Below are 57,053 nucleotides of genomic sequence, written 5' to 3'. Positions count from 1 at the left end.
CCTTGTCGGAGACGACCTTGACGTCGTACCAGCGGGCCGTCGCGGCGAGGTTCACCGTGTGGGAGACCGTGGCGCCGGGGCCGACCGCGATGACCTGGGAGGCGCCGCCGTAGGCGTTGGTCACCGTGAGGCCGACCGCGGCCGTACCGGGGTTGGTCAGGGTGAGGGCCAGGTGTCCGGTCGAGGCCGTGTGGCGGGCCGTGACCTCGGGGCCGGCCGTCTTCGTCGGGCCCTTCCAGGTGCGCAGGAAGCCGTTCGGACCCCAGACCGTGAGGTTGATCTGGTTGCCGGTGGAGCTGCTGGTGCTCCAGGTGTCGGAGAGGGTCTTGCCCGCCTCGACCGTGTAGGGCCAGGGGCCGTCCGTACGGTTGCCCGAGGTGCTGTGGAAGTGGGCGCCGAGGGTGGGGCCCGAGGAGAAGGTCAGGGTGAACTTGCCGGTGGAGGTGGTGCGGGCGCCGTCCACGTACGGGCTGTAGCCCAGGGCGCGGGTCGGCTTGGACCCGGCCTCCTGCTTGGGCAGGACGCCCGTGGCCGGCGGGGTCGGGTGGTAGGACGGGTGGCGGTCCTTGTCCGGCGGGACGTACCCGGCCGTGGAGGGCAGGGCGGCCGGCGCGGCGTCCGCCCGGGTGAAGTCGAACGCCGAGGTCAGGTCACCACAGACCGCACGGCGCCACGGCGAGATGTTGGGCTCCTGCACGCCGAAGCGCTTCTCCATGAAGCGGATCACCGAGGTGTGGTCGAAGGTCTCGGAGCAGACGTAGCCGCCCTTGCTCCACGGCGAGACCACGATCATCGGGACGCGCGGGCCGAGCCCGTAGGGGCCGGCCGCGTAGCCGCCGCCACCGTTGTAGAGGTCGCCGGTCACGTTTGCCGTGGACAGGCCCCAGGCCGAGGAGGCCGGCGGGTAGGGCGGGACGACGTGGTCGAAGAAGCCGTCGTTCTCGTCGTAGGTGATGAACAGGGCGGTCTTCGCCCACACCGCCGGGTTCGACGTCAGGGCGTCCAGGACCTGCGAGATGTACCAGGCTCCGAAGTTCGTCGGCCAGTTGGAGTGCTCGCTGAAGGCCTCGGGGGCCGCGATCCAGGACACCTGGGGCAGCGTGCCGTTGCCCACGTCGGCGCGCAGCCGGTCGAAGTACCCGCCGCCCGCCTTCACGTTGGTGCCCGTGCGGGCCTTCTCGTAGAGGGGGCTGCCGGGCGCGGCGTTGCGGTAGGCGTTGAAGTAGAGCAGCGAGTTGTCGCCGTAGTTGCCGCGGAAGGCGTCGTTGATCCAGCCCCAGTGGCCGGCCGCGTTCAGGCCGTCGCCGATGTCCTGGTAGACCTTCCAGGAGACCCCGGCCGCCTCCAGGCGCTCGGGGTAGGTCTTCCAGCCGTAGCCCAGCTCCTGGTTGCCGAGGACGGGGCCGCCGCCGGTGCCGTCGTTGCCCGTATGACCAGTCCACAAGTAGTAGCGGTTGGGGTCGGTGGCTCCGATGAAGGAGCAGTGGTAGGCGTCGCACACGGTGAAGGCGTCGGCCAGGGCGTAGTGGAACGGTATGTCGTTCCGGGTCATGTACGACATCGTGGTGGCCGTCTTGGCGGGGACCCACTTGTCGTACTTGCCGTTGTTGTACGCCTGGTGGCCGCCCGCCCAGTCGTGGTTCAGGCCCTCGAGGAACTGCATGCCGAGGTCCGCGATCTGCGGGTTGAAGGGGAGGATGTCCTTGGTCCCGTTGGACTGGTGGAAGACGGACTTGCCGTTGTCCTGGAGGACCGGCCGCGGGTCGCCAAAGCCCCGGACGCCCTTCATCGCCCCGAAGTAGTGGTCGAAGGACCGGTTCTCCTGCATCAGGACGACGACGTGCTCGATGTCCTGGATCGTGCCTGTGGTGCCTTGGGCCTGGATGGCGGCGGCCCGCGCGATGCTGTCGTTCAGCATCGTCAGCGCGGCGGCGCCGCCGGCGATCTGCAGGAACCTGCGACGGTTGAGTTCTGCCATGGCGTGACGACCTCTGCGGGTGAGGGGGGAGGGGGAGTCGAGGGGCGCCCCAAGGACAGCGCCCCCCGGGTACCGGACGGAGATCCCTGCCTGACACCCGGCCGTACAGCCGGATAACGGCAGTGGTCACCGCCGACGGCCCGCGCGTCTGGCGAAGACGGTAGGCGAACCACCCGCTGCGCAACAGCCCCCGGAGTCACTCCACTTCGAGGCCGGACGGCCTCTGCGGGGGTACTCATCCGGCCCGTGCACCGATCTGAGCATCCGTACTCAGGTCCGGGAGATGGCGGCTTGTCATCGTGTGGGCATGCCCTTTCAGCCACGTCACCCACGGCCGCGCGCCGGGATAACCGCCGTCGGCAGCATGCTGCCCGCCGAGGTGCTCTCCTCGGACTCCCTCCAGCAGGAGGTGGCCCGGCTCAGCGGCCTCACGCTGCCGCCGACGCTGCTGCGGCAGGCCACCGGGATCGTCTCCCGCCGCGTCGCGGGCCCGGAGGTGTACGCCTCCACCCTCGCCGTGGGCGCCGCCCGCCGGGCTCTGGACGCGGCCGGCCTGGGCCCGCTCGACATCGACCTGCTGCTCTTCGCCTCCGCCTCCCGGGACATGGTCGAGCCCGCCACCGCGCACATCGTGCAGGCCGGGCTGGGCTCGCGGGCCCACGCCCTGGACGTCACCAACGCCTGCAACAGCTTCGTGAACGGGATCGACCTCGCCCGGTCGATGATCCTGGCCGGGCGGGCGCGGCGGGCCCTGGTGGTCACCGGGGAGACGCCGAGCCGGGCGGTGCGCAAGGACCCCGCGGACGCAGCCGAGTTCCGCAGCGGCTTCGCGGGGTACACGTTCGGAGACGCGGGGGCCGCCGTGGTCGTGGAGGCCGTGGAGCGCGGCGGGATCCTCGACGTGGACACGGAGACCCACTCGGAGCACTGGGAGGTCGGGGGCATCCCGGGCGGCGGTTCGCGCCACCCGCGCGGGGACGGGTACACCTACTTCCGCGGCGACGGGCACGAACTGCGCGGCGTCTTCGAGAAGGTGGGCACCGCGGTCATCGACCGGACGCTGCACCGGACCGGGATGGACTGGGACGGCTTCGCCAAGGTGCTGGTGCACCAGGTGACCGTGCCGTACCTGGAGCGGTTCGCGGAGCTGACCGGGGTGCCGGCCGGGAAGCTGGTGGTGACCGTGCCCGAGCTCGGCAACGTGGCGAGCGCGAGCATCGGGGTCCAGCTGGACCGGGTGTTCGCGGAACTGGAGCCGGGGCAGCGGGTGTTGTTCGTAGGACTCGGCGGTGGCATCAGCATCATGACGATGGTCTGGGAGAAGTCGTGAACCGGTCCCTGTGGGTGGTCGTTCCCGCGCACGAGGAGGAGGCGCGGCTCGCGCAGACCCTGCGGGCCCTGGCCGCGCAGCGGGACCGGGACTTCACCCTGCTGGTCGTCGACAACGCCTCGGCGGACCGGACGGCCGAGATCGCCCGGCGGTTCGCGGCGGACGCGCCCTTCCCGGTCGAGGTGATCGAGGAACCGCAGAAGGGGGTCGGCTCGGCCGTCGACACCGGCTTCCGGTACGCGATCGGCCGCGGCGCCGCCCTCCTCGCCCGCACGGACGCCGACTGCCTGCCCCGGCCCGGCTGGACGCGCGCCGCGCGGACCGCCCTCACGGAGCGCCCCGGACTGGTGTGCGGGCGGATCGTCGCCCGGCGCGACGAGCACGGCCCGCTCGGCCGGGCCGGCTTCGGCCTCCTCGTCGCGCTCGCCGCGCTGTTCGGACGGCTGCGGCCCCGGCACGCGCGCCGCAACGGCTTCCGGGCCCCGTACCGCATGCACGCCGGAAACAACATGGCCATCACCGCCGACCTGTACCTGGCCGTCGGCGGCATGCCCCGGCGCCCCTCCCCCACCGACCGGCTCTTCCTCAACGCCGTACGCCGCCACACCGACCGGATCGCGCACTCCCGGGAGATGGTCGTGGAGAACTCCACGCGGCGCCTGCGGGCCTACGGGATCGCGGGCACCGCCCGCTGGTACCTGGACCAGGGCAGCGGCACGCACGGAACGGACCCCCGCTGATGCTCGACCGCCTGGACCACGCGCTGCGCAGCCGCCCCGAACGGCAGGCGGTGCTCACCGCCACCCGGACCGGCGCTCCCCGGGTCCGGGCCACCCGCGGGGAACTCGCCGAGCTGTCCGACGCGTTCGCCGCCGCCCTGCACGCGCGCGGACTGCGCGCCGGGGACACCGTCGGGGTCGCCGTACGGCCCGGCCCGCGGGCCCTCGCCGTCCTGCTCGCCCTGTGGCGGCTCGGCCTGCGCGGCGCCGTGCTCGACCCGGGGGCGGGGCCCGACGTGCTGCGCGCCCGGCTGTCGCTGGCCCGGCCGGCGCTGGTGCTGGCCGACGCGGCCGCGCAGGCGGTGGCGGGCTGGGCCCGGCCGCTGGCCCGTCGGGCCGGGCTCGCCCTGCCCGACCTGGCCGAGCTGGGGCCGGTGGCCACCGTCGGGCCCCGGCTGCCGGGCTGCGCGCCCGCGCTGGACCTGACGGCCTCCCGGGCCGAGGTGCCCGTGTACGGGGACCACGACGGGGACGCCGTCATCGTGTTCACCTCGGGGACCACCTCCCGGCCGCGCGCCGTGGTGCACACCCGGTCGAGCCTGGCCGCCGGGATGGCCACGGTCGCCTCCCTCTTCGACGGGGCCCCCGACCAGCCCGTCCTCGGGGGCACCTTCTTCGTCCTGGTCCCCTCGCTGACGTGCGGCGCCCCCGTCGCGCTCCCGGCCCGCGACCCGAAGGTGCTGGCCCGCCAGCTCCACCGGCTGCGCCCCCGGGACACCTATCTGACCCCGCCCGGGCTGCGGGACGCGCTGGACGCGGGAGCCCGTTTCCACGGCCGGGTCTGGACGGGCTCGGCCCCCGCCGACGCCGCGCTGCTGGAGCGGGTGCGGGCGGCGGGCGCGGCCCGGGCCTGGGGGGTGTACGCGCTCACCGAGCTGTTCCCGGCCGCCGCGGTCGAGGCCCGGGAGAAGTCCGCCTTCGAGGGCCCGGGCGACCTACTCGGGGCCCCGCTGCCGGGCGTCCTGGCCCGGACCGGCACGGACGGCCAGCTGCTGCTGACCGGGGCCGCGGCCCGGAACCGCTACCTCGGCGAGGAACCCGACGCGTGGGTGCGCACGGGCGACCGGGCGCGGCTGGACGGCGCGGGGCGGATCGTCCTGGAGGGCAGGTGCAAGGACATGGTGCTGCGCCGGGCGGAGAACATCTACCCGGGGCTGTACGAGCCGGCCCTGCACGTGCCCGGGGTGGAACTGGCCGTGCTCGTCGGGGTCCCGGCGGGCGACGGCGACGAACGGCTGGTCGCCGTCGTGCAGCCGGGGCGCGGCGCGGACGAACACGGCCTGCGCAGCGCCCTGTCGGGTCCGCTGCACCGGATGGGAACGGCCCGCCCCGACGCCCTCCTCTTCGCCCGCATCCCCCTGTCGGGGCGCTCGCGCAAACCGGACCGGGCGGCCACCTCCGCCATGGCGGCGCAACGCCTCGGCCCGACGGCCTGAAGTCCACCGTGCCACCCGTACCGCCCGCGTGCGGTTCCCGTGGCCCGACCGGCCCCTCACGAAAGTGCGTACCGATGAGCGACACGTCCCACGCCAAGGCCCGGCGCCGCGACCGCCGGGTCTACCTGGGCAGCCACCCCGTGCTGTTCGGGCTGCTCGCCGCGACGCGCGGCCGGCCCGTCCGCCGGATCGGCGGCACCCTGCTGGTGCACGGGGCGGAGGCCTACCGGCAGGCGCTGACCCGGCTGCCGCTGGACCGGACCGCCGAGGGCACCACGGGCGGCGCGGCGCGCTCCGCGCTGGCCGGCGACGGAGGGGTGCTCTTCGACCAGGAGGGCAGCGGGCACCGCTCGGACCGGCGGGACCTGGCCGCGCAGCTCTCCGCGGCCGGGGTGGCACGGCTGCGTGAGCGGTGGCGGCCGCTGCTGGTGCGCGGCCTCGAACCCCTCGCGCACGGCGGGGCGGTGGACCTGGTCGGGCTCTCCCGGGAGCTGGCGGGTTCGGTGGTCTGCGCGCTGCTGGGCACGGCCACCGATCCGCGGGCCGTGGCCTCGGCCGCCGCCGAGGCGGCGGCCGCTTCCGTACGCAGCCACCTGCCCGGGCCTCGGCGCCCGGGCGCCGAGGCCGCGGCGGTCCGGTCCGCGGCCCGGCTGCGGGACCTGCTGGCCCCGGCCGACGACGGCGCGCTGGCCGCGATGGTGGCGGTGGCCGCGGTCAACACCACGGTGGCCGCGCTGCCGCGGGCGGTGGCCTGGTGCGCCGACGCCGGGCTGTGGGACCAGGCCGCCGACGAGGCCCTGCGCCCGGCGCTGGCGGCCGAGCTGCTGCGGGTCACGGCCGCCTCGCCGCTGCTGCCCCGGGTGGCCGCCGCGGACGGCACGGCCGGCGGCTGCCCGGTGCGGGGCGGTGACCGGCTGCTGCTGGTCGCCCGGCACGCCGCCGAGGCGCACCGGCGCGATCCCGACGCCCGGCGGCCGGCCGGGCCGGGGACCGCCCGGCTGGTGTTCGGCTCCGGTCCGCACGCCTGCCCCGGAGCCCGGCTGGCCGGGGTGCAGCTGGCCGACGTACTGGCGGCTCTGGCCCCCGCGCGGCCGGTGGTGACGCGGGCCCGGGTGGACCGGCGGGCCGCCCTGCCGGGCTGGCGGACGCTGCTGGTGGAGGCCCGTACATGAGCCGCCGCATGAGCGCGCGTACGGGCCCGCGCATCGCGGTCACCGGGGCGAGCGGCTTCTGCGGCGGGCACGTGGCCCGGGCCGCGGCCGCGGGCGGGGCGGAGGTGGTGTGCGTGGGCCGCAGGCCCGGCCCGCTCGGCGAGCACCGTTTCTGGGACGCCGCCCGGCACGATCCGGATCTGGCCGGGGTGGACCTGGTGGTGCACTGCGCGGCGGCGGTCGGCGATCCGGCGCCCGGCTCCCGGGCCGAGGCGCTGATGCGCGCGGTCAACGTGGACGGGACGGAGCGGCTGCTGCGGGCGGCGGGCGGCCGGCCCGTGGTCTGGGTGAGCAGCGCCAGCGTCTACGACCCGCGGATCGACCGGAGCCTGGTCACCGAGGACCATCCGCGCACCGGCCAGCTGAACGCCTACGGCCGGACCAAGGCGGCGGGCGAGGCCCTGGCGCTGGCCGGCGGAGCGGTCGTACTGCGGCCGAGGGCGGTCTACGGCCCCGGCGACACCCAGCTGCTGCCCCGGCTGCTCTCCCGGGTCCGGGCCGGGACCCTGCTGCTGCCGGGCCCCGACGTACCGCTCAGCCTGACGGCGGTGGAGAACCTGGCCGGGGCCTGCCTGGCGGCGGCCGGCTGGCCCCCGGGCGCCTACAACGTGGCCGACGCGCGGCCCTACGCCCGCGACCTGGCCGTACGGGACGTCCTGCGGGCCCATGGCCGCCGGGCCCGGATCCGGCACCTGCCGCTGCCGGTGGCGCGTGCGGCGGCCCGGTTCGCGGAGTCCCTGCCGACGGCCGAACCGGCGCTCAGCCGCTACGCGGTGGACCAGCTCGCCCATCCGGTGGTCCTGGACACGTCCCGGGCCCGGTCCCTGGGCTGGTCCGCGGGCCGGACGCTGGCGGACTACCTGTCCTCGGTGGCGCCCGGTGCGGGCCGGGGCGGACGGGTCACGCCGTCGCCGCGGCCCCCGCACGGGCGATGAGCCGTTCGAGGAGCGCGAGCAGGCAGGCGCGGACGTCGGGGCGGGAGCGTGCGTCCAGCATGAGGACGGGGGTGGCCGGGTCGCGCAGGTGCAGCGCCGCCCCGATCTCCTCGGCGGTGTAGGGCTGTTCGCCGTGGAAGCAGTTCGCGCCGACCACGAAGGGCAGCCCGCGGCTCTCGAAGAAGTCGACCGCGGCGAAACTGCGGTCCAGGCGGCGCGTGTCGGCCAGGACGACCGCGCCGAGGGCCCCGTTCAGCAGGTCGTCCCACATGAACCAGAAGCGCTCCTGGCCCGGGGTGCCGAACAGGTAGAGGACGACACCGGCGTCGGTGAGGGTGAGGCGGCCGAAGTCCATCGCCACGGTGGTCACCGTCTTGGACTCGATGCCGTCGAGGTCGTCGACGCCGACACCGGCGGCCGTCAGCCGCTCCTCCGTGCGCAGGGGCTCGATCTCGGAGATCGTCTCGACCAGGGTCGTCTTGCCGACTCCGAACCCCCCGGCGACGAGGATCTTGACGGGGGCCGGTTCCCGCGGGGCGGGAGTGTCATATCCGGGCAAGGTTGTCCCTGATTCTCATGAGCAGGTGGACGTCGGTGGTCTCGGCCCCGTCCAGGGGAGACCGGTGGTGGATCAGCCCGCGGTCCGCGAGTTCGCCCAGGAGCAGCGTCATCGGGGTGAGGCGGATGTGCATCCGCGCCGCGATCTCGGCGACCGCCAGGCCGCCCGGGGAGGCGCACATGGCGAGGATGGCCCGCCACTCGGTGGGCAGGCCGCCCTGCGCGTCCCCGCCGGCCGCCGCCGTGATCGTGGTGTCCATGGTGAGGACGGTGTGCGGCGCGGCCGTACGCCCGTCGGTCAGGGCGTACAGCCGCGTGCGGCGGCGGCGCGGCGGGGACTGGGGCTCGTCCTGCGGCATTACGCGGTCGGCACCTGGCCGCGCTCCGGGGTGCCCAGCCATTCGCCGAGCGCCTGGGCGGTCCGTACGGCCTCGCCGCCCAGCTCTCCGAGGCGGGCCTTGCGGGAGGTCACCACGATGAGCGTGCTGCCCTCGCCGCACCCGACGATGCACAGGTACCTGTCATCCATCTCGATCAGCTGGCGGATGACGCGGCCGCCGTCGACCTCCCGTGATATCGCCTTCATCGTGGCCGCGATGCCGGAGGCAGCGGCCGCCATGCGCTCCGCCTGGGGCTCGTCCAGCAGGTAGGCGCTGAGCTTGATGCCGTCGTTGGACAGCAGGACGGCCCCCTGGATGCCGGCGATCCGGTTCAGGTTGTTGTCCAGGACGCTGTAGATGGCGTTGTCGGTCGCTGCGTTCGATGAGGTGGTCATGGCCGATCCCGTCGGAGCTCTTCTTCCACTGTCTGGGTCCCCCGTTCGTAGTCCGCCCAGGCGTCGGCCACCTCTTCGGGTGTCTCCGTGTCCGGCCGGAGGGCTGTTTCCGGGGCGCGGGGCTCCCGGAGCTGCTCGGCGATGTGGGTCTGCGGGACGCGCTCGGGCAGCGCCGGGCGTGCGGGGGCGGCGGCCAGGGCCGGCCTGGCCTCGGGCCCGGGCCCGGACGCCGGCCCGGGCGCGGCCGGCTTCACGGGGCGGCTCGGCAGTCCGGCGGCCGTGTGCTCGACCGGCTCGGGCCCGCGCTCCACGGCGGAGCGGGGCGCCGGGAGGGCGGCCGGCCGCTCCGGGGAGGGAGCCGGGACGGGAACCGGGGCCGGGACGGCGGGCGCGGTCTCGCGCGGCGCCTCCGCCCCGGTCGCCACCAGGAGCTCCCCGGGGAGGATCACCACGGCGGAGGTGCCGCCGTACACCGAGCGGCGCAGGGTGACGGTCGCCCGGAGCTGGTCGGCGAGGTGGCCGACGACGAAGAGGCCGAGCCGGTGCGCGTTCTGCGCCAGGACGGAGTACGGCGGTGCCTGGTGGAGGCGCCCGTTCATCTCCTCGTACCGCTCGGGGCTCACCCGCGGTCCGCGGTCCTCGATCTCGACCGACAGTCCGTCCGCCACCGTCTCGGCGCGGATGACCACCTTCGAGCGCGGCGGGGAGAACCGGGTGGCGTTGTCGAGCAGTTCCGCGAGCAGGTGGCTGACCTGGCTGATCGCCTGCGGTTCCACGCTGGTCTCGTCCAGGGCCTGCCGCTCGATCCGCCGGAAGTCCTCCACCTCGGCGGCGGCTTCGCGCAGCAGGTCGGCGATGCGCATGGGCTCGGTGTGCGGGTCGGGGACCTCTCCGCCGGCCAGGATGAGCAGGTTCTCGATCTGCCGCCGCATGCCGACCGTGAGCTGGTCGGCGCGCATCAACTGGGCGAGCAGCGCCTCGTCGTGGCCGAAGGTGTCCTGGAGGTCCTCGGTGAGGCTCAGCTGGCGGCTGACCAGGTTCCCGGTGCGCGAGGCGATGCCGGTGGCGAACAGCCCGAAGCCGTGGCGTTCGGCCGCGAGCTGCCGGTGCCCGTCGACGGACACGGCCACGGCCCGGGCGAACGCGTCGCTGATGCGTCCGACCTCGTCCCCGTCGCCGCGCACCGCCGGGAGGACCGCGTCGTCGACGGGCCGGCCGCGCTGGAGCCGGTCGACGATGTCGGGGAGGGTCTCCTCGGCGACGGTCACCGTGCGTTCGTGCAGGTCGTGAAGGCGGCGCAGCAGGGACCGCGTGGTGAGCACGACGACGGCCACGACGACCAGCAGCCCGCCGGCGCTCCCGCCGATGAGCCAGGCGACCTCGCTCTCCAGCTCGGCGGCCTTGGCCTCGCCGAGCGTGAGCACCTTGCGCGCCCGGTCGATGTTGAGGGTGGCCATCTGTACGGAGAAGTTCGCGTGCGCGGACCGCCAGCCGGCGACCTCGGCGGGCAGCCGGACGCCGGACTCGACGTCCGTGTGGCCGGAGATGATCGCGTTCTCGATGCGGAGCTTCGTCTGCCAGTCCGGGGAGGCGACGATCCGCTCGTAGAACCGCCGGTCGCGCTCGGGGAGGTACGGCACGATCCAGGTCTCGTACAGGTGCCGATGGGCGCCCACGGCGCTGATGAACTGGTCGAATCCGGCGGCGCTCAGCTGCCTGGACGGTCCGGCCAGGGACAGGATCGTGTCCTCGCGCGCCACCATCTCGGTGGCGGCGAGCATGGACACCACGGGCCGGTTCTCCTGGACGATGTCGGCGTCGTCCGCGTGGCTGAACTCCCGCTGGTACGCCTGGATGACCGTGTCGATCACCCCGGTGTAGTAGGCGAGGGTGCCGTCGGCGCCGCCGGTGCGGGCGTCCGCGCGCTGGCGGTACGCGGCCAGGCCCGCCAGCCGCCGGTTCACGTCGTCGAAGGAGGCATTCGAGGCTTCGGCGAGCCGGCGGAATCCGGCCACGCCCTGGTCGGTGGCGTCGCGCCGGATCCGCAGCTCCTCCTCGGCCCCTGCGGTGCCCGCCCACAGCCCGGCGGTCATCGTCCGCTCGGCCTGCATGTCGACCATGAGCGTGTACAGCGGTACGCCGATCCGCTCGGCCGCCGCGACATCGGCCCGCAGGTGCTCCGACTGCGTCAGCAACCGCTGGGCGGTCACCGCCACTTGGGTGCCCATCGCCGCGGTGGGGATCACCGCCAGCCAGATGAGCAGCGTGCGCAGGCGCACCCGGCGCCGGCGACGGGCCGTCGACTGCCCTCGTAGGCCTTCGGGTTCTATCGGAGACATCGGACCTCGGGAACGGGGGCGGCGGGGGCAGCCGGGCAGCCTGGCCGGTCACAACCGGTCGGATTGCGGCGGGATATGAGGGTGCCGATCATAACCAGCCATCCCGAGGAAACAGATAGGTGTCTTCCGCGGCCAAAGCGTGCTACTGGCGGCGGATCATCGCGGCCGGGAGACCCGATCGGTACCCGACCGCGACATCCCCGACACCGCGGCGGGCTCCGCCCGGCCCCGCGCGGGGCCGGGCGGAGCCCGCCGGGTCCGCGCGGGTCAGGCCCCTTCGGGGGCCGGGGTGAGGCGCAGCGAGATGGAGTTGATGCAGTAGCGCTGGTCGGTGGGGGTCGGGTAGCCCTCGCCCTCGAAGACGTGGCCCAGGTGCGAGCCGCACGTCGCGCAGCGGACCTCGGTGCGGACCATGCCGTGCGAGGTGTCGGCGATCAGCTCGACCGCGTCGGTGTCCTTCGGGTCGAAGAAGGACGGCCAGCCGCAGTGCGAGTCGAACTTCTCCGTGGACCGGAACAGCTCCGCGCCGCAGCCGCGGCAGGAGTAGACGCCTTCCGTCTTGGTGTCCGTGTACTCACCGCGGAAGGCCGGCTCGGTGCCCGCGAGGCGCAGCACCTGGTACTCGGACGGGGTCAGCTCGGCCTGCCACTGCTCGTCCGTCTTCTGGACCTCGTACGACATGTCTCCCGCTCCCTTAGTTCGACAGGCGGGCGAGGATGGCCGGACCGAGGTCCGTGACGTCGCCCGCGCCCATCGTGAGAACGAGATCGCCGGGCTTGGCCATTCCCGCGATGACCTCGGCGACGGCCCCCTTGTCGTGCTCGGCCGTGACGTCGGCGCCCGCGGCGCGGGCGGCGGCGATGATGATCTCGCTGGTGATGCCGGGCAGCGGGTCCTCGCGGGCCGGGTAGATGTCCAGGACCACGGAGGCGTCGGCGAGGGCCAGGGCCTGGCCCATCTCCTTGCCGAGCTCCTGGGTGCGGGAGAAGAGGTGCGGCTGGAAGACGACCAGGATCCGTGAGTCCCCGGCGGCGCCGCGGATGGCCTCCAGGTCGGCGGTCATCTCGGTGGGGTGGTGCGCGTAGGAGTCGATGACCTGGACGCCGGCCGCCTCGCCCTTGAGCTGGAGGCGGCGCTTGACCCCGGTGTACTTGCCGAGGGCGGAGGCCAGATTGTGCGCGGGGATGCCGAGGGCGACGCCGGCGGCCAGGGCCGCGACGGCGTTGTGCGCGTAGTGGCGGCCGGGCACGGAGACGGTGAAGGTGAGCATCCGCCCGTCCAGGACGACCGTGACCTCGCTGGTCAGCCCGCGCGCGGTGATCTTGGTGATCCGGACGTCCGCGTCCGGCTCCTCACCGTAGGTGACCACGTTCAGGCCCTGGCGTCCGGCGACCCGGCGGGCGATCTCGGCCGCGCCCTCCTGGCCGTGGGCGACGACCAGGGTGCCGCCGGGCACGATCTTGGAGACGAAGGTCTCGAAGGACTCGTAGATCTCCTCGATCGACGCGTAGTTCGCGTGGTGGTCGAGCTCCGCGTTGAGGATGATCGCGACCTGCGGGGTGTACTTGTGGAAGGTGCGGTCGCTTTCGTCCGCCTCGGCCACGAAGATGTCGCCCTCGCCGTGGTGGGCGTTGGAGCCGGGGGCGTCGAGGTCGCCGCCGATGGCGTACGAGGGGTCCAGGCCCAGCGCCGACAGGGACACCGCCAGCATGGAGGTGGTGGTGGTCTTGCCGTGCGTACCGGCCACGGCGATCGGGCGCAGGCCGTCCATCAGGGCGGCGAGGGCGTCGGAGCGGTGCACGACGGGGATGCCCAGCTCGGCGGCGCGGGCCAGCTCGGGGTTGTCGGCGCGGATGGCGCTGGAGACGACCACGCAGGTGGAGTCGTCGGCGAGGTTGCCGGGGGCGTGGCCGCCGTGGACCGTGGCGCCGTGGGCGCGCAGCGCCTGGGCGGTCTCGGAGTCCCCCCGGCTGTCGCTGCCGGCGACCCGCGCGCCGCGCTGGGCGAGGATCTTCGCGATGCCGGACATGCCGGCGCCGCCGATGCCGATGAAGTGGGGCCGTTCCATGGCGGTCGGCAGGCCGGGCTTCATTCAGGTCGCTCCAGGATCGAGGATGTGCTTCGGGCTCTGACCGCCCCAGCCTATTCGTTGTGGGCGAAGAGCTTGAGCACCGGAACGCCGACCTTGTGGCGGGCCCGGGAGGCCCAGTCCCGGTGGAAGAACTCCTCCACGAAGTGCGGCGCGGTCAGGACGATCACCTCGTCGGCGCCGGTCTCCTCCACGACGGCCTTCAGCTTGTCGAGCGGGTGGTCCTCGACGATCTGCCCGATGACGTTGGCGCCCTTCTTGCGCAGGGCGGCCATGGAGTGCTCGAGGGCCAGCTCGGCGGGGCCGCGGGCGGCGTCGCCCTCGGGCACGTCGCCCTCGTGGATGGCCTCGGGCAGCTCACCGAGCGCTACGTCGTCGATGGCGCGCAGCAGCCGGTCCTGGTCGCCGCGGGGTTGCATGAGGACGACGAAGGAGACCGAGTCGTCTCCGTGCAGGGTGGTGACGAAGTCCACGTCCACCGTGGTCAGCGGCTGCTCGATCATCAATACGCTCGTGAACACGGACGCCCTCTCCTTCATGGGCCCAGACCGGCCGGCCGGTCCCTGCGGAAACCATCCTGCCCCGCTCTCGCGCGGGGCCTTGCGCAGATATATGTGCCCAGGTTCGTGCCCTGCAGAAGCTAAGCGGAACGAGAAATTCCGCCCCTTGTCAGATCCGACGGTAACTGGTGAAGAGGAACCCGGCCTCTTCCAGTACGGAGGCCGGCGCGAGCCGGTGCGGAACCGTGACGGAGGGCCCTCCCGCGATCCGCTGGGCGTCACCCGCCGTGAGCATCGGCGAGATCGTCAGGCACAGCTCGTCGAGCGCGTCGGCGGCCACGAGCTGGCCCAGCAGCCGGGGCCCGCCCTCGGTGAGCTGGCGGCGCAGCCCCCGCCCGGCGAGCTCCCGGACCGCGCGGGCCGGGTCCACCGCGGCCCCGTCGCCCGCCACCACGACCTCGGCCCCGGCCGCGAGGGCCTCGGCGACCCTGTCGGCGGGCGCGGCGGCCCCGGTGACCACCAGGGTCGGCACGAGCGGGGAGGTGAACAGGGGCAGGCCGAAGTCCAGGTCCAGACTGGCGGTGACCACCGCGATGGCGGCCGCCGGGCCCTGTCCGGCGGCCTCCCGGCGGGCCGCGAAGTCCTCCCGGGCCCGGGCCGGGCGGTAGCCCTCCTGGCGAACCGTTTCCGCTCCGACGACCACCACATCGGCCAGCGCCCGCAGGGTCCCGAAGATCCGCATGTCGGTCGCGCCGGAGATCGGCTGGGAGCGGCCCTCGTGCTGGGCGGCTCCGTCCAGGGTGGAGACCATGTTCGCCCGCAGCCAGTGGCCACCGTCCCCGAGGGAGGGGTACGCGTACGCCTCCGCGAGCTCGTCCAGCGACCACTCCCGGCCGGCCGGGGACGGGGACGGGGCTGATGTCTGATCGGTCACAGGGAACAGGCGTCGCATCGGTGCAGTGTGCCACGCCCCGTAGAGTTGAGTGCTGTGTCAACATCACTCTCCACCTCCGGTCCTGTTTCCGGGCGGACCGCCGGCAGGCCTCAGATAGCCGACGCGGGGCCCCAGGCGCTGTGCGCCCGCGAGCCCCGGGTGCCCGCCGAACGGCTGGTGGCCGAGATGGTGCCGCCGCCGCGTTTCGACTCGGTGCGCTTCGACACGTACGACCCGGACCCGGCCCAGCCCAGCCAGTCCGAGGCCGTCACCGTCCTCAGCGGCTTCGCCGCCGGTCTGGGCGGGGCGCACGCGAGCGGATCCGGCAAGCGGCGCTGGTTCAGCAAGAAGCCGGCGCCCGCGGCCGCCCCGCGCGGGGTGTACCTCGACGGCGGCTACGGCGTCGGCAAGACCCACCTGCTCGCCTCCCTGTGGCACGCCACCCCGGCCGAGCCCGCACTGAAGGCCTTCGGCACCTTCGTGGAGCTGACCAACCTGGTCGGCGCGCTCGGCTTCCAGCAGACCGTGCAGACCCTGGGCGGGCACCGGCTGCTGTGCATCGACGAGTTCGAACTGGACGACCCGGGCGACACGGTCCTGGTGTCCTCCCTGCTCAGCCGCCTGGTCGAGCAGGGCGTCGCGCTGGCCGCCACCTCCAACACGCTGCCCGGCAAGCTCGGCGAGGGCCGCTTCGCCGCCGCCGACTTCCTGCGGGAGATCCAGGGGCTGTCGGCGCACTTCCGGCCGCTGCGGATCGACGGGCAGGACTACCGCCACCGCGGGCTGCCGGAGGCTCCGGCGCCGTTCTCCGACGAACAGGTCGCCAAGACCGCGTACGCGACCGACGGCGCGAGCCTGGACGACTTCCCCGGCCTGCTGGAGCACCTGGCCCGGGTCCACCCGAGCCGGTACGGCGCGCTGACCGACGGGATCACGGCCGTCTGCCTGACCGACGTCGGCCCGGTGCCGGACCAGTCGACCGCCCTGCGGCTGGTGGTGCTCGCCGACCGGCTGTACGACCGCGAGGTCCCGGTCCTGGCCTCCGGGGTCCCCTTCGACAAGCTGTTCAGTGAAGAAATGCTCAACGGCGGCTATCGGAAGAAGTACTTCCGAGCCATATCGCGGCTCACCGCGCTCGCCCGCGACGCGAAGCCCCTGGTGTCGCAGTAGGTTGGGGAACGCCGGGCGCCCTGGCGGGTGTCCGGCCGTTTCCACTTCTGCGAAGGGATCACCATGGCCACCACGCGTCACGCGCACACCGTCTGGGAAGGCGACCTGCTCAAGGGCAAGGGCGTCGTCACCCTGGACTCCTCGGGCATCGGCTCGTACGACGTCTCCTGGCCCGCCCGCTCCGAGGCCGCGAACGGCAAGACCAGCCCCGAGGAGCTGATCGCCGCCGCCCACTCCAGCTGCTACTCGATGGCGCTGTCCCACGCCCTCGCCGGCGCCGGCAACCCGCCCAGCCGCCTGGAGACCAAGGCCGACGTCACCTTCCAGCCCGGTGAGGGCATCACCGGCATCCACCTCTCGGTGAAGGGCGAGGTCCCGGGCATCGACGCGGACGCCTTCGCCGCCGCCGCCGAGGACGCGAAGAAGAACTGCCCCGTCAGCCAGGCCCTGACCGGCACGACGATCACCCTGAGCGCCGAACTCGTCTGACCGGCGGCCCCCGGCCTCCGGAGTACGCGGAGCGCAGGTCCCCCCGGGCTCCGTCCGGGGCGGACCCCGGCGGGGGACGCCCACCCGGGCGGACCGTTGTGGTACGACGGGCCGATGTCCGTCACCCGACGCAGTCTGCTCGCCGCCGGCGGGATCGCCTTCAGCGGGGCGCTCGGCGCCCTGTTCACCAGCAGGGCCGGCGCCGCCCGGCCGACGCGCGGATACGGGCCGCTGCTGCCCGACCCGCGCGGACTGCTCGACCTGCCCGCCGGGTTCTCCTACCGGGTGCTCTCCCGCGCGGGCGGCCCGCTGCGCTCGGGCGAGGGCACCGTCCCGGCCAACTGCGACGGCATGGCCGCCTTCGGCGCGGGCGGCGGGCGGGTGCGGCTGGTCCGCAACCACGAGAACCGCGCCACCGCCGCCTTGCGCGTGCCCGCCGTCGCCGGGCTGACGTACGACCCCGGGGCGCTGGGCGGCTGCACCGTCCTGGAGCTCGGCGCGGACGGGCGGGTCACCGGCGAGCGGGTCGCCCTCGCCGGCACCGCCGTCAACTGCGCGGGCGGCCGGACCCCTTGGAACACCTGGCTGAGCTGTGAGGAGACCGAGGACCAGGCGGGCGCCTCCGGCTACACGAAGGACCACGGCCACGTCTTCGAGGTGGACCCCGCGGACCCGCGCCGCTCGGGGGCCGTCCCGCTCACCGCACTGGGCCGCTTCGCCCACGAGGCCGTCGCCGTGGACCCGTACCTCGGGGTCGTCTACGAGACCGAGGACGCCTTCGACCCGCCCTTCGGGCTGTTCTACCGCTTCCTGCCCGCCCGGCCGCTCGGCGGCCCGGGCTCGCTGCGGGCCGGTGGCGTGCTGGAGGCGATGCGCGTGCCGGGGCTGGCGGACCTGGCCCCGGTGGACCGGCCCGGGGCGGAGTTCCCGGTGGAGTGGGTCCGCGTACCCGACCCCTCGGCGGCCGGGACCGCTATCCGCTTCCAGGACTTCGGGCGGGGCGGGATCACCCACGCCCAGAAGCTGGAGGGCTGCTACTGGGGCGGCTCCGGCGTCCACTTCGTCTCCAGCTACGCCCGCCGCGGCGAGGGCGCGGGCGCCGACCACCACGGCCAGGTGTGGTTCTACGACCCGCTGCGCGCCCGGCTCCGGCTGGACGTGCTGTTCGGCCCGGCCGCCGACGTCCGGCTGCCCGGGGACTCCCCCGACAACATCTGCCTGGCCCCGGACGGCGGGCTGATGGTGTGCGAGGACGGCGGCGGGGCGCAGTACGTGTTCGGCGTGACGGTCGCCGGCGAGGTGTACCCGGTGGCCCGCAACGCCGAGGACATCGGCCGGCCGGGCGCACCCGAGTGGGGGGAGTTCGCCGGGGTCACCTTCTCCCCCGACGCGCGGACCATGTACGTCAACGCCTACGCGCCGGGGACCACGTTCGCGGTGACGGGGCCCTGGCAGCGGTGACCGCGGGGCCCGGCGGTCACCCTCGGCCGGGGCGGCGCCGGCCGGATGTGCCCCGCGGGTGACTTCGGCGGAGGGGAGTGCCGCACGCGGCTACTCGTCACATAGTCATATATTTTGCCTGCGTGACCATTTCCGTGCGCAAAGCGGCGTCCGCAGCCGTGCTCAGTGCCGCCCTCGGCGCCGCCCTGGCGGGTTGCGGGGGCGGCGCCGGTCCCTCGGACGGCGGCCGCGAGGCCCGTCTGGGGACCCCGGCCGCGTCCGCCTCCGCCTCCGCCCGTGCCTCCGCCTCTGCCTCCGCCACCGCCACCGCCACCGGCGCGCCGTCCGCGGCCGGCGCCGCGCCGCAGCCCGGCGCCCCCGCCAGGCCCCCGACCTTGGCGCCCGGCCCGAACGGCCTGACCCCGGTCTTCGAGCGGGCCGGGCAGCACACCGACAAGACCGTGGCCCTGACCTTCGACGCCGACATGACCGCCGACCAGGGGCCGCGCGCCGCGGCCGGGGAGCGGTTCGACAACCCCGAGCTGATCAGCACCCTGCGCACGCTCCGGGTGCCCTCGACGATCTTCATGACGGGCCGCTGGGCCGAGGAGTACCCGGACCAGGCGAAGGCCATCGGCACCGACCCGAACTTCGAGATCGCGAACCACTCGTACAGCCACCACGCCTTCACCACCCCCTGCTACGGACTGCCCGCGCTCGACGCCGCCGCCGCCCGTGCCGACGTGGACCGGGCCTTCGCCGCCTTCCGCACCGCCGGCGCGGTCAACACCGTCCCCTACTTCCGCTTCCCCGGCGGCTGCTACGACGACCAGGCGCTGCGGGCCCTGTCCACGGCCAAGGTCACGGCCGTCCAGTGGGACGTGGTCAGCGGGGACGCCTTCGCCAAGGACCCGGACGCGGTGGCCGAGCAGGTGCTGGCGGGGGTCAGACCCGGCTCGGTGGTGGTCATGCACTGCACGCGCAGCGCGGCGCCGGTCACCGAGGAGGCCATCCGCACGATCGTCCCGGAGCTGCGCAAGCGCGGCTACCGGTTCGTGAAGGTCTCCGAGCTCATCGGCAAGTAGACCGGACGGGGACGGTGGCGGGCCTCAGCCCGAGCAGGCCGAGCGCTGCGCGTCCTGCCACTCGCACACCGGGCACAGCACCACGCCCGGGGTCGCGACCCCGTACTCGGTGGGCTTGCCGCACTCCAGGCAGTCGGCGTACGGCGGCCCGGCCACCCGGCCGGCCGGGGCTGCGGGAGCGGGGCAGTACGACGGGTTCCCGGACGGCTGATCCATGCGGACGAGCCTAGCCGGAACACTGGTAGGAAACTTTCCTTCCTGTTAGTCTCCCGGGCGGCGGCTTGGCGCGGTGCCCGCCCCCCATGGGCATGACGCGCTCAGCGAGAGCTCTGACCCGGCCGCCGTGCACCGCTCCCTGCCCGCCCGCGGGCCGGGCCGCGCTGCTCCGCGCCAGAGTCCAGCTCTCGCCGCCCCAAGGCCAGGGAGTCCAGGTATGCGCCTGAACGCTTCCGCTCCATCCCCCTCGTCCGGCTCGTCCCTCTTATTCCGCAGCCGAATAGGCACCCTCCTCCTCGCGGGGACCGCCGTCCTCGTCCTCGTCGGCGGGCTCCTGCTCGCCTGGCCCGAGCGGGCCGGGGCCGCCGCCGACCCCGTCATATCCCTCGGGAAGCCCGCCACCGCCTCCTCCGTCGAAACCTCGTCGCTCGCCGCGAAGAACGCCTTCGACGGCGACCCGGCCACCCGCTGGGCCAGCGCCGAGGGCAAGGACCCGCAGTGGATCCGGGTCGACCTCGGCGCCCCCGCCACCGTCTCGCGCGTGCGCCTGCGCTGGGAGGCGGCCTACGCGAAGGCCTACCGCGTCGAGGTGTCCGCCGACGGCGCCTCCTGGACCGCGCTCGCCACCGAGACCGCGGGCAACGGCGGCGTCGACGACTGGACCGGACTGTCCGGCAAGGGCCGCTACCTGCGCGTCCACGGAACCGCACGCGGCACCTCGTACGGCTACTCGCTGTTCGAGGCGGAGGTCTACGGCACCCCCGACGGCGGACCGCCGCCCGGCGGCGCCTTCACGGTGGTCGCGGCCGGTGACATCGCCGCGCAGTGCACGTCTTCCGACAGCGGCTGCGCACACCCCAAGACCGCCGCGCTCGCCCGGCAGATCGACCCGAAGTTCTATCTGACGATGGGCGACAACCAGTACGACGACGCCCGCCTCTCCGACTTCCGCGCCTACTACGACAAGAGCTGGGGAGCCTTCAAGGCCAAGACCCGCCCCGTCCCGGGCAACCACGAGACCTACGACCCGGCCGGCTCCCTCGCCGGGTACAAGGCCTACTTCGGGAGCATCGCCTTCCCGCAGGGCAAGAGCTGGTACAGCTACGACGAGGGCAACTGGCACTTCATCGCCCTCGACTCCAACTCCTTCGACCAGGCCGCCCAGACCGACTGGCTCAAGGCCGATCTCGCCGCCAACACCAAGCAGTGCGTCGCCGCCTACTGGCACCACCCGCTGTTCTCCTCCGGCGGGCACGGCAACGACCCGGTCTCCAAGCCTGTCTGGAAGATCCTGTACGCCGCGAAGGCGGACCTCGTCCTGGGCGGACACGACCACCACTACGAGCGGTTCGCCCCGCAGGACCCGGACGGCAAGGCCACCGCCGACGGGATCGTGGAGATAGTCGGCGGGATGGGCGGCGCCGAGCCCTACCCGATCGAACAGGTCCAGCCCAACAGCCAGAAGCGCGTCAGCGGCCCCTACGGCGTGGTGAAGCTCGACTTCACCGACTCCGGCTACAGCTGGACGTACGTCGCCACGGACGGCCAGGTCAAGGACACGAGCCCGAAGTACAGCTGCCACTGATGTACCTGGCCGCCAACGGCCGCCCGGACGCGCCGCCCCGCCCCCCAGGGGTCCGGCGGCGCGTCCCCGCCGCCGTCCTCGCGCTCGGCGCCGTCAGCCTGGTCACCGACGTCTCCTCGGAGATGGTGACGGCGGTGCTGCCGCTCTACCTGGTCCTCGGACTCGGCCTGTCCCCCCTCCAGTTCGGCTTCCTCGACGGCATGTTCAACGGCGCGACCGCACTCGTACGGCTGCTCGGCGGGCGTCTCGCCGACCGCGGCGGCCGGCACAAGCGCGTGGCCGGAGCCGGCTACCTGCTCTCCGCGCTGTCCCGGCTCGGGCTGCTCCTCGCCGGGGGCGCCACCGCCGGGATCGCCGCCGCGCTCGCCGCCGACCGCCTCGGCAAGGGCATCCGCACCGCACCGCGCGACGCGCTGATCTCGCTCAGCGGTCCGCCCGAGGCGCTCGGCCGGTCCTTCGGGGTGCACCGCGCCATGGACACCACGGGCGCCCTGCTCGGTCCGCTCGCCGCGTTCGCCGTGCTGTGGGCCACCGCCGACGCCTACGACGCGGTGTTCGCCGTCAGCTTCTGCGCCGGCCTGCTCGGCGTGCTCCTGCTCGTCCTGTACGTCCCGGCCGCCCCCGCGGCCGCAGCGGCCACCCCTGTGGCCGGACCCGCGCGCCCGCCGCGGACCACGGCCCTGCGCGACCCCGCCTTCCGCCGCGTCCTGTACGCCGCAGCCCTGCTCGGCGCCACCACCATCGGCGACGCCTTCCTCTACCTGCTGCTCCTGCGCGGTCTCGACCTGCCGCCCGCCCTGTTCGCGCTGCTGCCGCTCGGCGCCGCCGCCGTCTACCTCCTGCTCGCCGTCCCCGCGGGCCGGTTCGCCGACCGGTCGGGACGCCGGCCGGCCTTCCTGCTCGGGCACGGCGCCCTGCTCTGCGCGTACGCCGTGCTGCTGGCGCCCGTCTCCTGGCCGACCGTGGTCGCCGTACTGGCCCTGCTGGGGATCTTCTACGCCGGCACGGACGGGGTCCTGATGGCACTGGCCGCGCCGGCGCTGCCCGCGCACGGCCGCGCGGGCGGACTCGCGCTGCTGCAGACCGGCCAGGCACTGGCCCGGCTGGTCGGCGCCGCCGGATTCGGGGCGGCCTGGACCCTCTGGGGGCAGCGGCCCGCCCTGTGGGCGGCCGCCGTCGCGCTGGCCGGGGCGCTCGCGGCCGCCTGGCGCATCCTGTCCTCCCCCGTCCCCGCCGGCGCCCCCGCCGGCACCCGCACCCCGGAGCCGTCATGAACCTCCGTCACGGGCGGCTGCGGCTCGCCCTCGTCGTCACGGCCGTGCTCCTGCTCGCGGGCGGCTCCCTCGGCTACGTCCTGCACGCGCGGCAGCGCGACCGGCCCGCCCGCCCGGCCGAGGCCAGTGCCTCGTTCGGCCTCGCGGAGCCCGGCCTCTACTTCCGGGACACGGCCACCGGACGGGTCGCGCGCCACACCGCGCCCGACGGGCCCCGCGTGCCCGAAGGCCCCTCCTGCGACCGCTTCCACGCCGCCGGAGAGCACGCCCTGTGCCTGCGCAAGCTGCCCGGCGTCCCCGCCCGCACCGACGCCCTCGTACTCGACCGGCGGCTGCGCGAGATCCGCCGGGTGACCGTGCCGGGCATCCCCAACCGGGCCCGCGTCTCCGCCTCGGGACAGCTCCTGTCCTGGACGACCTTCACCACCGGCGACTCGTACAACACCGCCGCCTTCTCGACCCGGACCTCGATCCTGGACCTGCGCACCGGCTACCTGGTCAAGTCGATGGAGCAGATCCCGCTGACCCTGGACGGGGCCCGGCACCACGCTTCCGACGTCAACTACTGGGGCGTGAGCTTCGCGGACGACGACAACCGCTTCTACGCCACCGTCTCCACCGGGGGCCGCACCCACCTGGTCGAGGGCGACCTGGGCAGCTGGTCGGCGAAGGCGCTGCGCGAGAACGTCGAATGCCCCTCGCTGTCACCGGACGGCACCCGCGTCGCCTTCAAGAAGAAGGTCTCCGACGACCCCGGGGCGCCCTGGCGGCTGTACGTGCTGGACCTGGCGACCCTGCGCGAGCACCCGCTGGCCGAGCCGGACAGCGTCGACGACCAGCCCGCCTGGCTGGACGGGACGACCGTCGGCTACGGCCAGGGCGGCGACGTCCGCTCGGTCCCGGCGGACGGCACGGGGCCGCCCCGCGTCCTCGTGCGGGGCGGCTCCTCCCCCGCGTACGTCAGTGGGCCGCCGGCTCGGTGACCTCGCTCGGGCGGACGATCACGTAGCCCTCGCCGCGCAGCATCAGCTGGACGGCCTCGCCCGAGCCCCCGCGGATCATCGAGCCGACCGACTGGGAGCGGTGCAGGCCGGTCTCCAGCTGCGCGCTCCAGCCGACCACCGCGTCGGTGTCCACGTAGACCGGGGCCTGGGCGGTGACGGGGATGACGAGCGGGGTGCCGTCGCAGACCACGGCGAGCTTGCCGGTGCCGGTGAAGAGGCTGTTGAAGAGGCCGCCGCCGGTCATTCCGGCGCCCTTCAGCATCTTGATCTCGTAGGACAGGGTGGAATCGAAGCACAGCACGTTGCGCCCGTTGACCGTGAGCGCGTCGCCGGGCTCGAACTCGACGATGAAGCAGTTGCCCGCCTGGTGGGCGAACCAGGCCTCGCCCTGGCCCCGTACGGACATCAGTGCCAGGCCCTCGCCCGTGACGGCGCGCTTGAGCATGCCGCCTATGCCCTGCCCCTTGCGTTCGAACTGCAGGCTGCCGCGGTAGGCGACCATCGAGCCTTGGCGGGCCAGCATCTCGCCGTTGACGGTGTACTTCACGGACTTGGCGTTCTGCAGGGTCATACCCGCGACGGCGGCCGGCCGGGCCAGGTTCTCGGACGCGAAAAGGTCACTCTTCATGCCTTCGATCCTCGCCCGGCCCGGCCCCCCGCGGCATCATCCTCAGGGGGGAGGCTGGCATCCTTGGCGGGATGAGCAGCCAGCACACGAACGACACCTCAGACGTACCCGCGGTGGGCGCGGACAGCCCCTTCCGGCAGGAGCACGTACTGCGCGACGAGGCACCGCAGTTCGTCCTGCCGCTGGTGGTGCGGATCGAGAAGACCGAGCCGCCCGCCCGGACGGACGCGCTGGAGACGGCGGCCCGCGCGGTGCTGGTCCTGCTGACCGACGAGCGCTCGCGCGGCGGGGGCGAGTGGGCCGCGGCGGTGCGGGACTGGCAGGACGCCCGGATCCGCAAGGTGGTCCGGCGGGCGCGCGGGGCGGAGTGGCGCAAGGCCGGCACCCTGCCGGGCGTCACGGTGCACGGTGACGCCTCGGAGGTGCGGGTCTTCCCGCCGGTGCCGCTGGACGGCTGGCCCAAGGAGCTGGCCAAGCTCCAGGTGTCGGGCACCGACCTCGACGATCCGGAGCCCGTCGCCGAGGTCACCGAGCCGGGCCTGCCCGTGCTGTGGTTCAACCCCGGCCTCGGCATGTCGGCCGGCAAGGCGATGGCGCAGGCGGGGCACGCGGCACAGCTGGCGTGGTGGGAGCTGACGGACGCGGAGCGGGCCGACTGGCAGGCCGGCGGTTTCCGGCTGGCGGTGCGCACGGCGCCGCGCGAGCGGTGGGCGGAGCTGGGCGCCAGCGGGCTGCCGGTGGTCCGCGACGCCGGGTTCACGGAGATCGCCCCCGGCAGCGCGACGGTGATCGCCGACCACCCGGCGCTGCGTGCGCGGCTCTGACCGGGGAACCTCAAATGTTGCTCTGAACGTCCCCTGTTCGTGGTTGGCCGGACTGCGCCGGGGCCATCACATCGGGACACGGTGCGATGAACCGCGCTGAAAGGGGGGCGAGGGACATGAAGCCCATGGCACACCTGGGGGTGGGCATCGGCTGGCGGCCGGAGATCGCGGACGCGGTCGACCGGCTGCCGGGACTGGACTGGGTCGAGGTGGTGGCCGAGAACGTCTGCCCGGGCCATCTGCCCGAGGCGCTGCTGAGGCTGCGCGAGCGCGGCGTCCGGCTGGTGCCGCACGGGGTCTCGCTGGGCCTCGGCGGCGCCGACCGGCCCGACCCGGCGAAGCTGGCGGCGCTCGGCGAGCGGGCGGTGGCGCTGGGGGCGCCGCTGGTCACCGAGCACATCGCCTTCGTCCGCAGTTCCTGGCCCGCGCTCGAGGCCGGACACCTGCTGCCGGTGCCGCGGACGCGCGACGCGCTGGACGTGCTGTGCGAGAACGTGCGCATCGCGCAGGACGCGCTGCCCGTGCCGCTGGCGCTGGAGAACATCGCCGCGCTGTTCTCCTGGCCGGGCGAGGAGATGACGGAAGGGCGGTTCCTGACGGAGCTGGTCGAGCGGACCGGCGTGCGGCTGCTCATCGACGTGGCGAACCTGCACACCAACCGGGTCAACCGCGGCGAGGACCCGCTCGCCGTGCTCGACGCGATCCCGCTGGAGGCGCTGGCGTACGTACACGTGGCGGGCGGGGTCGAACGGGGCGGTGTCTGGCACGACACGCACGCGCAACCGGTGCCGCCGGTGGTGCTCGACCTGCTGGCCGAGCTCCGCTCCCGGGTGGACCCGCCGGGCGTGCTGCTGGAGCGGGACGACGACTTCCCGCCGGAGCCGGAGCTGGCCGCCGAGGTGGCGGCGATCCGCTCGGTGGTGACGGCCGGACCGGCCGTACCGGCGGCCCCGCGGGCCGCGGCGGCCGGGGCGGAAGGCCTGCGGGCGGCGCCCGACGAGGCCGCGCGGACCCGGCTGGGGCTCGACCAGGCGGCGCTGCTGTCGGCGCTGGTGGCCGGGACACCGGTTCCCGAGGGCTTCGACCGGCAGCGGATCGGGGTGCAGTCCCGGGCGCTGGCCGCCAAGCGGGCGGACGTGGTGGCCCGGCTGGCTCCCGAGCTGCCCGGCATCCTGGGCGGCGGGCAGCCGTACCGCGCGGCGTTCCTCGCCTACGCCAAGGGGCGCCCGATGACCGCCGGATACCGCCGGGACGCGCTGGACTTCGCCGAGCACCTGCTGATCCAGGACCTGCCGGCCGATCCGGCGGCCCGGCGCCGGCTCACCGCGTGGTGGCGGGACCGGGCCGGGGCCCGGCCGCCCCGCCGGGTGGTGCGCTGGGCCCGGGCCCTCGTGGGGAGGGCGGCGTGAACGCGCTCGCGCTGGCGATCTGGCTCGCCGTCGCCGCTTCCAGCGGCCTGCTGGCCCTCGGCCTGTACCGTGCCCGGCCCCGGTCGGCCGGTCCGGCGCCGGTCCTCCACGACCTGTCCGAGGCCGCGTTCATGGCGGGCGGGCCCGGCGCCGTCGTGGACACCGCCCTCGTCTCGATGCTGGGGGACGGCCGGCTCGTGGCCGGCGGCCCGGGCATCGTCCACGTACGCCCGGGGGCGCGGGCGGGCGACCCCGCCGAGCGCGCCGTCCTCCAGGCCCACGCCGGGGCTCCCTCGGGGTGGCTCTACCAGGTGCGGTACGCGGCCATGACCGCCCCGGCCGTCCAGGAGACCGGGGACGGGCTGGCGGCCCGCGGGCTGCTCTCACCGCCCGGCTGGGGGCGGACCTGGCGGCGCTGGGGCCTGGTGCAGGCCACGGTGTGCGGGCTGCTGGTGCCGGTGTCGCTGCCGCTGACCTTCGTCGCGTTCGTCGTGGACCCGGACGGGCAGGTGCCGTTCATCGTCAAGGTGCTTCCGGTGCTGCTCGGCGGGGTCGTCTTCGGGGGGCTCTGCGCCGCGGCGGCCAAGCGGCGGATCACCCCGTCGGGGCGGCGGGCGCTGCGCGAGATCCGCTCCCACTACGTGAACGACCGGACCCCGCACGTCCAGACCGCGCTGTTCGGGCTGCGCGGGCTGCGGGACCCGTTCCTGCGCGGGCTGCTGGTGCCCGCCGCGCGCGGCACCCGGCTGGCCGCGGCCCAGTCGGGGGCCCGTCCCGTGCGCCGCTCCGGTTCCTCGTCCTCCTCCGGCGCCGAGCTCCTGCCGGTGCTGTGGTGTGCGGGGAGCGACGGTGGAAGCGCGGGCGGAGCGGGGTCGGGCTGCGGCTCGGGATCCTCCTGCGCGGGCTCCGGCGGCGGCTGCGGAAGCGGCAGTTCGAGCTGCTCCGGCGGGAGTTCCGGTGGTTCGAGCTGCAGCAGTTCGTCCGGATCCAGTTGCAGCAGTTCGTCCGGATCCAGCTGTTCCAGCTCCAGCAGCTCCTGACGCTCCATCACGGAGGCGTCACAAGCTGCTCACACGTCGGCAGCGGCTCCGGCCCGGCATATCAACGGACTATAGAACTCACCCATGTTCTGGGTCCTGTTCCTCCTGGTGGCCTGGGCCGGAGTGCTGACGTCGTGCACCCTCCTGCTCAGAGCCGCCTCCCACGCCGCCGAGCCGGCCACCGACGCCACCGCGCACCACCACGACGAGCTGAACCTGTACGAGGCCGCCTACCTCGCCGGCGGCCCCGCCCGGGTGGCCGATCTGACGCTGCTGTCCATGCACCGTCAGCGGCGGCTGCTCCTGGCCCACACCGGCTGGGCGACGGTCGTCGACCCGGTCGGCCGCGACGCGCACGAGCGGTCCGTCCTCGGGGCGTTCGGCCCCGACGGGCAGTCCCCGGTGCCCGCACTGCGGTCCGCGGTCGCGGCGGACGACGCGGTACGGGCCCTCTCCGAGCGGCTCGGCGACGCCGGCCTGGCCCTGCCCGCCGGCGCCCTGCTCGGCCTAGGCGACGGGGTCCGGGCGGTCCGCGCCGCCACCCTGCTGGTCCTCGCGATGGCTGCGGCCGCGCTCGCCGTCCCGACGGGCGGGAGCACGACGGCCGTCGTCCTGCCCTGGTTCGCCCTGCCGCTGTTGCTGGGCGCGGGCTGCCTGGCCATCGCCCGCTTCGAGTCGCACCCCTACTCCCGCTGGGCCTCCCCCGCGGGACAGCGGCTGCTCCGCTCCCTGGACCGCGAGCACGGCGCGGGCGGATCGCTGACGGCGGTGGCCGTGCGCGGGATCCGGGCGGTCCCCGATCCCGGGCTGCGGGCGGCGCTGGGGTGCGGCAACCGGGGGCGGATCCCCCGGCAACGGGGCCATTGAGGCCGACACCGTCCGGTGATCCTTTACTTTCGTGCGGAGCCCTGGTCGTCTCATCGGACCATCGGCACGAAGGGGCCGCCATGCGGACGACGCCCGCACGCCACGGAGCCGCCGCTGCGGCCCTCACCCTGCTGGCCGCCGCCGTCTGCGCCGCCCCGGCGGCAGCGGCCCCCGTCCCGGACGCCGAGTCGGCCGGAGCGGCCCTCGCCGCCCGCCGCGCCACCACCACGGGTCTCGGCTTCGGGGCGTGCCCGGCCGCCGAGGACCTGCCCGACCCCGTGCGCTGCGCGACCCTGCGCGTTCCGCTCGACTACGCCCGCCCCGACGGCACCCAGATCACCCTCACCGTCAGCCGGGTGGCGGCGGGCCGCACCGGCGGCGCCGCCCGGCAGGGCGCGCTCGTCCACAACCCCGGCGGCCCCGGCGCCTCCGGCATGTACTTCCCGCTGCTCGCCGGAGCCCCCGCGTGGCGGCGGATCGCCGCCGCCTACGACCTGATCGGCTACGCGCCGCGCGGCGTCGGCCGCTCCGCCCCGCTGTCCTGCCAGGACCCGGCCGCCCGCGCGGGCGGCCCCACCCAGGTCCCGGCGCACCCCTCCGCCGCCGACAAGGAGCGGCACCGCGCCGCCGCCCGGGCATACGCCCGCGGCTGCGCCGAGCGGGCCGGAGCCGCGCTGGCGCACTACACGACACTGAACAACGCGCGCGATCTGCACGTGCTGCGCGCCGCGCTCGGCGAGCGGCGGCTGACCTTCGCGGGCGCCTCGTACGGCACCTATCTGGGCGCGGTCTACGCCACCTTGTACCCGGGCCACGTCCACCGCATGGTCCTCGACTCGGCGGTCAACCCCGACCCGGCCCGCGTCTGGTACCGCAACAACCTCGACCAGGCACCCGGGTTCGAGCGCCGCTGGCACGACTTCCGCGCCTGGGCCGCACGCCACCACGCCGCGTACGGTCTCGGCAGCACCCCGGCGGCCGTGCAGGCGAGCTACGAACGGGTCCGGGACGCGGTCGCCCGTACGCCGGCGGGCGGCAGCATCGGCACCGGCGAGCTGCACGCGGCGTACCTCGAGACGGCCTACCGCGACGAGGTCTGGCCGGAGCGGGCGGCGGCCCTGGCGGCCTTCCTGCGCGGCGATCCCGAGCCGCTGGCCGGCCAGGCGGCCCCGGATCCGGCCGCCGCCACCGAGACGGAGAACGCGACGGCCGTCTACACGGCGGTGCTGTGCAACGACGCCGACTGGCCCGGAGACTGGGAGACCTGGGACCGCGACCACACCGAGCTGGCCCGCACGGCCCCCTTCGAGACCTGGTCCAACGCGTTCCTGAACCTGCCGTGCGCCTCCTGGCCCGTGCGGGCCCGGCAGCGGCCTGTGGCGGTCGGCGGGGCGGCGGTGACGGGCGGATCACCTTCGGCCCGGCTGCCCCGCACGCTGATCGTCGCGGCGGAGCGGGACGGGGCGACCCCGTACGCGGGTGCGCTGGAGCTCCAGCGGCGGCTCGGCACCGAGGCCGCGCTGGTCACGGAGAAGGGGGCCGGCACCCACGGAGTCTTCGGCGGACGCAATGGCTGCGTGGACCGTCACGTGGAGCGGTATCTGCTGACAGGTGACACAGCGGGGTGGCGTGTCACGTGTGCGCCGCATCCGGAGCCCGCACCGGTGTCGCTGGACGACCGGGCAGCACGTGCCCGCGGGGCAGTGCTGCCGCCAGTCGTCTGAACTTCCGGGCGGGGTCTCCGGCTGCGTCGTTTCGGGGGCAGGGCCTCCCGATCCGCCGGAGGCCGCTCTTGTGTCACGAGTGCTCCTCCGGCCCTTCCCCCCAGGGGAGGTATCAGGCGAGCCCGGCCACCAGATCGGCGACGGACTTGCGGCGCCCGGTGTAGAAGGGCACCTCTTCGCGGACGTGCATACGGGCCTCGGAGGCGCGCAGGTGACGCATGAGGTCGACGATGCGGTAGAGCTCGTCGGCCTCGAAGGCCAGCAGCCACTCGTAGTCGCCCAGGGAGAAGGAGGCCACGGTGTTGGCACGCACGTCGGGGTAGCCGCGGGCCATCTTGCCGTGGTCGGCGAGCATGCGGCGGCGGTCCTCGTCGGGCAGCAGGTACCAGTCGTAACTGCGCACGAAGGGGTAGACGCTGACGTAGTCGCGGGCGACCTCGTCGGCCAGGAAGGCCGGGATGTGCGACTTGTTGAACTCGGCCGGGCGGTGCAGGGCCATGTTCGACCAGACCGGCTCCAGGGCGCGGCCCAGCCTGGTGCGGCGGAACAGGTTGTACGCGGTCTGCAGCTCGTCCGCGGTCTCCGCGTGCCACCAGATCATGATGTCCGCGTCGGCGCGCAGGCCGGAGACGTCATAGGTGCCGCGGACGGTGATGTCCTTGGCGGCCAGCTGGTCGAACAGCTCCTGGACCTCGTCGGCGAAGCCGGCGCGGTCCTCCGGGAGGACGTCCTTCAGCTTGAAGACGGACCACAGGGTGTAGCGGATGACCTCGTTGAGGTCCTTCGCCTTCTTCCCCGCGTTGGGAATCTTCTCTGGTGCAGTCATGCGCCTATTGTCCCGTGTGCTGATCAGTGGTCTGCGCCAGGGGTGCCGAACCGGCAGCGAAGGCGGCGATCACCGCGTCCACGGCCTTGCCCGCGCCGGCGACGCACGCCGGAATGCCCACGCCCTCGTAGAGGGCACCGCAGACCGCGAGGCCCGGCAGCCCGGCGACGGCCGCGCGGATCCGGGCCACCCGGCCGAGGTGGCCGACCGGGTACTGGGGCAGCCCGCCGTCCCAGCGGGTGACGGTGGAGGCCACCGGCCGGGCCGCGAGGCCCACGGCCGCGCCGAGGTCGGCGAGCGAGACCTCGACCAGTTCCGCGTCCTCGCGCCCGAGGTCCTTCTCGTCGCCGTGGCGGCCGACGGAGGTGCGCAGCAGGAAGAGGTCCGGGTCGGTCCCGGCCCAGGCCCACTTGTTGCTCGAGAAGGTGGAGGCCTTGATGGTCCGGCCGTCGACGGGCGGTACGAGGAACCCGCTCGCGCCGCCCCCGGCGATGGCCTCGGGCAGCTCCGAGCGGCGGAAGGCCATGGTGATCAGTGCCATGGAGGCGTACTCGACCCCGCGCAGCTCCGCCGCGGCGGCCGGGGCGAGCCCGTCGAGCAGCCGTGCGGCGGGCCCGGCCGGGGTCGCCAGGATCACGCCGTCGGCCTCGATGGCCTCCGCGCCGGCCACGACCCGCCAGCCTCCGGGCGTACGGACGAGCTCGCGGACGGGGGCTCCGGTGACGATCCGGGCCCCGGCCGCGCGGCAGGCCTCGGCCACCGCCACCGGGAGCCGTCCGATCCCGCCGTCGATGCCGGCGAAGACCGGACCGGCGGGCTGGGGCTGCGTCTGCGCCCGGCGCTGGAGGTCGCGCACGCCGTCGCCCAGCAGCGTGTGTGTACGGGCGGCCTCGAAGAGCTGGGGCACGGCGGCGCGCATGGAGATGCGGTAGGCGTCGCCCGCGTACACCCCGCCGAGCAGCGGTTCCACGAGCCGGTCGACGACCTCGCGGCCCAGCCGGTCGGCGACGTACTCGCCGACGGCGACGTCCTCGCCGATCTCGGCGGGCGGCAGGGCGCGTTCGGCCTCGATGCGGGCGAGGCCCTCGGGGGAGAGCACCCCGGAGGCGGCGAGCGGCCCGAGGTCGCCGGGGACGCCCATGACGTGCCCGCGCGGCATCGGCCGCAGCGCGCCCCGGGTCCACAGGTGGGCGGTGGCGGTGGCGGGCGGCTGGAGGGCCTCGCCGAGGCCCACGGCCTTGGCGAGGTCCACGGCTTCGGGACGGCGGGCCAGCACGGATTCGGCGCCGAGGTCGACGGGGACGCCGGCGAGCTCACCGGAGCGCAGTTTGCCGCCGAGCCGCGGGCCGGCCTCCAGCAGCGTGACGCGCAGGCCTTCGGCGAGCAGCCGGTGGGCCGCAGCCAGGCCGGCGATGCCGCCGCCGATGACGACGACGTGCCGGGTCCGGCCGGGGCGATCCGTACGCATGTCCGCTTCGTGCATGGACACATCGTCTCAGACCGATCACCGGCCGCGCTCCGAGGCCGGACCGTGACCGCATCGGGACCGGCCCGGGACCGCCGGGACGAAACCCGCGACGGGACTCTGTACGTCGAAACGGCAACACCAGCCGAAACTCGGGGGTTTGACACGATGCATCGCTCTGCGGTGGCCCTGGCGGCCGCCCTCTCCCTGGCCGGGGCGCTCACGCTCACCGGTTGTGGCGCCGCCGGCGAGAGCCGGGACAGCGCGAACGACAAGGCGGCGGTCGCGCCCGCCGAAGGCAACAAGGCACCGGAGGGGGCACCCGGGGCCGCGGCGGCTCCCGCCCCGGCGGCGACCGGCGGCGCTCCCGCCGGCAAGAACGGGCAGCAGCCGGTCACGGTCCGCCCGAACGTGATCCGCACGGCGACGCTCGGCATCGAGACCGAGGAGGTCCAGAAGACCCTGTCCGCGGCCCGCACGGCGGCCGACGGGGCGGGCGGCTACGTCGGCAACGAGTCGACCAAGCGCGGCGAGGACGGCCGGATGACCTCCACGCTCACCCTGCGGGTGCCGGGCGAGCGCTACGACGCGGTGCTCGGCGCGATGGAGGGCAGCGGCAAGCTCCTGCACCGCAAGGTCGAGGCGCAGGACGTCACCGAGAAGGTCGCCGACATCGGCAGCCGCGTGGCGTCCCAGCAGGCCAGCGTGGCCCGGGTGCGCGAGATGATGGGCAAGGCCTCGGCGCTGAGCGAGGTGGTGATGCTCGAGAGCGAGCTGAGCCGCCGCCAGTCCGACCTGGAGTCGCTGCTGGCGCAGCAGACGGCGCTGAAGGACCAGACCTCGCTGGGCACGATCACGCTGGAGGTCTCCGAGCCGCCCGCGAAGCCGGTGGTGGAGGAGAAGAAGGAGAAGGACCCGACCTTCCTCGGCGCCCTGCGCGGCGGCTGGGAGGTCTTCACCCAGCTCGTGCGCTACCTGACGGTGGCCGTCGGCGCCCTGCTGCCGTTCGCCGTGGCCGCCGCGTTGCTGGCACTCGGGTTCAGGCTGTACCGGCGGCTGCGCCCGGCCGCGCCGAAGACGGGCCTGACCTCGAAGAGGGCCGCGGTCCCGGCGGCCCGTCCGGCGCCCGCGCCCGCGCCTTCGGACGGCGCCGAGGAAGCGCGCGTACAGGACTGAACGCACGTTCGCCCGTAGCGTGTTCACCATCCGGTGGACGGCGGCGAAGGGGCGGTGCGGACGATGGCGGCGGCAAGGGAACGACTGGTGGTGGTCGGAGGTGACGCGGCGGGCATGTCCGCCGCGTCACAGGCCCGGCGGCTCAAGGGCCCGGCGGAGCTGGAGATCGTCGCCTTCGAGCGCGGGCACTTCACCTCGTACTCCGCGTGCGGGATCCCGTACTGGGTCGGCGGGCTGGTCCCTGAGCGGGACGACCTGATCGCCCGCACCCCCGAGGAGCACCGGGCCCGGGGCATCGACCTGCGCACCCGTACCGAGGTCGTGGAGCTGGACCTGGCCGGAGCGCGGGTCCGCGCCCGCGATCTGGACACCGGATCCGAATCCTGGACGGGCTACGACAAGCTCGTCCTGGCGACGGGCGCCCGCCCGGTCCGCCCCCCGCTGCCCGGCATCGGCGCGCACGGGGTGCACGGCATCCAGACCCTGGACGACGGCCAGCGCCTGATGTCCGACCTGGACCGGAAGGAGGACCCGGCCGGTGCGCGGGAGCGCCGGGCGGTCGTCGTCGGCGCGGGCTACATCGGCGTGGAGATGGCGGAGGCGCTGGTCGGGCGGGGGTACGAGGTCACCGTCCTGCACCGCGGCGAGCAGCCGATGGCCACCCTGGACCCGGACATGGGCGGCCTGGTGCACAGCGCGATGAACGGCATGGGGATCCGTACGGTCTCCCGCGCCGAGGTGACGGAGATCCTCACCGACGAGCAGGGCCGGGCCCGCGCGGTGGCCACGGCGGCGGGCGAGGAGTACCCGGCGGACGTGGTCGTCCTCGGCATCGGCGTGGAGCCGCGCACGGCCCTGGCCCGCGCCGCCGGTCTGCCGCTCGGCTCCTCGGGAGGCATCCTCACGGATCTGTCGATGCGGGTCCGGGGCCACGGGAACATCTGGTCGGGCGGCGACTGCGTGGAGGTCCTGGACCTGGTCGCGGGCCGCACCCGGCACATCCCGCTGGGCACCCACGCCAATAAGCACGGCCAAGTCATCGGCTCGGGCGTGGGCGGCGGTTACGCGACCTTCCCCGGGGTGGTCGGCACGGCGGTCAGCAAGGTCTGCGAGCTGGAGATCGCCCGGACGGGGCTGCGCGAGCGCGACGCGCGCGAGGCGGGCCTGCGCTTCGTGACGGCGACCATCGCCTCCACCAACACGGCGGGCTACTACCCGGGCGCGGCGGAGATGACCGTGAAGATGCTGGCGGAGCTGCGCACGGGCCGCCTGCTGGGCGTGCAGATCGTGGGCGCGGCGGGCTCGGCGAAGCGGGTGGACGTCGCGGCGGTGGCGCTGACCGCCGGCATGACGGTGGAGCAGATGGTCTCGCTCGACCTGGGCTACGCCCCGCCGTTCTCCCCCGTCTGGGACCCGATCCTGGTCGCGGCCCGCAAGGCGGTCTCGGCGGTGCGTGCGGCGGGCGCCTAGGCTGGGAGGGAGCTCTCGCCTCGGGGACCGTTCGGGACCGCTCGGATGAGGTGACGCCATGCGCGCTCCCAGGGGAATCCTCGCCACCGCCACCGCCGCCGCCCTCGCCGCCGCGTGCCTGCTGCCCGGACCGGTGCTCGCCGCGCCCGCCGCCTCCGCCGCCCCTCCGGCGGACGGTCCCTGCGCGACCTCGCTGCCGGACAGCTTCTGGCGCGCCCCCGTCGACACGCTTCCGGTGCACCCGGACTCCGCCCGGTACGTCTCCTCGATCGGGTCCGCGGCGCCCCTGCACCCGGACTTCGGCTCGGGACGGGTCGAGGGGCAGCCCTTCGGCATCCCCATCACCGTCTCGGACACCCGGGTGCCGGAAACGCAGGTCACCCTGGACTACCCGGAGGAGAGCGAGACCTCCGGGTACCGGATCCCGCAGGACGCGAGGGTCGAGAACGGGCCGGCGAGCGAGGGGGACCGGCACGTGGTCGTCTGGGACCGCGACGCGTGCAGGTCCTACGAGCTCTTCGACGCGAGGCAGCGGAGCGCCGACGCCTGGCACGCCGGCTCGGGCGCGATCTTCGACCTGCGGTCGAACGCGCTGCGTCCCGACGGCTGGACCTCGGCCGACGCAGCCGGCCTGGCCATCCTCCCGGGCCTGGTGCGCTACGACGAGGCCGCGGCCGGGAGCGTCGACCACGCGATCCGCATCACCGTGCCCCGCTCGGACCGGAGCTACGTCTGGCCGGCCCGGCACCAGGCGGGCGCCGCCGCGGACGCCTCGCTGCCGCCCATGGGGCTGCGGCTGCGGCTCAAAGGCTCGGTGGACACCTCGCACCTGCCACCGCAGGCCAAGGCGGTCGCCGAGGCGCTCAAGACCTACGGCGCCATCGTCGCGGACAACGGCTCGCCCTGGTACATCACCGGCGAGGAGCACTCCGGCTGGGACAACGCCCAGCTCGACGCGCTCAAGGATTTCAAGGGATCCGACTTCGAAGCGGTCGACGCGTCCGGACTCCGGCTGTCGCCGGACTCGGGAGCCGTCGCCCCGGGGTGATCCCCCCGGGACGCGCCGACCGTACCGCTCGCGGCCTTCGGCTCAGCGGGCCGTCTTGGTGTGGACGTAGTCCACCAGGCGGGTCAGGGCGTCCGGGTCCGTCGTCGGGAGGACTCCGTGGCCCAGGTTGAAGACGTGGCCCTCCAGGCCGGCGGCGGCCGCGAGGACCTCGTCCGTCTTGGCCTCCACGGCCTCGGTGGTGGAGAAGAGCACCGCGGGGTCCAGGTTGCCCTGGAGCGCCTTGCCCGGGCCGACCCGGCGCACGGCCTCGTCGAGCGAGACCCGGTAGTCGACGCCCATGACGTCCGCGCCCGCCTCGCCCATCAGGCCGAGGAGCTCGCCCGTGCCCACGCCGAAGTGGATGCGCGGGACCCCGTACGAGGCGACGGACTCCAGGACCTTCGCCGACGCCGGCATCACCGAACGGCGGTAGTCCGCCGGGGAGAGGGCGCCGACCCAGGAGTCGAAGAGCTGGATCGCGGAGGCGCCGGCCTCGATCTGGACCTTGAGGAAGGCGGAGGTGATCTCCGCGAGGCGGTCCAGCAGGTCCGCCCAGAGCTGCGGGTCCCCGTACATGAGGGCCTTGGTGTGCTCGTGGTTCTTGGACGGGCCGCCCTCGACCAGGTAGCTCGCGAGGGTGAAAGGCGCGCCCGCGAATCCGATCAACGGCGTGGCGCCCAGTTCACCCGTGAGCATGCCGATCGCCTCGGTGACGTACGCGACGTCCTCAGGGGTGAGGTCGCGCAGCTGTGCGAGGTCCTCGCGGCGGCGGACCGGCTGGGCGACGACGGGGCCGATGCCCGGCTTGATGTCCAGGTCGACGCCGATGGCCTTGAGCGGGACCACGATGTCGGAGAAGAAGATCGCCGCGTCGACGTTGTGGCGGCGGACCGGCTGGAGCGTGATCTCGGTGACCAGGTCGGGCCGCATGCACGACTCCAGCATCTGGGTCCCCTCGCGCACCTTGCGGTACTCGGGGAGCGAGCGCCCGGCCTGCCGCATGAACCACACCGGGGTGTGCGGCACCGGCTCCCGTCGGCACGCCTTCAGGAAGGCGGAATCGTACGTCTGACTCGGCTGGCCCGTGAATGGGGTCTCCCCGGCGCCGGCGGAGCCGTGCGCGAGGGGAAGGTCGTTGGCGCTCACGACCCAAATCTTCGCACGTATGAAGAGTTGCCCGGCCCGGTGCGGGTGTCCCTGCGCCGTACGGGCGCCCGTTCCGCCTAGTCTTCCCCGCATGGCTGCGGCTCAGGGACGATTTTCAGATGGCGCTGACGGTATGGACAGCGCGGAGGAGAGCTCCGTCCCGCTCCCGTTCCGGCGGGCGGTCGAGGGCTTGAAGAAGGCCCGGCTGCGTCCGGGGATCGAGATCGACCCGACCAAACCGCCCCAGAGACTCGCGCCGTACGCCTACGCCCTGGAGGCGGCGGTCGTGGACGGCGAGGAGGACCTCGCCGACGGCCGGCTCATCCTGCTCCACGATCCGGCCGGGCACGACGCCTGGCACGGGACCTTCCGGCTGGTGACGCTCGTACGGGCGGAGCTCGAGCCGGAGATGGCCGCGGACCCGCTCCTCCCCGAGGTGTGCTGGTCCTGGCTGACCGGGGCGCTGGAGGCGCGCGGGCTGGCGTACGGGGAGGCGAGCGGGACCGTGACCATGGCGAGCTCGCACTACTTCGGCGGGCTCGCCGAGCGGCGCCCGGCCACGCAGATCGAGATCAGAGCCTCGTGGACGCCTCGCGAGGGCGTGGGCGGGGTGCCGGACACCTCGGCGCACCTGGCGGCCTGGTGCGAGCTGCTGTGCCAGATCGCGGGGCTGCCGCCGGTGGGGCCGACCGACAGCGTCACGGGCGTGGTCTCCCTGCCACAGCGGCGCGGTCCGCACCACCCGTAGGGCGGGGCCGTCCGGCCGACGGGCGGACCCCGGCGGCGGCGAACGCGTGGGCGAACCCCGCTACCGAGTGTCGGAACCGGGCGTCCGCTGCGGGCTTCTGATCACCCTATGATCGATCGTGCGTCCGAATTGCCCGAATTGTTACTCACCAAATCGTGATCATTCCCTAAAGCCGGGCGGGTGACGTGCCGAAGGAGTCAGTGACCATCCGCACGGTTCGCACCGGCTTCCTTCCCCGAGCCGGCCGTCCCGCCACTCCCCCAGGAGGCCTAGGTGTCCGTTCTTCTCGAGCAGCCCGCAAGCCTGGTCGCCTACCGCCCGAACAAGCCGACGGCCATGGTCGTCGTGGCCGACCCGCGCGTCCGTTCCACCGTGACCCGCCATCTGTGGGCCCTCGGAGTACGTGACGTGATCGAGGCGTCGTCCATCGCGGAGGCCCGCCCCCGCGTCGGCAGCCCGCGCGACATCTGCGTGGCCGACGTACACCTGCCCGACGGTTCCGGTCTCACCCTGCTCTCCGAGACCCGCGCCGCGGGCTGGCCGAACGGCCTGGCCCTGTCCGCCGCCGACGACATCGGCGCCGTACGCAACGCCCTCGCGGGCGGAGTGAAGGGCTACGTCGTCACCGGCACGCGGACCAACATCGGGCTCCCCAGCCGGCCCGGCGCCGCCCCCATCGGCGCTGCCGCCGCCCGTATGCACCGCCGCCCCCCGGGTGCCCCGAGCCACCCGGGCGGCTACCGGGAGCTCTCCGGCCGCGAGGTCGAGGTCCTGCGCCTCGTCGCGGAGGGCCAGTCCAACAAGGCCATCGGCGTCTCGATGGGCCTGTCCGCCCTGACCGTCAAGTCCCACCTCGCCCGGATCGCCCGCAAGCTGGGCACCGGCGACCGGGCCGGAATGGTCGCCGTCGCCCTGCGGACCGGAATCATCCACTGACCCGGCCCCGGGGCTCCCCGGCGAACGCCGGGGAAACCCCGGGATACGTCCGCCCTCCCCTCCCGCGCCCGTCGACGGATCGTTCCGGCGACGGGCGCGTCGCATCCACGGATACCCTTGACCGGTGACCGACGCCCAAGAGACCGCAGCAGACCTGCGCACCACCACCGGGGGCGGCCCCCCGGACGATCTCGTCAGTTCGTCCGATGGGCCGCCGATTCCGTTGCTGGAACCCCGTGAGGGGATCCCCCCGGTCGTCGCCGACGCCGACGCCCTCGCCGAAGTGGTCGCGGCCTTCGCCGCGGGCACCGGCCCCGTGGCCGTCGACGCCGAGCGCGCCTCCGGATACCGCTACGGCCAGCGCGCCTACCTGGTGCAGCTGCGCCGCGAGGGCGCGGGCTCCGCGCTCATCGACCCGGTGGGCTGCCCCGACCTCTCCGCACTCGGCGAGGCCCTGTCCGGCACCGAGTGGATCCTGCACGCCGCCACCCAGGACCTGCCGTGCCTGCGCGAAATAGGCATGATGCCCACCTCCCTGTTCGACACCGAGCTGGCCGGCCGCCTCGCCGGCTTCCCCCGGGTCGGACTGGGCGCGATGGTCGAGAGCGTGCTCGGCTACGCGCTGGAGAAGGGCCACTCCGCCGTCGACTGGTCGACCCGCCCGCTCCCCGAGCCCTGGCTGCGCTACGCGGCCCTGGACGTGGAGCTGCTGGTCGACCTGCGGGACGCGCTGGAGGAGGAGCTGGACCGGCAGGGCAAGCTGGCATGGGCCCACCAGGAGTTCGAGGCCATCGCCGCCGCACCGCCCGCGCCGCCGCGCAAGGACCCCTGGCGCCGCACCTCCGGCATGCACAAGGTGCGCCGCCGCCGTCAGATGGCGGTCGTGCGCGAGCTGTGGGAGTCGCGGGACCGGATCGCCCAGCGGCGCGACGTGTCCCCCGGCAAGGTGCTGGGCGACGCCGCGATCGTCGAGGCCGCCCTGGCTCTGCCGGCGAACGTACAGACCCTGTCCGCCCTGCCCGGCTACGGACAGCGCATGGGCCGGCGCCAGCTGGAGCAGTGGATGGCCGCCGTGGACCGGGCCAGGGCCCTGCCCGAGAACGAGCTGCCGCAGCCCGGGGCGACGCCGGCCGGTCCGCCGCCGCCGCGCTCCTGGGCCGACAAGGACCCGGCGGCCGCGGCCCGTCTGTCGGCGGCCCGCGCGGCCGTCTCGGCGCTGGCGGAGGGGCTGAACCTGCCCCAGGAGAACCTGATCACCCCGGACACGGTCCGCAGGCTGTGCTGGGAGCCGCCGCAGCGGCTCGAGGCGGATGCCGTGGCGCAGGCCCTGGCCGGCTACGGCGCCCGCCCGTGGCAGGTCGAGCAGGTCACCCCGGCACTGGTCACGGCCCTGGCCGCGACCGCCTGACCCGCGTCACCGCCCGCAGAAGACCCCCGGCCCGCGCCGGGGGTCTTCTCGTTCCGGGCCGAGGGCGGGGGCGCTGGGGGCCCGCGGCGGCGCCCTCGGCAGTGTGACCTTCGCCGCTCCTCGGGGAGGGGGTGTGCACATGGGTTACCCGCAAGTAGCATGGGCCGGGTGAGCGGGCGCTCAGCCACACCGGCCGAACGCGCCCCCGCGCAGCAGTGCAACCCCGCACCTGGAGGAGAGCCAACGTGCCTCGTACCGTCAGGGACGTCGTCTTTGTCGACGGCGTCCGCACCCCGTTCGGCAAGGCGGGCCCGAAGGGCATCTACAACGGGACCCGCGCCGACGACCTCGTCGTGAAGGCGATCCGGGAGCTGCTGCGCCGCAACCCGGACCTGGACCCCAAGAAGATCGACGAGGTCGCCATCGCCGCGACCACGCAGATCGGCGACCAGGGCCTCACGCTGGGCCGCACCGCGGGCATCCTCGCGGGCCTCCCCCAGTCCGTCCCGGGCTACTCGATCGACCGCATGTGCGCCGGCGCGCTGACCGCCGTGACCGCCGTCGCGGGCGGCGTGGCCTTCGGTGCGTACGACGTCGCCCTCGCCGGCGGTGTCGAGCACATGGGCCGCCACCCCATGGGTGAGGGCGTCGACCCGAACCCGCGCTTCGTCTCCGAGAAGCTGGTCGACGAGTCCGCCCTGTTCATGGGCATGACCGCCGAGAACCTGCACGACCGGTACCCGACGATCACCAAGCTCCGCGCCGACGAGTACGCCGTGCGCTCGCAGGAGAAGGCCGCCAAGGCGTACGCCGACGGCAAGATCCAGCAGGACCTGGTGCCGATCTCGGTGCGCAACACCAACGAGGCCGCGGGTGAGACGGGCTGGGGCCTGGTCACCACCGACGAGCCGATGCGCCCGGGCACCACGCTGGAGAACCTGGCCGGCCTGAAGACCCCGTTCCGCGTGCACGGCAACGTGACCGCGGGCAACGCCGCCGGTCTCAACGACGGTGCCACCGCCGCGATCATCGCGTCCGAGGACTTCGCCCGCGAGAACAACCTCCCGGTCAAGATGCGCCTGGTCTCGTACTCCTTCGCGGGTGTCGAGCCCGAGGTCATGGGCTACGGCCCGATCCCGGCCACCGAGAAGGCCCTCGCGCAGGCCGGCCTGACGATCGACGACATCGGTCTCTTCGAGGTCAACGAGGCCTTCGCGGTCCAGGTCCTGGCCTTCCTGGAGCACTACGGCATCGCCGACGACGACGCCCGCGTGAACCAGTACGGCGGCGCCATCGCCTTCGGCCACCCGCTGGCCTCCTCCGGCGTGCGCCTGATGACGCAGCTGGCCCGCCAGTTCGAGGAGCAGCCGCACGTCCGCTACGGACTGACCACCATGTGCGTCGGCTTCGGCATGGGCGCCACGGTCATCTGGGAGAACCCGAACTTCAACGCCGAGGGAGACTCCAAGTGAGCACCACCGCTGAGCTCCTGAAGGGCGCGGCCGAGCTGTTCCCGGACGAGGTCGTCACGTCCGCGCACGTCCGCCACCTGGACCTGCCGTTCGGCGCCGGGCGCTTCGCGCTCATCACGCTGGACAACGGCTTCGACCACACCAAGCCGACCACCTTCGGCCCGCAGTCCCTCGCCAACCTCAACGCGGCGATCGACCAGGTCGAGCAGGAGGCCACCGCCGGCACCATCGTCGGCGCGGGCATCACCGGCAAGCCGTTCATCTTCGCGGTCGGCGCCGACCTCAAGGGTGTCGAGCTGCTGAAGGAGCACGACGAGGCGCTCGCCATCGGCAAGGGCGGCCACGACGTCTTCAAGCGCCTCGCCGCGCTGGCCGTCCCCACCTTCGCGTACTACAACGGTGCGGCGATGGGCGGCGGTGTCGAGGTCGGTCTGCACTGCACCTACCGCACCGTCTCGAAGGCCATCCCGGCCTTCTCGCTGCCCGAGGTCTTCCTCGGCCTGGTTCCCGGCTGGGGCGGCTGCGCCCTCCTGCCGAACCTGATCGGCGCGGAGCGCGCGGTCTCGGTCATCATCGAGAACTCGCTGAACCAGAACCGCCAGCTCAAGGGCAAGCAGGTCTTCGAGCTCGGCATCGCGGACGCGATCTTCGAGGGCGCGGACTTCCTGGAGCAGTCGCTCCTGTGGACCGCGAACGTCCTGAACGGCACCACCGAGGTCGTCCGTGACGAGATCGACCGCGGCGAGGCCTGGGACGCGGCCGTCGCCAAGGGCCGCTTCATCGCGGACTCCAAGGTGCACGGCGCCGCTCCCGCCGCCTACCGCGCGCTGGACATCATCGCCGCGGCCAAGGACGGCGACCTCCAGGCCGGCTTCGACGCCGAGGACACGGCCCTGGCCGACCTCATCATGGGCGGCGAGCTGCGCTCGGGCATCTACGCCTTCAACCTGGTCCAGAAGCGCGCCAAGCGCCCGGCCGGCGCCCCGGACAAGTCCCTGGCCCGTCCGGTCACCAAGGTCGGCGTCGTCGGCGCGGGCCTGATGGCCTCGCAGCTGGCGCTGCTCTTCCTGCGCCGCCTGGAGGTGCCGGTGGTCCTCACCGACATCGACCAGGAGCGCGTGGACAAGGGTGTGGGCTACGTCCACGCCGAGATCCAGAAGCTGCTCGGCAAGGGCCGCATCAACCAGGACAAGGCCAACCGCCTGACCGCCCTGGTGACCGGTGTCCTGGACAAGGCCGAGGGCTTCGCGGACGCGGACTTCATCATCGAGGCCGTGTTCGAGGAGATGTCCGTCAAGCAGAAGGTGTTCGCGGAGGTCGAGGCGGTCGCCCCGGCGCACGCGGTCCTCGCCACCAACACCTCCTCGCTGTCGGTGTCGGAGATGGCCGTGGGGCTCCGGAACCCGGAGCGCGTGGTCGGCTTCCACTTCTTCAACCCGGTCGCGATCCTCCCGCTGCTGGAGATCGTCCGCGGTGAGCAGACCGACGACGCCTCGCTGGCCACGGCCTTCGGTGTCGCCAAGAAGCTGAAGAAGACCGCGGTCCTCACCAAGGACGCCCCGGCGTTCGTCGTGAACCGCATCCTGACCCGCTTCATGGGCGAGATCCAGAACGTCATCGACGAGGGCACCCCGGTCGTCACGGCGGAGAAGGCCATCGAGCCGCTCGGCCTGCCGATGTCCCCGCTGGTGCTGCTGGAGCTCGTGGGCCCGGCGATCGGCCTGCACGTCTCCGAGACCCTGAACCGCGCCTTCCCGGAGCGCTTCACCGTCTCCCCGAACCTGGCTGCCGTCGTCAAGGCCGGCAAGCGCGGCTTCTACGTCTACGATTCCGGCAAGCCGGAGCTGGACCCCGAGGTCGCCGCCCTTCTCGTCCAGGGCGACTCCGTCCTGACGGAGGAGCAGGTCCGCGACCGCGTCCTGGACGCGGTGGCGCAGGAGATCGGCCTGATGCTGGAGGAGGGTGTCGTGGCCGAGGCCCAGGACATCGACCTCTGCCTCATCACGGGCGCCGGCTGGCCCTTCCACCTGGGCGGCATCACGCCGTACCTGGACCGCGAGGGCGTCTCGGAGCGCGTGAACGGCAAGAAGTTCCTCGCCCCCGGCATCGCGAGCGTCCCGGCCTAGTCCGGATCGCGGACCGGTAGCGCACGGCGTGGCCCGCCCCCGTTCGGGGGGCGGGCCTCGGCCGTTCGAATATCTGTCTAAGATTCACCCCCATGACGGACACGCACGCGCGGCCCAGGCGCCGCCGACGCCGCATTCTGCGGATCACCCTGCTGCTGGTAGCCGTGCTGGTCCTGGGCGCGGCCGGGGCCGGCTGGTGGGCGTACAGCCACCTCGACGGCAACATCTCCAGCGTCGACCTGGATCAGGCGATCGGCGACAACCGGCCGCCGAAGGTGGTCGCGAACGCGCAGAACATCCTGGTGCTCGGCTCCGACTCGCGGGCCGGGGCCAACGGCGACCTCGACCACGGCGACGTCAGCGGGGCCCGCTCGGACACCGCGATGCTGGTGCACATACCCGAGGGCCGGGCCAAGGCGACCGCGGTGAGCATCCCCCGCGACACGCTGATCACCCGGCCCGAGTGCAAGGACCGCGACGGCAAGACCGTGCCGTCGGCGAAGCGGGTCATGTTCAACTCCGTCTACTCGCTCGCCGGTCCGGCCTGCGTGGTCAACACCGTGGAGCAGCTCTCCGGGATCCGCGTGGACCACTTCGTCGAGGTGGACTTCGCCGGCTTCAAGGGGCTGGTCGACGCGCTGGGCGGGGTCACCGTCACCCTCGACAAGCCGATGAGCGGAGCCAAGGGCGGCCTGAAGCTGGACGCGGGCACGCACCGGCTGAACGGCGCCGACTCGCTCAAGTTCGTCCGTACCCGCTACGGCTACGGGGACGGCAGCGACCTCGGGCGCATCGGGCTCCAGCAGCAGTTCATGATGGCGATGCTGTCCGAGATAAAGAAGCAGGACGCCTTCGGGAACCCGGCGCGCCTCTACAAGCTCGCCGACGCCGCGACCAAGTCGCTGACCACCGACTCCGACCTGGCCTCCCTCACCGCGCTCTCCGACTTCGCGCGGAGCATGAAGGGCGTGGACCCGGAGACGATGGAGACGATCATGCTGCCGGTCGCCTACGACAAGGTCGACCCCAACCGCGTCATCGTGGCCGAGCCGCAGGCGACCCAGCTGTGGGAAGCCCTCCGCAAGGACCAGAAGATCCCGGCCTCCGCGAAGGACTCCCCGGCGAAGGGCTGAGCTACTAGTACTTCGCGTCCCGGCCGCTGCGGCCCAGCCGGCTGTGGCTGCGCCCGTACGCGTAGTAGACGACGATGCCGATCGCCATCCACCCGGCGAAACGCGCCCAGGTCTCGGCCGGCAGGTTGAGCATCAGCCAGACCGAGGCGGCGATCGACAGGATCGGCACCACGGGCACCCACGGGGTGCGGAAGGAGCGGTGCAGGTCGGGGCGGGTGCGGCGCAGGATGATCACGCCGAGCGCCACGACCACGAAGGCGAAGAGCGTGCCGATGTTCACCAGCGTCGCCAGTTCGTTGATGCTGGTGAACCCGGCGACGATCGCGATGACCACGCCGAGCAGGATCGTCGGCCGGTACGGGGTGCGGAACTTCGGGTGGGTCACCGAGAAGAAGCGCGGCAGGAGGCCGTCGCGGCTCATGGCGAAGAACACGCGGGTCTGGCCCAGCAGCAGGATCATGCAGACCGTGGTGAGGCCCACCGCGGCGCCGAAGCTGATGATGCCGCCGTACACGGGATGCCCGGCGGCCTTGAAGGCGTCCGCCAGGGGTGCGCTCACCGACAGCTCGCTGTAGTGCTGCATGCCGGTGACCACGAGCGAGACCGCCACGTACAGCACGGTGCAGATCAGCAGCGAGCCGAGGATGCCGCGCGGCATGTCGCGCTGCGGCAGCTTGGTCTCCTCGGCGGCCGTGGCGACCACGTCGAAGCCGATGAAGGCGAAGAACACCACCGAGGCCGCGGTGAAGATGCCCATGATGCCGAAGTCGGTGGGCTCGTAGCCGAAGAGCAGCTGGACCAGTGGGGCGTCGAGCCCCGCGCCGCCCTCCTGTTTGACCGCCTTCGGGATGAAGGGCTCGTAGTTGCTGCCCTTGATGAAGAACAGGCCCGCGATGATCACGATGAGCACCACCGTGACCTTGATCGCGACGACCAGGGCCGTGATCCGGGCGGACAGTTTCACCCCGACGACCAGGACCACGGTCAGCACCAGCACCAGGACGAAGGCCAGCAGGTCGAAGGTGCCGCCCTTGACGTCCGGCCCCTGGAGCGCGACGGGCAGGTGGATGCCCGCGTGGTCCATGAGCGAGCGGACGTACCCCGACCAGCCGACGGCGACCACCGCCGTGCCCAGGGCGAATTCCAGTACGAGGTCCCAGCCGATGATCCAGGCCGGGAGCTCGCCGATCGAGGCGTACGAGAAGGTGTACGCCGAACCGGCGACGGGGACGGTCGAGGCGAACTCCGCGTAGCAGAGCGCGGCGAGCGCGCACACCACGCCCGCGGCCACGAAGGCCAGGGCGGTGGCGGGGCCGGCGGTCTCCTTGGCCACCTTGCCGGTGAGGACGAAGATGCCGGTGCCGATGATGACGCCGACGCCGAAGACGGTCAGGTCCCAGGCCGAGAGCGACTTCTTGAGCGAATGCTCGGGCTCCTCGGTGTCCCGGATGGACTGCTCGACCGACTTGGTGCGGAATGGACTGTTCAGATCCGTACTCACCAACGCACCTCCGAACAAGGTGACGCACGCGGACGGGCCGGGAGGCCCACCCCTTCAAGGGTGATCTCCCGGCCCGTGGCATGCAACCGCGCGTCGGCCCGTCGGCCGATTGCCGTCTAGTCGACGGCGGCGGCCGGCTCGCTGTCGTAGCGCCCGTCCAGCTTGGCCACCAGGCCGGTGACCTGCCGGGCGATGTCCGGAGCGGTCAGTCCGATTTCGGCCATGACCTCCTTGCGGGAGGCGTGGTCGAGGAAGCGCTGCGGGATGCCGAAGTCGCGCAGCGGCACGTCGACGCCCGCGTCCCGCAGGGCCTGCGCGACGGCGGAGCCGACACCGCCGGCGCGGCTGTTGTCCTCGACCGTGACGACCACGCGGTGGCGGTCGGCGAGCGGGGCCAGCGCCTCGTCCACGGGCTTGACCCAGCGCGGGTCGACCACGGTCGTGGTGATGCCCTGCTTGTCGAGCAGGTCGGCGATCTCCAGGCACATCGGGGCGAGGGCGCCGACCGAGACGAGCAGTACGTCCGGGCGGGCGGCCTCGGGGGCCGGGGCGCGCAGCACGTCCATGCCGCCGATGCGGCCGACGGCCGGGACGGCCGGGCCGACGACGCCCTTGGAGAAGCGCACCACGGTCGGCGCGTCCTTGACCTGGACGGCCTCGTTCAGCTGGGCCCGCAGCTGCTCCGCGTCGCGCGGGGCGGCCAGGCGCAGGCCGGGGACGACCTGGAGGATGGACATGTCCCACATGCCGTTGTGGGAGGCGCCGTCGGTGCCGGTGACACCGGCGCGGTCGAGGACGAAGGTGACACCGCACTTGTGCAGGGCCACGTCCATCAGGACCTGGTCGAAGGCGCGGTTGAGGAAGGTCGCGTACACCGCGAAGACCGGGTGGGCGCCGCCGGTGGCCAGGCCCGCCGCCGAGGTGGCGCCGTGCTGCTCGGCGATGCCGACGTCGAAGATCCGGTCCGGGTAGGCGTCGGCGAACTTCTTCAGGCCGACCGGCTGGAGCATGGCCGCGGTGATCGCGACGATGTCCTTGCGCTCCTTGCCGAGCTTGACCATCTCGTCGGCGAAGACGGAGGTCCAGCTGGCCGCGTCGGTGGAGACCGGCAGGCCGGTGTCCGGGTGGATCACGCCGACCGCGTGGAAGCGGTCCGCCTCGTCCTGGACGGCGGGCTCGTAGCCGCGGCCCTTCTGGGTGAGGCAGTGCACGATGACCGGGCCGCTGAAGCGCTTGGCGCGCGTGAGGGCGGACTCGAGGGCCTCGATGTCGTGGCCGTCGATGGGGCCGATGTACTTCAGGCCCAGGTCCTCGAACATGCCCTGCGGGGCGATGAAGTCCTTGAGGCCCTTCTTGGCCCCGTGCAGGGTCTCGTAGAGCGGCTTGCCGACGACGGGCGTGCGCTCCAGGAGGTCCTTGCCGCGGGCCAGGAAGCGCTCGTAGCCGTCCGTGGTGCGCAGGGTCGCCAGGTGGTTCGCGAGGCCGCCGATGGTGGGGCCGTACGAGCGCTCGTTGTCGTTGACGACGATGACCAGGGGGCGGTCCTTGGCGGCGGCGATGTTGTTCAGCGCCTCCCAGGCCATGCCGCCGGTCAGCGCGCCGTCGCCGATGACGGCGGCGACGTGGTGGTCCTCGCGGCCGAGCACCTCGTTGGCCTTGGCGATGCCGTCGGCCCAGCCCAGCACGGTGGAGGCGTGCGAGTTCTCGATCACGTCGTGGTCGGACTCGGCGCGCGAGGGGTAGCCGGACAGGCCGCCCTTGGAGCGCAGGCCCGCGAAGTCCTGGCGGCCGGTGAGCAGCTTGTGGACGTACGCCTGGTGGCCGGTGTCGAAGAGGACCTTGTCCTTGGGCGAGTCGAAGACCCGGTGCAGGGCGATCGTCAGTTCGACCACCCCGAGGTTGGGGCCGAGGTGCCCGCCGGTCTTGGAGACGGCGTCGACGAGGAAGGACCTGATCTCGGCGGCGAGCTGGTCGAGCTCCTCCTGGCTGAGCCGGTCCAGATCGCGCGGTCCCTTGATGCGGGTCAGCAGCACCCGTGCCTCCTTGCAGTTGCTTGCTGGTCTGTCGAGTCTAATGTTCCGTCGGCGGGCGCGGTCATCGGGCCGTCCCGGCTGGGTCACACCTTTGTCATACATGTACGCACCGCCCCGGGGTCACACATCACAAACGGGCGTATACCCGCACAGGCGTACGCGGCCGCGTACGCACGGATGCCCGGCGCCACGCGAAGTGGCACCGGGCACTGTGACGGGTCTTACCGGCGACCCGGGCGAGCGGGCGGGTTTCAGGCCCGTCCGGCCGTCTTCTGGGTCTTGCGCGTGACCGAGTCGATGACCACGGTGGCCAGCAGTACGGCGCCCGTGATCATGTACTGGATCGGAGTCGCGATCCCCTCCAGGGCCAGACCGTACTGGATCGAGGTGATGACCATGACGCCGAGGAGGGCGTTCCAGGTCCGGCCCCGGCCGCCGAAGAGGCTGGTGCCGCCGATGACGGCCGCCGCGATCACGTTCATCAGCAGGTCGCCGGCGCCGGCGCTCTGGTTGGCCGCCGCGATCTTGGAGGCCCAGAAGAGCCCGCCGATGGCGGCGAAGGTGCCGGCGATGGCGAAGACCGCGATGCGGATCCCGGTGACGTTGATGCCGGCGCGACGGGAGGCCTCGACGCTGCCGCCGAGAGCGAAGACGTTCCGGCCGAAGGTCGTGCGGCGCAGGACGAAGTCCGTGGCGACCAGGGCCAGCACGAACAGCACCACCGCGAGCGGCAGGCCCTTGTACTGGTTGAACACGATCGCGGGACCGAAGGTGAACACCGCGAGCAGGCCGGTGCGCAGCAGGATCTCGCCGAGCGGCCGGGAGGGGACCCCGGCGGCCTCGCGGCGCCGGTTGTCGAAGAAGGTGGCGAGGAAGTACCCGGCCACCGCGATCGCCGCCAGGCCGTAGCCGACGGCCACGTCCGAGAAGAAGTACGTGGTCAGCTGCCCGACCACGCCCTCGGAGTCGAGGTTGATCGTGCCGTTGCTGCCGAGGATCTGCAGCATGGCGCCGGACCAGAAGAGCAGGCCCGACAGGGTGACGGCGAAGGCCGGGGCACCGATCTTGGCGAAGAAGAAGCCGTGGATGGAGCCGATCAGGGCGCCGCCGGCGATGGCCGCGAGGATGGCCAGCCATTCGTTCACGCCGTTGGTGACGGCGAGGACGGCGACGATCGCGCCCGAGACGCCGCTGACCGAGCCGACCGAGAGGTCGATCTCGCCGAGCAGCAGCACGAAGATGATGCCGACGGCCATCATGCCGGTGGCGACCATCGTGATGGCGATGTTGGTGAGGTTCTCCGGGGAGAGGAAGTTCGAGTTCAGGCCCTGGAAGATGGACCAGATGATGATCAGACCGAGGACGACCGGGATGGAGCCCAGGTCACCGGCCTTCATCTTGCGCCCGAACTCGCTGAGGTACCCGGACAGGCCCTGCTCGCGGACGAGCAGGCGGGGGTCCACGGCCGGGATGGCGTCCGCCGCCGCGGCCGGGTTGACGACCTCGTGCCCGGCGGCGTCCGCCGCCTTGTCGAGCGGGACGGCGGGTGGGTTGTCGGTGCTCACTTGCGAGCCTCCCCGGTGCGGGCCGCCCGGCGGGTCACGGCGTTGTCCGTGGCTCCCGTGATGGCGGAGATGATCTCTTCCTGCGAGGTGTCGGCGACGGTGAAGACGCCGTTGTTGCGGCCCAGCCGCAGGACCGCGACCTTGTCGGCGACGGCCTTCACATCGGCCATGTTGTGGCTGATGAGGATCACGGCGTGGCCGCGCTCGCGCAGCCGTTCCACCAGGTCGAGGACCTGTGCGGTCTGCTCGACGCCGAGGGCGGCGGTGGGCTCGTCGAGGATCACGAGCTTGGGCTCGCCGAGCATCGAACGGGCGATGGCCACGGTCTGGCGCTGCCCGCCGGAGAGCGAGGCGATGGGGATCCGGACACTGGGGATCCGGATGGACAGCGTGGTCAGGAGCTCGCGGGCGCGGCGCTCCATCTCCACCTCGTCCAGAACACCGCGGCGCTTGAGCTCGCGGCCGAGGAAGAGGTTGCCGACGACGTCGATGTTGTCGCACAGCGCGAGGTCCTGGTAGACCGTCGCGATGCCCAGGTTCTGGGCGTCGTGGGGCTTGCCGATGGAGACCGGGCGGCCCTCCCACTCGATGACGCCGTCATCGATGGGGTGCACGCCGGCGATCGTCTTGACCAGCGTGGACTTGCCGGCGCCGTTGTCGCCGACGAGGGCGACCACTTCACCGGAGTGGATCTCGAGTTCTACGTCGGTCAGGGCCTGAACGGCGCCGAACCGCTTCGAGACCCCTCGCAACGCCAGCACGGGCGCAGCGGACACATGAACCATCTCCTTCGCCGCCTGACCGGCGGGGATGTCGTGCAAAAGAGCAGGAGCGGGGCGAATGGGGGAAGTAGAGGCTGGGGGAACGTTTCTGCCCGGCGCCCCGCGGGTGGCGGGGGAAGAAGGGGCGGGGCGCCGGGCAGGCGCGGGGGCCGCCTCGTGGGCGGCGGGGGGCCTTACTTGAGGCCGAGGGTGGTGCAGGCGGCCGAGTACTTGTCGCTGCAGATCTCGTCGGCCGTGTAGACGCCGTCCTTGATGACGGTGTCCATGAGGTTGTTCTTGGTGAGCGAGACGACCGGGATCAGCACGGACGGGACGCCCTTGGTGGTCGGGCTGTCGACCGTGGAGGTGGTGACTCCGGTGACCTTCTCGCCCTTGGCGAGGGCGACGGCCATCTTCGCGGCGGCCTCGGCCTCGGGGGCGTACGGCTTGTAGACGCTCATGAACTGCTCGCCCGCGACGATGCGCTGGACTCCGGCGAGTTCGGCGTCCTGGCCGGTGACCGGGGGCAGGGTGGACAGGCCGGCCGCCTTGAGGGCGGTGATGATGCCGCCCGCCATGCCGTCGTTGGCGGAGTAGACGCCGATGACCTTGTCCTTGCCGAGCGCCGAGAGGGCGGCCGCCATGTTGGTGTTGGCGTTCTCCGGCTTCCACTCGACGGTGTCGTACTCCTTGCCGATGTTCACCTTGCCGTCGAGGACGGAGTGCGCGCCGGACTTGAAGAGCTTGGCGTTCGGGTCGGTGACCGAGCCGTTCATCATGACGATCTGGCCGTCCTTGGCCTTGTCGCCCAGCGCCTCGAGCAGCGCCTTGCCCTGGACCTTGCCGACCTCTTCGTTGTCGAAGGAGGTGTAGGCGTCGATCGGGCCCTCGGCCAGGCGGTCGTAGGCGACGACCGGGATGCCGGCCTCCTTGGCCTTCTTGACCGAGCCGGCGATGGCCTTGGAGTCCACCGCGTCGACGATGAGGACGTTCACCTTGTTGGTGATCATCGTGTCGACCTGGGAGTTCTGGGTGGTCGCGTCCTGCTTGGCGTTCGCGTAGACGACCTGGCCCTTGCCGCCGGTGAGTTCGGCGACCTTCTTCTCGATGAGCGGCTTGTCGAACTTCTCGTAGCGCGCGGTCTGGTTCTCCGGGAGCAGGAGACCGACCTTGATGGCGTCGCCCGCGGCGGCTCCGGTCTCCTTGGTCTTGTCGCCGGCCTCCTTGGCACTGCCACAGGCGGCAAGCGAAACGGCCATGGCACCGGCGGCTACGGCTACGGCGGCTCTGCGCATACGCGTGTTCATTACCTGAACCTCCCTGACGAGGCCGCAACACTGCGGCCGAGGTGGGTGTGAGTCAACCCCGGCCGCAAGATTGCCGTCAAGGAGTGAATCCTTAACGAGATGACAACGGTGCCATCCGTTATCTAACTGAAGACACGGCGGCTGGAGTTCGCGCTCCACTTCCATGGTCTGACAAAAGGGTCGAATCGCCCATCTCGCTGAGCACCAGGGCGAGTGCGCCCAGCACCTCGGCCCGCCCGCCGAGCGAGCCGGTCAGCACCGACAGCTGGCGGGCGGCGCTCGGGATCGCGTACCTCCCCACGGATTCACGGATGGGAGCCAGGACGAGTTCACCGGCCTCCGCGAGCGAGCCGCCGAGGACCACCCGGCTCGGGTTCAGGAGGTTGCACAGACTGGCCACGCCGCTGCCGACGTGGCGCCCCACGTCGGTGATCACGCGACGGCAGCCCGGGTCCCCGCCCCGGGCCAGCTCCACCACCCGTTCCATCGTCAACTCCGGTCCGTGGCTGCCCTGGAGGAGGGGGAGCACGTACCGGGCCGCCGCGAAGGTCTCCAGGCAGCCGCGGTTCCCGCAGCGGCAGACCGGGCCTGACTCGTCGAGGGTGATGTGCCCGATCTCGCCCGCCGTGCCGCCCGGGCCGCGGTAGATCTGACCGTTGATCACCAGCCCCGCGCCGACGCCGCTGGCCACCTTGATGTAGGCGAGGTCCTTCACCCCGCGCCCGCTCCCCCACACGAGCTCGCCCAGCGCCCCGAGGTTCGCGTCGTTGTCCACGTACACGGGCACGCCGAGGCGCCGCGAGAGCTCCTCGCGCGGGTTGATCCCGGCCCAGCCGGGCAGGATCGCGGTCGAGCCGAGGGTCCCCGACTCCACGTCGATCGGGCCGGGGACGCCTAGGCCGACGCCGATGGCCTTGTCCAGGCTCACCCCGATGCCCGCGATCAGCCGTCCGACCAGCGCTTCCGCCCGGTCGAAGCCGTCCACCCAGGAGGCGTCCACGTCCAGCGGCTCGGCCTCCTCGGCCAGCACCTGATGGGCGAGGTTGCCGACGGCCACCCGCAGGTGGGTGTGGCCGAAGTCCACGCCGATCACGATGCCCGCGTCGCCGCTGAGCGACACGCTGCGGGCCCGTCGGCCGCCCGCCGAGGTGTCGGTGACCTCGACGGTCCCGCCCTCCTTGAGCTCACGGACGATGTTGGAGACCGTGGCCGCCGACAGTCCGGTGGCACGGGCGATCTCCGCCTGGGTCAGCGAACCCGCGAGCCGCACCGCCCGCACGACCCGTTCGAGATTCGCGCGATGCAGCGAGGACTGCGATCCGGGAGTCTGCACGACTCATCCACTCCTGCCCATAAGCGACGGCCAGCCGTCGCCCCCCGGCCGGGGGACGGCGCTGCGCGCTCCGAGACCCCGGCGTCTCTCCAACTTGTGAACCTTAAGTCGAGCCTTTGCGCATCCAGACGTCAAGAGGCTGACACAGGACCAAACCACCACATCGGCCATAAGAGGGAGAGAACGGTCGCATGGATCGTGCTACGGTCGCTGAGGCGCCGGTCCTCTGCGGCCTTTCCGGCCGGACCGCGCCCCGTAAACGACAGCGCTACGCGAGGAGGTGTTCGGGATGAGTCCCGATCGAAGTCCTTGCCGCGCTCTCGCTCTCGCCGGCTGATCCGTCGGTCCTTTCCGGTCCACGGGTCCGGTCATCCACCGGTCCGCCGACCCGTCGGCTTGCCCCTGAGCGCGCACGGTCGCGGCGATCCGCCGCAGCTCCGTGCGTTTCGCGTTTCCACCTTCCCTTCCGCACGCCCTGATTCTTCTGTCAGGCATACGTCATCCATGCCCCCGGCGCATCCCGTGGCCCGTCCGCGGCACCTTGCGCCGACCCATGATCACTCCACGTGACCGCGCGGCTCCGTGCTGCCCGGACGCAGTGGAGGGAGGTATTCGCCATGACCATGCTCACCCCTCGCACCCCCACGAAGCTCGCTCCGCCGGGCCGGACCCGCCGCGAGCGCAGGGCCGCCGAGCTGGAGTCCCGCACCCGCCTCGTCGGCGAGCGGCTCACCGAGCTCAGCGCCCGCCCGGGCATCCACGCCCTGCAGTCCGTCGACGCCTCGCGCAACGGCCTCACCCACGCCGAGGCCGCGCTGCGCCTGGAGCGGCACGGCCGCAACGTCGTCGCCCAGGAGCGCGCGCCGTTCTGGTTCGTCCAGCTGGCCAAGGCCTACTGGAACCCCTTCATCGCCGTCCTGGTCTTCCTGGCCGCCGTCATGTACTGGCAGGACCCCGAGGACCCGGGCGTCATCATCCTCTCCGTGATGGTGGGCATCAGCGGGCTGCTGCGCTTCTGGCAGGAGTACCGCTCGGGGCGCGCCGCCGACGCGCTGAAGAAGCTCGTCACCACCACCTGCGCGGTGCAGCGCCGGGCCGGCAGCGGCTCCGGGCCCACCACCTTCGAGGTGCCCATGGACCAGGTGGTCCCGGGCGACGTGGTCAAGCTCGCCGCCGGCGACCTGATCCCGGCCGACCTGCGGCTGATCACCTCCAAGGACCTGATGGTCGGCCAGGCCGCGCTCTCCGGCGAGTCCCTGCCGGTCGCCAAGGCCGACGCTCCCCGTCGCTCCGCCGGGGGGACCCCCGCTGCGGAGGACCTCGGCCAACTGGAGACGACCGACCCGGTCGAGGCCGACAACCTGTGCCTGATGGGGACCTCGGTCACCTCCGGCACCGCCACCGGAGTCGTCGTCGCCACCGGCGCCGACACCTACTTCGGCTCGATGGCCGGCTCGCTGGTCGGCGAGCGCCCGCAGACCAACTTCGACAACGGCGTGCGCAAGGTCAGCTTCCTGCTGATCCGCTTCATGCTGGTCATGGTCCCGGTGGTCTTCATGGTCAACGGGCTGACCAAGGGCGACTGGAACGAAGCCTTCCTCTTCGGTATCGCCGTCGCCGTCGGCCTGACCCCCGAGATGCTGCCGATGGTGGTCTCGGCCAACCTGGCGCGCGGCGCGGTCGCCATGTCCAAGCGCAAGGTGGTCGTCAAGCGGCTCAACGCCATCCAGAACCTGGGCGCCATGGACGTGCTCTGCACGGACAAGACCGGCACCCTCACCGAGGACCGGATCGTCCTCGACCGCTACCTCGACGTGCACGGCGACGAGGACAACGAGGTGCTGGAGTACGGCTACCTCAACTCCCACTTCCAGACCGGTCTGAAGAACCTGATGGACCAGGCGGTCATCGACCGCGTCAACGAGGCCGAGGAGGTTGTCGTCGACGCACGGTTCTCGATGGTCGACGAGATCCCCTTCGACTTCGCCCGGCGCCGGATGTCCGTGATCCTCAACCGCAACAGCATCGTGGGCGACCTCGGCCGCTCCGAGCACGTCATGATCACCAAGGGCGCCGTCGAGGAGGTCCTCGGCCTCTGCACGCACATGACGGACCGCGGCGAGAAGGTCGAGCTCACCGAACAGCTGCGGTGGCACGTCACCCGCATCGCCGAGGACAACAACCGCAAGGGCCTGCGGGTCCTGGCCGTCGCCACCCGCACGATCGCCGCGCCGCGCGACACCTACACGGTCGCCGACGAGGACGGGCTGACGCTGATCGGCTTCCTCGCCTTCCTCGACCCGCCGAAGGCCGACGCCGCCCGGGCCCTCCAGGGCCTGGCCGACAAGGGCATCGCGGTCAAGGTGGTCACCGGCGACAACGACCTCGTGGCCGCCCGGGTCTGCGCCGATGTCGGCATCGACGTGGGCCACGTGGTCCTCGGCTCCGAGATCGACGCCCTCGACGAGCCGGCGCTGCGCGCGCTGGCCGCCCGTACGACCGTCTTCGCCAAGGTCAACCCGGTCCAGAAGGCGCGGATCGTGCGCGCCCTGCAGGCCGACGGGCACACCGTCGGGTTCCTCGGCGACGGCATCAACGACGCCGCCGCGCTGCGCGACGCCGATGTCGGCCTCTCCGTGGACACCGCCGTCGACATCGCCAAGGAGTCGGCCGACATCATCCTGCTGGAGAAGGACCTGACCGTCCTGGAGCAGGGCGTGGTCCAGGGCCGGACCACCTTCGGCAACACGATCAAGTACATCAAGATGACGGCGTCGTCGAACTTCGGCAATGTCTTCTCGGTGCTGGTGGCGAGCGCGTTCATCCCCTTCCAGCCGATGCTCGCGATCATGCTGCTGGTGCAGAACCTGGTCTACGACATCTCCCAGCTGGCCACCCCGTGGGACCGGATGGACGAGGAGTACCTGCGCAAGCCCCGCAACTGGGACTCCAAGGGCATCTTCCGCTTCATGGTCACCATCGGCCCCGTCAGCTCCATCTTCGACATCTCGATGTTCCTGATCATGTGGCACGTGTTCGCCGCCAACAGCGAGGCGAGCCAGTCGCTCTTCCAGTCCGGCTGGTTCATCGAGGGCCTGCTCTCGCAGACCCTGATCGTCCACATGATCCGTACCCGGAAGATCCCCTTCATCCAGTCCCGGGCCTCCTGGCCGGTGATGGTGATGACGGTCCTCGCGGTGCTGACCGGCCTCTACCTGCCGTTCTCCCCGCTGGCCGGCTCGCTGGGCTTCGTGGCCCTGCCGGCGAGCTACTTCCCGTGGCTGATCGGCGTGCTCCTCGCGTACTGCACGCTCACCCAGCTCGTGAAGACCTGGTACATCCGCACGTTCAACACCTGGCTCTAGGGCCGCAACCGAGGAGAGAGAAGGGAGAGGCCGATGCGGCTCACCGAATGGGACATGGCCGCGCACCTGGCCGCCGCGCTCGGACTCGGAGCCGTCATCGGCCTCGAACGGCAGTGGCGGGCCCGGCTCGCGGGACTCCGGACGAACGCCCTGGTGGCGGGCGGTGCGGCCCTGTTCGTGCTGCTCTCGCAGTACGGGTTCCTCAGCGCGGCCTCGGAGGTGAACTACGACGGCTCCCGGGTCGCCGCCCAGATCGTCTCCGGAATCGGCTTCCTCGGGGCCGGCGTGATCATGCGCGACGGGCTGAGCGTCCGGGGCCTGAACACGGCCGCCACCCTGTGGTGCTCGGCGGCCGTGGGCTGCCTGGCGGGCGTGGGCCTGTTCGTGCTGGCGGTCTGCGGCACGGCGGGCGTGGTCGGGACCAACCTCGTCCTGCGCCCGCTGGGCCGCCGTCTGGACCGCGAGCCGCACGGCGGCGCCGAGGTGGCCACCGACTACCACTTCGAGGCGGTGTGCCTGGAGGAGGAGGAAGCCCACATCCGCCACCGGCTGGTGGACGCGCTGGCCCGGCCCGGCTACCAGCTCCGGGAGATCCGCAGCCAGGACGGACCGGTG

Annotated in this window: 48 protein-coding genes (2 of these 48 running past the window's edge); 28 read left to right on the top strand and 20 right to left on the bottom strand. The window is 73.1% G+C overall.

Going from position 1 to position 57,053, the window contains the following annotated elements:
• Nucleotides 1-1,978, bottom strand: the 5' portion of a protein-coding gene (locus tag ACTVZO_RS31120; RefSeq protein ID WP_443301479.1) for a phosphocholine-specific phospholipase C. The gene continues 83 nt to the left of window position 1, outside the view; only the first 1,978 of its 2,061 coding nucleotides appear in the window; its start codon is at nucleotides 1,976-1,978; its stop codon lies off the left edge, out of view.
• A 364-nt stretch (nucleotides 1,979-2,342) separates the two neighbouring features.
• Here ACTVZO_RS31120 and ACTVZO_RS31115 point away from each other — a divergent pair, with 364 nt between their 5' ends.
• The 5 genes from ACTVZO_RS31115 (at nucleotide 2,343) to ACTVZO_RS31095 (ending at nucleotide 7,669) form a co-directional block, all read left to right on the top strand.
• Complete coding sequence (locus ACTVZO_RS31115; protein WP_443301478.1) at nucleotides 2,343-3,308, top strand: 3-oxoacyl-ACP synthase III family protein; 966 nt, start codon at nucleotides 2,343-2,345, stop codon at nucleotides 3,306-3,308.
• Nucleotides 3,305-4,048: a glycosyltransferase family A protein gene (locus tag ACTVZO_RS31110; RefSeq protein ID WP_443301477.1), complete on the top strand. Its 744-nt coding sequence runs from the start codon at nucleotides 3,305-3,307 to the stop codon at nucleotides 4,046-4,048. Before ACTVZO_RS31115 ends, ACTVZO_RS31110 begins: the two co-directional genes overlap by 4 nt.
• The gene (locus ACTVZO_RS31105; protein WP_443301476.1) at nucleotides 4,048-5,523 is read left to right on the top strand and encodes an AMP-binding protein; all 1,476 of its coding nucleotides are present in this window, start codon (nucleotides 4,048-4,050) and stop codon (nucleotides 5,521-5,523) included. Before ACTVZO_RS31110 ends, ACTVZO_RS31105 begins: the two co-directional genes overlap by 1 nt.
• 74 nt (nucleotides 5,524-5,597) lie before the next feature.
• Nucleotides 5,598-6,695 (top strand): cytochrome P450, encoded by a 1,098-nt coding sequence (locus tag ACTVZO_RS31100; protein ID WP_443301475.1) that lies wholly within the window; start codon nucleotides 5,598-5,600, stop codon nucleotides 6,693-6,695.
• Nucleotides 6,696-6,703: 8 nt separating this feature from the next.
• Nucleotides 6,704-7,669, top strand: coding sequence for an NAD-dependent epimerase/dehydratase family protein (locus tag ACTVZO_RS31095; RefSeq protein WP_443301474.1), 966 nt, complete (start codon nucleotides 6,704-6,706; stop codon nucleotides 7,667-7,669).
• Here the strand turns inward: ACTVZO_RS31095 and ACTVZO_RS31090 are convergent.
• The 8 genes from ACTVZO_RS31090 to ACTVZO_RS31055 form a co-directional block, all read right to left on the bottom strand.
• Nucleotides 7,635-8,228, bottom strand: a complete 594-nt coding sequence (locus tag ACTVZO_RS31090; protein ID WP_443301473.1) for a GTP-binding protein — start codon at nucleotides 8,226-8,228, stop codon at nucleotides 7,635-7,637. The genes ACTVZO_RS31095 and ACTVZO_RS31090 overlap by 35 nt on opposite strands.
• Nucleotides 8,215-8,586, bottom strand: a complete 372-nt coding sequence (locus ACTVZO_RS31085) for a DUF742 domain-containing protein (RefSeq protein ID WP_443301472.1) — start codon at nucleotides 8,584-8,586, stop codon at nucleotides 8,215-8,217. Before ACTVZO_RS31085 ends, ACTVZO_RS31090 begins: the two co-directional genes overlap by 14 nt.
• Nucleotides 8,586-9,002 (bottom strand): roadblock/LC7 domain-containing protein, encoded by a 417-nt coding sequence (locus ACTVZO_RS31080; RefSeq protein WP_384220517.1) that lies wholly within the window; start codon nucleotides 9,000-9,002, stop codon nucleotides 8,586-8,588. Before ACTVZO_RS31080 ends, ACTVZO_RS31085 begins: the two co-directional genes overlap by 1 nt.
• Entirely contained in the window at nucleotides 8,999-11,341 is a 2,343-nt protein-coding gene (locus ACTVZO_RS31075) for a sensor histidine kinase (RefSeq protein ID WP_443301471.1), read from the bottom strand. The genes ACTVZO_RS31080 and ACTVZO_RS31075 overlap by 4 nt, the downstream gene beginning before the upstream one ends.
• Before the next feature lie 267 nt (nucleotides 11,342-11,608).
• Complete coding sequence (gene msrB / locus ACTVZO_RS31070; RefSeq protein WP_443301470.1) at nucleotides 11,609-12,022, bottom strand: peptide-methionine (R)-S-oxide reductase MsrB; 414 nt, start codon at nucleotides 12,020-12,022, stop codon at nucleotides 11,609-11,611.
• 13 nt (nucleotides 12,023-12,035) lie between these two features.
• Nucleotides 12,036-13,433 carry a UDP-N-acetylmuramate--L-alanine ligase gene (gene murC, locus ACTVZO_RS31065; RefSeq protein WP_443301469.1) on the bottom strand — a complete coding sequence of 466 codons (1,398 nt, stop codon included), beginning with the start codon at nucleotides 13,431-13,433 and terminating at the stop codon, nucleotides 12,036-12,038.
• Nucleotides 13,434-13,483: 50 nt separating this feature from the next.
• Entirely contained in the window at nucleotides 13,484-13,951 is a 468-nt protein-coding gene (locus tag ACTVZO_RS31060; protein WP_443301468.1) for an indole-3-glycerol phosphate synthase, read from the bottom strand.
• A gap of 148 nt (nucleotides 13,952-14,099) precedes the next feature.
• A complete protein-coding gene (locus ACTVZO_RS31055) occupies nucleotides 14,100-14,882 on the bottom strand; it encodes a pyrimidine reductase family protein (protein ID WP_443301467.1) in 783 nt (260 codons plus the stop codon).
• A 96-nt stretch (nucleotides 14,883-14,978) separates the two neighbouring features.
• On the opposite strand from ACTVZO_RS31055, the gene zapE reads away from it, so the two are divergent.
• The 4 genes from zapE (at nucleotide 14,979) to ACTVZO_RS31035 (ending at nucleotide 19,048) form a co-directional block, all read left to right on the top strand.
• The gene (gene zapE / locus ACTVZO_RS31050) at nucleotides 14,979-16,034 is read left to right on the top strand and encodes a cell division protein ZapE (RefSeq protein WP_443303322.1); all 1,056 of its coding nucleotides are present in this window, start codon (nucleotides 14,979-14,981) and stop codon (nucleotides 16,032-16,034) included.
• A 63-nt stretch (nucleotides 16,035-16,097) separates the two neighbouring features.
• Entirely contained in the window at nucleotides 16,098-16,523 is a 426-nt protein-coding gene (locus ACTVZO_RS31045) for an OsmC family peroxiredoxin (RefSeq protein WP_384220502.1), read from the top strand.
• A gap of 114 nt (nucleotides 16,524-16,637) precedes the next feature.
• The gene (locus ACTVZO_RS31040; RefSeq protein ID WP_443301466.1) at nucleotides 16,638-17,984 is read left to right on the top strand and encodes an alkaline phosphatase PhoX; all 1,347 of its coding nucleotides are present in this window, start codon (nucleotides 16,638-16,640) and stop codon (nucleotides 17,982-17,984) included.
• A 122-nt stretch (nucleotides 17,985-18,106) separates the two neighbouring features.
• The gene (locus tag ACTVZO_RS31035; protein WP_443301465.1) at nucleotides 18,107-19,048 is read left to right on the top strand and encodes a polysaccharide deacetylase family protein; all 942 of its coding nucleotides are present in this window, start codon (nucleotides 18,107-18,109) and stop codon (nucleotides 19,046-19,048) included.
• 24 nt (nucleotides 19,049-19,072) lie between these two features.
• Here ACTVZO_RS31035 and ACTVZO_RS31030 read toward each other — a convergent pair whose 3' ends face one another.
• Nucleotides 19,073-19,264: a hypothetical protein gene (locus ACTVZO_RS31030; RefSeq protein ID WP_443301464.1), complete on the bottom strand. Its 192-nt coding sequence runs from the start codon at nucleotides 19,262-19,264 to the stop codon at nucleotides 19,073-19,075.
• A 217-nt stretch (nucleotides 19,265-19,481) separates the two neighbouring features.
• Between ACTVZO_RS31030 and ACTVZO_RS31025 the strand changes: the two genes are divergently transcribed.
• From ACTVZO_RS31025 to ACTVZO_RS31015, 3 genes are read left to right on the top strand one after another with little or no spacing between them, the layout of a single operon-like run.
• Nucleotides 19,482-20,849, top strand: a complete 1,368-nt coding sequence (locus ACTVZO_RS31025; RefSeq protein ID WP_443301463.1) for a discoidin domain-containing protein — start codon at nucleotides 19,482-19,484, stop codon at nucleotides 20,847-20,849.
• Complete coding sequence (locus ACTVZO_RS31020) at nucleotides 20,849-22,123, top strand: MFS transporter (RefSeq protein WP_443301462.1); 1,275 nt, start codon at nucleotides 20,849-20,851, stop codon at nucleotides 22,121-22,123. The genes ACTVZO_RS31025 and ACTVZO_RS31020 overlap by 1 nt, the downstream gene beginning before the upstream one ends.
• Nucleotides 22,120-23,106, top strand: coding sequence for a hypothetical protein (locus tag ACTVZO_RS31015; protein WP_443301461.1), 987 nt, complete (start codon nucleotides 22,120-22,122; stop codon nucleotides 23,104-23,106). The genes ACTVZO_RS31020 and ACTVZO_RS31015 overlap by 4 nt, the downstream gene beginning before the upstream one ends.
• Here ACTVZO_RS31015 and ACTVZO_RS31010 read toward each other — a convergent pair.
• Entirely contained in the window at nucleotides 23,084-23,755 is a 672-nt protein-coding gene (locus ACTVZO_RS31010) for an AIM24 family protein (RefSeq protein ID WP_443301460.1), read from the bottom strand. The two genes, ACTVZO_RS31015 and ACTVZO_RS31010, sit on opposite strands and share 23 nt — an antisense overlap.
• A 71-nt stretch (nucleotides 23,756-23,826) precedes the next feature.
• Between ACTVZO_RS31010 and ACTVZO_RS31005 the strand changes: the two genes are divergently transcribed.
• From ACTVZO_RS31005 to ACTVZO_RS30985, 5 genes are all read left to right on the top strand, one after another.
• Entirely contained in the window at nucleotides 23,827-24,579 is a 753-nt protein-coding gene (locus tag ACTVZO_RS31005; protein WP_443301459.1) for an aminoacyl-tRNA hydrolase, read from the top strand.
• A 125-nt stretch (nucleotides 24,580-24,704) separates the two neighbouring features.
• Nucleotides 24,705-25,988, top strand: a complete 1,284-nt coding sequence (locus ACTVZO_RS31000; RefSeq protein WP_443303321.1) for a DUF692 domain-containing protein — start codon at nucleotides 24,705-24,707, stop codon at nucleotides 25,986-25,988.
• The gene (locus tag ACTVZO_RS30995; protein WP_443301458.1) at nucleotides 25,985-27,028 is read left to right on the top strand and encodes a TIGR04222 domain-containing membrane protein; all 1,044 of its coding nucleotides are present in this window, start codon (nucleotides 25,985-25,987) and stop codon (nucleotides 27,026-27,028) included. Before ACTVZO_RS31000 ends, ACTVZO_RS30995 begins: the two co-directional genes overlap by 4 nt.
• An 84-nt stretch (nucleotides 27,029-27,112) precedes the next feature.
• Entirely contained in the window at nucleotides 27,113-27,895 is a 783-nt protein-coding gene (locus tag ACTVZO_RS30990; protein WP_443301457.1) for a TIGR04222 domain-containing membrane protein, read from the top strand.
• A gap of 80 nt (nucleotides 27,896-27,975) precedes the next feature.
• Nucleotides 27,976-29,619 carry an alpha/beta hydrolase gene (locus ACTVZO_RS30985; protein ID WP_443301456.1) on the top strand — a complete coding sequence of 548 codons (1,644 nt, stop codon included), beginning with the start codon at nucleotides 27,976-27,978 and terminating at the stop codon, nucleotides 29,617-29,619.
• A gap of 112 nt (nucleotides 29,620-29,731) precedes the next feature.
• Here the strand turns inward: ACTVZO_RS30985 and hemQ are convergent, their stop codons facing one another.
• Together hemQ and hemG are read right to left on the bottom strand one after the other, a co-directional pair.
• The gene (hemQ, locus tag ACTVZO_RS30980) at nucleotides 29,732-30,445 is read right to left on the bottom strand and encodes a hydrogen peroxide-dependent heme synthase (RefSeq protein WP_443301455.1); all 714 of its coding nucleotides are present in this window, start codon (nucleotides 30,443-30,445) and stop codon (nucleotides 29,732-29,734) included.
• A gap of 4 nt (nucleotides 30,446-30,449) precedes the next feature.
• On the bottom strand, nucleotides 30,450-31,928 hold the full coding sequence (gene hemG / locus ACTVZO_RS30975; protein ID WP_443301454.1) for a protoporphyrinogen oxidase: 1,479 nt from the start codon (nucleotides 31,926-31,928) through the stop codon (nucleotides 30,450-30,452).
• Between the two features lie 150 nt (nucleotides 31,929-32,078).
• On the opposite strand from hemG, the gene ACTVZO_RS30970 reads away from it, so the two are divergent.
• From ACTVZO_RS30970 to ACTVZO_RS30960, 3 genes are all read left to right on the top strand, one after another.
• Complete coding sequence (locus tag ACTVZO_RS30970; RefSeq protein WP_443301453.1) at nucleotides 32,079-33,086, top strand: DUF4349 domain-containing protein; 1,008 nt, start codon at nucleotides 32,079-32,081, stop codon at nucleotides 33,084-33,086.
• 63 nt (nucleotides 33,087-33,149) lie between these two features.
• On the top strand, nucleotides 33,150-34,556 hold the full coding sequence (locus ACTVZO_RS30965) for an FAD-dependent oxidoreductase (protein WP_443301452.1): 1,407 nt from the start codon (nucleotides 33,150-33,152) through the stop codon (nucleotides 34,554-34,556).
• A gap of 58 nt (nucleotides 34,557-34,614) precedes the next feature.
• Complete coding sequence (locus tag ACTVZO_RS30960; protein WP_443301451.1) at nucleotides 34,615-35,604, top strand: hypothetical protein; 990 nt, start codon at nucleotides 34,615-34,617, stop codon at nucleotides 35,602-35,604.
• A 42-nt stretch (nucleotides 35,605-35,646) separates the two neighbouring features.
• Here the strand turns inward: ACTVZO_RS30960 and hemE are convergent, their stop codons facing one another.
• Nucleotides 35,647-36,750 (bottom strand): uroporphyrinogen decarboxylase, encoded by a 1,104-nt coding sequence (gene hemE, locus ACTVZO_RS30955; RefSeq protein ID WP_443301450.1) that lies wholly within the window; start codon nucleotides 36,748-36,750, stop codon nucleotides 35,647-35,649.
• A 91-nt stretch (nucleotides 36,751-36,841) separates the two neighbouring features.
• On the opposite strand from hemE, the gene ACTVZO_RS30950 reads away from it, so the two are divergent.
• The 6 genes from ACTVZO_RS30950 (at nucleotide 36,842) to ACTVZO_RS30925 (ending at nucleotide 44,573) form a co-directional block, all read left to right on the top strand.
• Nucleotides 36,842-37,498 (top strand): DUF3000 domain-containing protein, encoded by a 657-nt coding sequence (locus ACTVZO_RS30950; RefSeq protein ID WP_443301449.1) that lies wholly within the window; start codon nucleotides 36,842-36,844, stop codon nucleotides 37,496-37,498.
• Nucleotides 37,499-37,771: 273 nt separating this feature from the next.
• Nucleotides 37,772-38,434 (top strand): helix-turn-helix transcriptional regulator, encoded by a 663-nt coding sequence (locus ACTVZO_RS30945; protein ID WP_069922445.1) that lies wholly within the window; start codon nucleotides 37,772-37,774, stop codon nucleotides 38,432-38,434.
• A 124-nt stretch (nucleotides 38,435-38,558) separates the two neighbouring features.
• Nucleotides 38,559-39,842: an HRDC domain-containing protein gene (locus tag ACTVZO_RS30940; RefSeq protein WP_443301448.1), complete on the top strand. Its 1,284-nt coding sequence runs from the start codon at nucleotides 38,559-38,561 to the stop codon at nucleotides 39,840-39,842.
• A gap of 245 nt (nucleotides 39,843-40,087) precedes the next feature.
• Complete coding sequence (locus ACTVZO_RS30935; protein ID WP_443301447.1) at nucleotides 40,088-41,314, top strand: thiolase family protein; 1,227 nt, start codon at nucleotides 40,088-40,090, stop codon at nucleotides 41,312-41,314.
• On the top strand, nucleotides 41,311-43,440 hold the full coding sequence (locus ACTVZO_RS30930; RefSeq protein WP_443301446.1) for a 3-hydroxyacyl-CoA dehydrogenase NAD-binding domain-containing protein: 2,130 nt from the start codon (nucleotides 41,311-41,313) through the stop codon (nucleotides 43,438-43,440). The genes ACTVZO_RS30935 and ACTVZO_RS30930 overlap by 4 nt, the downstream gene beginning before the upstream one ends.
• Before the next feature lie 92 nt (nucleotides 43,441-43,532).
• Nucleotides 43,533-44,573, top strand: coding sequence for an LCP family protein (locus ACTVZO_RS30925; protein ID WP_443301445.1), 1,041 nt, complete (start codon nucleotides 43,533-43,535; stop codon nucleotides 44,571-44,573).
• Nucleotides 44,574-44,577: 4 nt separating this feature from the next.
• Here the strand turns inward: ACTVZO_RS30925 and ACTVZO_RS30920 are convergent, their stop codons facing one another.
• From ACTVZO_RS30920 to ACTVZO_RS30895, 6 genes are all read right to left on the bottom strand, one after another.
• Nucleotides 44,578-46,074 (bottom strand): amino acid permease, encoded by a 1,497-nt coding sequence (locus tag ACTVZO_RS30920; protein WP_443301444.1) that lies wholly within the window; start codon nucleotides 46,072-46,074, stop codon nucleotides 44,578-44,580.
• Nucleotides 46,075-46,190: 116 nt separating this feature from the next.
• The gene (dxs, locus tag ACTVZO_RS30915; protein WP_443301443.1) at nucleotides 46,191-48,107 is read right to left on the bottom strand and encodes a 1-deoxy-D-xylulose-5-phosphate synthase; all 1,917 of its coding nucleotides are present in this window, start codon (nucleotides 48,105-48,107) and stop codon (nucleotides 46,191-46,193) included.
• A 251-nt stretch (nucleotides 48,108-48,358) separates the two neighbouring features.
• On the bottom strand, nucleotides 48,359-49,672 hold the full coding sequence (locus ACTVZO_RS30910) for a sugar ABC transporter permease (protein WP_443301442.1): 1,314 nt from the start codon (nucleotides 49,670-49,672) through the stop codon (nucleotides 48,359-48,361).
• On the bottom strand, nucleotides 49,669-50,457 hold the full coding sequence (locus ACTVZO_RS30905) for an ATP-binding cassette domain-containing protein (protein WP_069922436.1): 789 nt from the start codon (nucleotides 50,455-50,457) through the stop codon (nucleotides 49,669-49,671). The genes ACTVZO_RS30910 and ACTVZO_RS30905 overlap by 4 nt, the downstream gene beginning before the upstream one ends.
• A gap of 170 nt (nucleotides 50,458-50,627) precedes the next feature.
• A complete protein-coding gene (locus ACTVZO_RS30900) occupies nucleotides 50,628-51,740 on the bottom strand; it encodes a sugar ABC transporter substrate-binding protein (RefSeq protein ID WP_443301441.1) in 1,113 nt (370 codons plus the stop codon).
• 118 nt (nucleotides 51,741-51,858) lie between these two features.
• A complete protein-coding gene (locus tag ACTVZO_RS30895) occupies nucleotides 51,859-53,073 on the bottom strand; it encodes an ROK family transcriptional regulator (protein ID WP_443301440.1) in 1,215 nt (404 codons plus the stop codon).
• 617 nt (nucleotides 53,074-53,690) lie between these two features.
• On the opposite strand from ACTVZO_RS30895, the gene mgtA reads away from it, so the two are divergent.
• Together mgtA and ACTVZO_RS30885 are read left to right on the top strand one after the other, a co-directional pair.
• The gene (gene mgtA, locus ACTVZO_RS30890) at nucleotides 53,691-56,438 is read left to right on the top strand and encodes a magnesium-translocating P-type ATPase (RefSeq protein WP_443301439.1); all 2,748 of its coding nucleotides are present in this window, start codon (nucleotides 53,691-53,693) and stop codon (nucleotides 56,436-56,438) included.
• A 33-nt stretch (nucleotides 56,439-56,471) separates the two neighbouring features.
• Nucleotides 56,472-57,053, top strand: the 5' portion of a protein-coding gene (locus ACTVZO_RS30885; protein ID WP_443301438.1) for an MgtC/SapB family protein. 141 nt of this gene lie beyond the right edge of the window; the window shows 582 of its 723 coding nt (coding positions 1-582); it begins with the start codon at nucleotides 56,472-56,474; its stop codon lies off the right edge, out of view.

Origin of the sequence: Streptomyces sp. IBSNAI002 (genome assembly GCF_052244475.1) — a bacterium.
Classification (GTDB): domain Bacteria; phylum Actinomycetota; class Actinomycetes; order Streptomycetales; family Streptomycetaceae; genus Streptomyces.
Note: the sequence above shows the minus strand (reverse complement) of the source record. Positions and strands in the feature narration are given on the sequence as shown.

Bases quoted from the DNA above. Each gene is read 5' to 3' on its own strand.
- ACTVZO_RS31115 (WP_443301478.1), top strand. From the start codon at position 2,343: ATGCTGCCCGCCGAGGTGCTCTCCTCGGACTCCCTCCAGCAGGAGGTG.
- ACTVZO_RS31105 (WP_443301476.1), top strand. From the start codon at position 4,048: ATGCTCGACCGCCTGGACCACGCGCTGCGCAGCCGCCCCGAACGGCAG.
- ACTVZO_RS31100 (WP_443301475.1), top strand. From the start codon at position 5,598: ATGAGCGACACGTCCCACGCCAAGGCCCGGCGCCGCGACCGCCGGGTC.
- ACTVZO_RS31095 (WP_443301474.1), top strand. From the start codon at position 6,704: ATGAGCGCGCGTACGGGCCCGCGCATCGCGGTCACCGGGGCGAGCGGC.
- ACTVZO_RS31085 (WP_443301472.1), bottom strand. From the start codon at position 8,586: ATGCCGCAGGACGAGCCCCAGTCCCCGCCGCGCCGCCGCCGCACGCGG.
- ACTVZO_RS31080 (WP_384220517.1), bottom strand. From the start codon at position 9,002: ATGACCACCTCATCGAACGCAGCGACCGACAACGCCATCTACAGCGTC.
- ACTVZO_RS31075 (WP_443301471.1), bottom strand. From the start codon at position 11,341: ATGTCTCCGATAGAACCCGAAGGCCTACGAGGGCAGTCGACGGCCCGT.
- msrB (WP_443301470.1), bottom strand. From the start codon at position 12,022: ATGTCGTACGAGGTCCAGAAGACGGACGAGCAGTGGCAGGCCGAGCTG.
- murC (WP_443301469.1), bottom strand. From the start codon at position 13,433: ATGAAGCCCGGCCTGCCGACCGCCATGGAACGGCCCCACTTCATCGGC.
- ACTVZO_RS31055 (WP_443301467.1), bottom strand. From the start codon at position 14,882: ATGCGACGCCTGTTCCCTGTGACCGATCAGACATCAGCCCCGTCCCCG.
- ACTVZO_RS31045 (WP_384220502.1), top strand. From the start codon at position 16,098: ATGGCCACCACGCGTCACGCGCACACCGTCTGGGAAGGCGACCTGCTC.
- ACTVZO_RS31040 (WP_443301466.1), top strand. From the start codon at position 16,638: ATGTCCGTCACCCGACGCAGTCTGCTCGCCGCCGGCGGGATCGCCTTC.
- ACTVZO_RS31030 (WP_443301464.1), bottom strand. From the start codon at position 19,264: ATGGATCAGCCGTCCGGGAACCCGTCGTACTGCCCCGCTCCCGCAGCC.
- ACTVZO_RS31025 (WP_443301463.1), top strand. From the start codon at position 19,482: ATGCGCCTGAACGCTTCCGCTCCATCCCCCTCGTCCGGCTCGTCCCTC.
- ACTVZO_RS31020 (WP_443301462.1), top strand. From the start codon at position 20,849: ATGTACCTGGCCGCCAACGGCCGCCCGGACGCGCCGCCCCGCCCCCCA.
- ACTVZO_RS31015 (WP_443301461.1), top strand. From the start codon at position 22,120: ATGAACCTCCGTCACGGGCGGCTGCGGCTCGCCCTCGTCGTCACGGCC.
- ACTVZO_RS31010 (WP_443301460.1), bottom strand. From the start codon at position 23,755: ATGAAGAGTGACCTTTTCGCGTCCGAGAACCTGGCCCGGCCGGCCGCC.
- ACTVZO_RS31005 (WP_443301459.1), top strand. From the start codon at position 23,827: ATGAGCAGCCAGCACACGAACGACACCTCAGACGTACCCGCGGTGGGC.
- ACTVZO_RS31000 (WP_443303321.1), top strand. From the start codon at position 24,705: ATGGCACACCTGGGGGTGGGCATCGGCTGGCGGCCGGAGATCGCGGAC.
- ACTVZO_RS30990 (WP_443301457.1), top strand. From the start codon at position 27,113: ATGTTCTGGGTCCTGTTCCTCCTGGTGGCCTGGGCCGGAGTGCTGACG.
- ACTVZO_RS30985 (WP_443301456.1), top strand. From the start codon at position 27,976: ATGCGGACGACGCCCGCACGCCACGGAGCCGCCGCTGCGGCCCTCACC.
- hemQ (WP_443301455.1), bottom strand. From the start codon at position 30,445: ATGACTGCACCAGAGAAGATTCCCAACGCGGGGAAGAAGGCGAAGGAC.
- hemG (WP_443301454.1), bottom strand. From the start codon at position 31,928: ATGCACGAAGCGGACATGCGTACGGATCGCCCCGGCCGGACCCGGCAC.
- ACTVZO_RS30970 (WP_443301453.1), top strand. From the start codon at position 32,079: ATGCATCGCTCTGCGGTGGCCCTGGCGGCCGCCCTCTCCCTGGCCGGG.
- ACTVZO_RS30965 (WP_443301452.1), top strand. From the start codon at position 33,150: ATGGCGGCGGCAAGGGAACGACTGGTGGTGGTCGGAGGTGACGCGGCG.
- ACTVZO_RS30960 (WP_443301451.1), top strand. From the start codon at position 34,615: ATGCGCGCTCCCAGGGGAATCCTCGCCACCGCCACCGCCGCCGCCCTC.
- ACTVZO_RS30950 (WP_443301449.1), top strand. From the start codon at position 36,842: ATGGCTGCGGCTCAGGGACGATTTTCAGATGGCGCTGACGGTATGGAC.
- ACTVZO_RS30925 (WP_443301445.1), top strand. From the start codon at position 43,533: ATGACGGACACGCACGCGCGGCCCAGGCGCCGCCGACGCCGCATTCTG.
- ACTVZO_RS30905 (WP_069922436.1), bottom strand. From the start codon at position 50,457: ATGGTTCATGTGTCCGCTGCGCCCGTGCTGGCGTTGCGAGGGGTCTCG.
- ACTVZO_RS30900 (WP_443301441.1), bottom strand. From the start codon at position 51,740: ATGAACACGCGTATGCGCAGAGCCGCCGTAGCCGTAGCCGCCGGTGCC.
- mgtA (WP_443301439.1), top strand. From the start codon at position 53,691: ATGACCATGCTCACCCCTCGCACCCCCACGAAGCTCGCTCCGCCGGGC.